At 73.1% G+C, this 57,245-nt stretch carries 48 protein-coding genes (1 of these 48 running past the window's edge); 15 read left to right on the top strand and 33 right to left on the bottom strand.

From position 1 onward, the window contains the following. Positions 1-270 carry the final stretch of a DHA2 family efflux MFS transporter permease subunit gene (locus AB0J86_RS26810; protein WP_363860376.1) on the top strand. Its footprint begins 1,155 nt before the window's first position, so only the last 270 of its 1,425 coding nucleotides appear in the window; its start codon lies beyond the left edge, outside the window; it ends in the stop codon at positions 268-270. Between the two features lie 83 nt (positions 271-353). Here the strand turns inward: AB0J86_RS26810 and AB0J86_RS26805 are convergent, their stop codons facing one another. The 9 genes from AB0J86_RS26805 to AB0J86_RS26765 all read right to left on the bottom strand — a co-directional run bounded on the left by AB0J86_RS26805 (position 354) and on the right by AB0J86_RS26765 (position 11,581). Then, a complete protein-coding gene (locus AB0J86_RS26805; protein WP_363860375.1) occupies positions 354-1,490 on the bottom strand; it encodes a branched-chain amino acid ABC transporter permease in 1,137 nt (378 codons plus the stop codon). Then, a complete protein-coding gene (locus AB0J86_RS26800) occupies positions 1,487-2,377 on the bottom strand; it encodes a branched-chain amino acid ABC transporter permease (protein ID WP_363860374.1) in 891 nt (296 codons plus the stop codon). The genes AB0J86_RS26805 and AB0J86_RS26800 overlap by 4 nt, the downstream gene beginning before the upstream one ends. After that, on the bottom strand, positions 2,377-3,111 hold the full coding sequence (locus AB0J86_RS26795; protein ID WP_363860373.1) for an ABC transporter ATP-binding protein: 735 nt from the start codon (positions 3,109-3,111) through the stop codon (positions 2,377-2,379). Before AB0J86_RS26795 ends, AB0J86_RS26800 begins: the two co-directional genes overlap by 1 nt. Next, positions 3,108-3,851, bottom strand: coding sequence for an ABC transporter ATP-binding protein (locus AB0J86_RS26790; RefSeq protein WP_363860372.1), 744 nt, complete (start codon positions 3,849-3,851; stop codon positions 3,108-3,110). Before AB0J86_RS26790 ends, AB0J86_RS26795 begins: the two co-directional genes overlap by 4 nt. A 5-nt stretch (positions 3,852-3,856) precedes the next feature. Beyond that, complete coding sequence (locus tag AB0J86_RS26785) at positions 3,857-5,062, bottom strand: substrate-binding domain-containing protein (protein WP_363860371.1); 1,206 nt, start codon at positions 5,060-5,062, stop codon at positions 3,857-3,859. Positions 5,063-5,391: 329 nt separating this feature from the next. After that, positions 5,392-8,913 carry a phosphodiester glycosidase family protein gene (locus tag AB0J86_RS26780; protein WP_363860370.1) on the bottom strand — a complete coding sequence of 1,174 codons (3,522 nt, stop codon included), beginning with the start codon at positions 8,911-8,913 and terminating at the stop codon, positions 5,392-5,394. 158 nt (positions 8,914-9,071) lie between these two features. Beyond that, positions 9,072-10,322, bottom strand: coding sequence for an LCP family protein (locus AB0J86_RS26775; RefSeq protein WP_363860369.1), 1,251 nt, complete (start codon positions 10,320-10,322; stop codon positions 9,072-9,074). 224 nt (positions 10,323-10,546) lie between these two features. Further along, on the bottom strand, positions 10,547-10,996 hold the full coding sequence (locus tag AB0J86_RS26770; protein ID WP_363860368.1) for a hypothetical protein: 450 nt from the start codon (positions 10,994-10,996) through the stop codon (positions 10,547-10,549). A 111-nt stretch (positions 10,997-11,107) separates the two neighbouring features. After that, entirely contained in the window at positions 11,108-11,581 is a 474-nt protein-coding gene (locus AB0J86_RS26765; RefSeq protein WP_363860367.1) for a hypothetical protein, read from the bottom strand. A 201-nt stretch (positions 11,582-11,782) separates the two neighbouring features. Here AB0J86_RS26765 and AB0J86_RS26760 point away from each other — a divergent pair, with 201 nt between their 5' ends. Further along, positions 11,783-13,315, top strand: a complete 1,533-nt coding sequence (locus tag AB0J86_RS26760; protein ID WP_363860366.1) for a glycosyltransferase family 39 protein — start codon at positions 11,783-11,785, stop codon at positions 13,313-13,315. A 104-nt stretch (positions 13,316-13,419) separates the two neighbouring features. Here AB0J86_RS26760 and AB0J86_RS26755 read toward each other — a convergent pair whose 3' ends face one another. Further along, complete coding sequence (locus AB0J86_RS26755; protein ID WP_363860365.1) at positions 13,420-14,610, bottom strand: low temperature requirement protein A; 1,191 nt, start codon at positions 14,608-14,610, stop codon at positions 13,420-13,422. A 158-nt stretch (positions 14,611-14,768) separates the two neighbouring features. After that, positions 14,769-15,893: a glycerophosphodiester phosphodiesterase gene (locus AB0J86_RS26750; protein WP_363860364.1), complete on the bottom strand. Its 1,125-nt coding sequence runs from the start codon at positions 15,891-15,893 to the stop codon at positions 14,769-14,771. A 237-nt stretch (positions 15,894-16,130) separates the two neighbouring features. Here AB0J86_RS26750 and AB0J86_RS26745 point away from each other — a divergent pair, with 237 nt between their 5' ends. Beyond that, entirely contained in the window at positions 16,131-16,808 is a 678-nt protein-coding gene (locus tag AB0J86_RS26745; RefSeq protein ID WP_363860362.1) for a TrkA family potassium uptake protein, read from the top strand. Positions 16,809-16,857: 49 nt separating this feature from the next. Here the strand turns inward: AB0J86_RS26745 and AB0J86_RS26740 are convergent, their stop codons facing one another. From AB0J86_RS26740 to AB0J86_RS26700, 9 genes are all read right to left on the bottom strand, one after another. Then, the gene (locus AB0J86_RS26740; protein ID WP_363860361.1) at positions 16,858-18,531 is read right to left on the bottom strand and encodes a serine/threonine-protein kinase; all 1,674 of its coding nucleotides are present in this window, start codon (positions 18,529-18,531) and stop codon (positions 16,858-16,860) included. Positions 18,532-18,677: 146 nt separating this feature from the next. Next, positions 18,678-20,240, bottom strand: coding sequence for a fused MFS/spermidine synthase (locus AB0J86_RS26735; RefSeq protein ID WP_363860360.1), 1,563 nt, complete (start codon positions 20,238-20,240; stop codon positions 18,678-18,680). A 36-nt stretch (positions 20,241-20,276) separates the two neighbouring features. Then, entirely contained in the window at positions 20,277-21,242 is a 966-nt protein-coding gene (locus AB0J86_RS26730) for a hypothetical protein (protein ID WP_363860435.1), read from the bottom strand. A gap of 317 nt (positions 21,243-21,559) precedes the next feature. Then, positions 21,560-22,489, bottom strand: coding sequence for an acetoacetate decarboxylase family protein (locus tag AB0J86_RS26725; RefSeq protein WP_363860359.1), 930 nt, complete (start codon positions 22,487-22,489; stop codon positions 21,560-21,562). Between the two features lie 255 nt (positions 22,490-22,744). Beyond that, on the bottom strand, positions 22,745-23,536 hold the full coding sequence (locus AB0J86_RS26720; protein WP_363860434.1) for an inositol monophosphatase family protein: 792 nt from the start codon (positions 23,534-23,536) through the stop codon (positions 22,745-22,747). Between the two features lie 41 nt (positions 23,537-23,577). Further along, a complete protein-coding gene (locus AB0J86_RS26715) occupies positions 23,578-24,030 on the bottom strand; it encodes a response regulator (protein ID WP_363860358.1) in 453 nt (150 codons plus the stop codon). Positions 24,031-24,115: 85 nt separating this feature from the next. Next, positions 24,116-25,966 (bottom strand): ATP-binding protein, encoded by a 1,851-nt coding sequence (locus tag AB0J86_RS26710; RefSeq protein WP_363860357.1) that lies wholly within the window; start codon positions 25,964-25,966, stop codon positions 24,116-24,118. Then, a complete protein-coding gene (locus AB0J86_RS26705; protein WP_363860433.1) occupies positions 25,963-27,162 on the bottom strand; it encodes a fused response regulator/phosphatase in 1,200 nt (399 codons plus the stop codon). Before AB0J86_RS26705 ends, AB0J86_RS26710 begins: the two co-directional genes overlap by 4 nt. A 215-nt stretch (positions 27,163-27,377) precedes the next feature. Next, the gene (locus tag AB0J86_RS26700; RefSeq protein WP_363860356.1) at positions 27,378-27,734 is read right to left on the bottom strand and encodes a hypothetical protein; all 357 of its coding nucleotides are present in this window, start codon (positions 27,732-27,734) and stop codon (positions 27,378-27,380) included. A gap of 246 nt (positions 27,735-27,980) precedes the next feature. Here AB0J86_RS26700 and AB0J86_RS26695 point away from each other — a divergent pair, with 246 nt between their 5' ends. Continuing rightward, on the top strand, positions 27,981-30,257 hold the full coding sequence (locus tag AB0J86_RS26695; protein WP_363860432.1) for a M28 family peptidase: 2,277 nt from the start codon (positions 27,981-27,983) through the stop codon (positions 30,255-30,257). 67 nt (positions 30,258-30,324) lie between these two features. On the opposite strand, the gene AB0J86_RS26690 is transcribed toward AB0J86_RS26695, so the two are convergent. Further along, a complete protein-coding gene (locus AB0J86_RS26690; RefSeq protein WP_363860355.1) occupies positions 30,325-31,272 on the bottom strand; it encodes a helix-turn-helix domain-containing protein in 948 nt (315 codons plus the stop codon). A gap of 155 nt (positions 31,273-31,427) precedes the next feature. Here AB0J86_RS26690 and AB0J86_RS26685 point away from each other — a divergent pair, with 155 nt between their 5' ends. Together AB0J86_RS26685 and AB0J86_RS26680 are read left to right on the top strand one after the other, a co-directional pair. After that, complete coding sequence (locus AB0J86_RS26685) at positions 31,428-31,976, top strand: hypothetical protein (RefSeq protein WP_363860354.1); 549 nt, start codon at positions 31,428-31,430, stop codon at positions 31,974-31,976. Continuing rightward, positions 31,973-32,254, top strand: a complete 282-nt coding sequence (locus AB0J86_RS26680; protein WP_363860353.1) for a DUF3817 domain-containing protein — start codon at positions 31,973-31,975, stop codon at positions 32,252-32,254. Before AB0J86_RS26685 ends, AB0J86_RS26680 begins: the two co-directional genes overlap by 4 nt. Before the next feature lie 146 nt (positions 32,255-32,400). Here the strand turns inward: AB0J86_RS26680 and AB0J86_RS26675 are convergent, their stop codons facing one another. Together AB0J86_RS26675 and AB0J86_RS26670 are read right to left on the bottom strand one after the other, a co-directional pair. Then, complete coding sequence (locus AB0J86_RS26675) at positions 32,401-33,393, bottom strand: phosphotransferase (protein ID WP_363860352.1); 993 nt, start codon at positions 33,391-33,393, stop codon at positions 32,401-32,403. 211 nt (positions 33,394-33,604) lie between these two features. Beyond that, on the bottom strand, positions 33,605-34,204 hold the full coding sequence (locus AB0J86_RS26670) for a helix-turn-helix domain-containing protein (RefSeq protein ID WP_363860351.1): 600 nt from the start codon (positions 34,202-34,204) through the stop codon (positions 33,605-33,607). 90 nt (positions 34,205-34,294) lie between these two features. Between AB0J86_RS26670 and AB0J86_RS26665 the strand changes: the two genes are divergently transcribed. Beyond that, positions 34,295-35,263, top strand: a complete 969-nt coding sequence (locus tag AB0J86_RS26665; RefSeq protein ID WP_363860350.1) for an NADP-dependent oxidoreductase — start codon at positions 34,295-34,297, stop codon at positions 35,261-35,263. A gap of 88 nt (positions 35,264-35,351) precedes the next feature. On the opposite strand, the gene AB0J86_RS26660 is transcribed toward AB0J86_RS26665, so the two are convergent. After that, entirely contained in the window at positions 35,352-35,837 is a 486-nt protein-coding gene (locus AB0J86_RS26660) for a carboxymuconolactone decarboxylase family protein (protein ID WP_363860349.1), read from the bottom strand. Between the two features lie 256 nt (positions 35,838-36,093). Between AB0J86_RS26660 and AB0J86_RS26655 the strand changes: the two genes are divergently transcribed. Next, positions 36,094-36,972, top strand: a complete 879-nt coding sequence (locus AB0J86_RS26655) for an RNA polymerase sigma-70 factor (RefSeq protein ID WP_363860431.1) — start codon at positions 36,094-36,096, stop codon at positions 36,970-36,972. Positions 36,973-37,045: 73 nt separating this feature from the next. After that, positions 37,046-37,807, top strand: coding sequence for a GNAT family N-acetyltransferase (locus AB0J86_RS26650; protein ID WP_363860348.1), 762 nt, complete (start codon positions 37,046-37,048; stop codon positions 37,805-37,807). 110 nt (positions 37,808-37,917) lie between these two features. On the opposite strand, the gene AB0J86_RS26645 is transcribed toward AB0J86_RS26650, so the two are convergent. Beyond that, positions 37,918-38,355, bottom strand: a complete 438-nt coding sequence (locus tag AB0J86_RS26645; RefSeq protein ID WP_363860347.1) for a hypothetical protein — start codon at positions 38,353-38,355, stop codon at positions 37,918-37,920. Positions 38,356-38,396: 41 nt separating this feature from the next. Beyond that, positions 38,397-38,903, bottom strand: coding sequence for a hypothetical protein (locus AB0J86_RS26640; protein ID WP_363860346.1), 507 nt, complete (start codon positions 38,901-38,903; stop codon positions 38,397-38,399). A gap of 377 nt (positions 38,904-39,280) precedes the next feature. On the opposite strand from AB0J86_RS26640, the gene AB0J86_RS26635 reads away from it, so the two are divergent. Next, the gene (locus tag AB0J86_RS26635) at positions 39,281-39,712 is read left to right on the top strand and encodes a hypothetical protein (protein ID WP_363860345.1); all 432 of its coding nucleotides are present in this window, start codon (positions 39,281-39,283) and stop codon (positions 39,710-39,712) included. Positions 39,713-39,835: 123 nt separating this feature from the next. On the opposite strand, the gene AB0J86_RS26630 is transcribed toward AB0J86_RS26635, so the two are convergent. The 3 genes from AB0J86_RS26630 to AB0J86_RS26620 all read right to left on the bottom strand — a co-directional run bounded on the left by AB0J86_RS26630 (position 39,836) and on the right by AB0J86_RS26620 (position 41,587). After that, a complete protein-coding gene (locus tag AB0J86_RS26630; protein WP_363860344.1) occupies positions 39,836-40,090 on the bottom strand; it encodes a Smr/MutS family protein in 255 nt (84 codons plus the stop codon). A 143-nt stretch (positions 40,091-40,233) separates the two neighbouring features. Then, positions 40,234-40,602, bottom strand: coding sequence for a tetratricopeptide repeat protein (locus AB0J86_RS26625; protein WP_363860343.1), 369 nt, complete (start codon positions 40,600-40,602; stop codon positions 40,234-40,236). A gap of 232 nt (positions 40,603-40,834) precedes the next feature. Beyond that, a complete protein-coding gene (locus AB0J86_RS26620; protein ID WP_363860342.1) occupies positions 40,835-41,587 on the bottom strand; it encodes an ROK family protein in 753 nt (250 codons plus the stop codon). A gap of 261 nt (positions 41,588-41,848) precedes the next feature. Between AB0J86_RS26620 and AB0J86_RS26615 the strand changes: the two genes are divergently transcribed. Further along, complete coding sequence (locus tag AB0J86_RS26615) at positions 41,849-43,486, top strand: ABC-F family ATP-binding cassette domain-containing protein (protein WP_363860341.1); 1,638 nt, start codon at positions 41,849-41,851, stop codon at positions 43,484-43,486. Positions 43,487-43,589: 103 nt separating this feature from the next. Next, positions 43,590-44,312: a BON domain-containing class I SAM-dependent methyltransferase gene (locus tag AB0J86_RS26610; protein ID WP_363860340.1), complete on the top strand. Its 723-nt coding sequence runs from the start codon at positions 43,590-43,592 to the stop codon at positions 44,310-44,312. Between the two features lie 8 nt (positions 44,313-44,320). On the opposite strand, the gene AB0J86_RS26605 is transcribed toward AB0J86_RS26610, so the two are convergent. Continuing rightward, entirely contained in the window at positions 44,321-46,390 is a 2,070-nt protein-coding gene (locus tag AB0J86_RS26605; RefSeq protein ID WP_363860338.1) for a DUF4157 domain-containing protein, read from the bottom strand. Between the two features lie 180 nt (positions 46,391-46,570). After that, entirely contained in the window at positions 46,571-48,121 is a 1,551-nt protein-coding gene (locus tag AB0J86_RS26600; RefSeq protein WP_363860337.1) for an amino acid permease, read from the bottom strand. A 236-nt stretch (positions 48,122-48,357) separates the two neighbouring features. Here AB0J86_RS26600 and AB0J86_RS26595 point away from each other — a divergent pair, with 236 nt between their 5' ends. Beyond that, positions 48,358-49,356 (top strand): helix-turn-helix domain-containing protein, encoded by a 999-nt coding sequence (locus AB0J86_RS26595; RefSeq protein WP_363860336.1) that lies wholly within the window; start codon positions 48,358-48,360, stop codon positions 49,354-49,356. Between the two features lie 194 nt (positions 49,357-49,550). Here the strand turns inward: AB0J86_RS26595 and AB0J86_RS26590 are convergent, their stop codons facing one another. Then, the gene (locus AB0J86_RS26590; RefSeq protein WP_363860335.1) at positions 49,551-53,837 is read right to left on the bottom strand and encodes a carboxypeptidase regulatory-like domain-containing protein; all 4,287 of its coding nucleotides are present in this window, start codon (positions 53,835-53,837) and stop codon (positions 49,551-49,553) included. Between the two features lie 179 nt (positions 53,838-54,016). Here AB0J86_RS26590 and AB0J86_RS26585 point away from each other — a divergent pair, with 179 nt between their 5' ends. Continuing rightward, a complete protein-coding gene (locus AB0J86_RS26585) occupies positions 54,017-54,589 on the top strand; it encodes an NAD(P)H-dependent oxidoreductase (protein ID WP_363860334.1) in 573 nt (190 codons plus the stop codon). Positions 54,590-54,744: 155 nt separating this feature from the next. On the opposite strand, the gene AB0J86_RS26580 is transcribed toward AB0J86_RS26585, so the two are convergent. Then, the gene (locus AB0J86_RS26580; protein ID WP_363860333.1) at positions 54,745-55,335 is read right to left on the bottom strand and encodes an NUDIX domain-containing protein; all 591 of its coding nucleotides are present in this window, start codon (positions 55,333-55,335) and stop codon (positions 54,745-54,747) included. Positions 55,336-55,552: 217 nt separating this feature from the next. Between AB0J86_RS26580 and AB0J86_RS26575 the strand changes: the two genes are divergently transcribed. Further along, positions 55,553-57,245: hypothetical protein (locus AB0J86_RS26575; protein WP_363860332.1), on the top strand; the 1,693-nt coding region annotated here is incomplete at its 3' end.

Raw genomic sequence — 57,245 nt, 5'->3', positions numbered from 1 at the left:
GGGCTCACGTTCGCGCCGCTGAGCACCGTCACGCTCAGTAGCGTGCCGGCCGAGTCCCGGGGCGTCGCCTCCGGCACCAGCAACACGATCCGCGAACTCGGCGTGGCGGTGGGGGTCGCCGTGCTCGCCTCGGTCTTCGCGAGCCGGGGCGACTACACCAGCGGCGACTCCTTCGTGGCCGGGCTGGAGCCGGCGGTGCTGGTCGGCGCGGCCGTCGTCGCCGTCGGCGCGCTGCTCGCCCTCGGGCTGCCGGGCCGGCATCGGGGCTGACGGGCGCCGCCGCGACCTTGCGGGCGCCGCCGCGAACGGCACAAATACCGAGAATGAGTGGCTATCCGGTGCGGGACAGCCACTCATTCTCGGTATTTGTCGCGACGGGCGGACGCACCGAGCTGGCGCAGCGGGCCGAGCCGGGCGGCGAGGCCGGCCAAACCGCCCGGGAAGAAGTAGACCGCCAGGATGAAGACCGTGCCGAGCACGAAGAGCGGCTGGGAGAGCGGCCCGCTGAGCACCCCGGGAAGCGCGTCCACCGCCGACGAGGAGCCGAACGCGGTCAGCCGGTGGTCGAGGTAGGTGTAGAGGACCCCGCCGAGGACCGGGCCCCAGCGCGTACCCGGGCCGCCCAGCACCACCATGACCAGCAGCGACAGCGTCAGGTCGGAGGAGGTGACGTGCGGCGAGGCGCCGCCCACGATGAGGCAGTAGACCACCCCGCCGGTGGCGGCGAGGGTACCGGCCAGGACGAAGGCGACCAGCTTGAACCGGTACGGGTCCAGCCCGAGCACCCCGATCCGCCGCTCGTCGTCGCGCAGCCCGGCCAGTACGCGGCCGGTCGGCGAGTTCGCCACCCGGTGCACCACGAGGACGACCAGCACCAGGAAGGCGAGGGCCAGCCAGTAGAGGTTCACCGTGTTCGCGACGCCGACCAGCGCGGCCGGCAGGCCGGAGACGTCCAGCGGCAGCCCCTCCTCGCCCCCGGTCAGGCCGCCGAAGTCGCGGGCCACCAGGATCGCGCCGACCTGGGCGAAGGCGAGCGTCACCATCGCGAAGGCGATGCCGGCGGTACGCAGCGCCACCGCTCCCAGCAGCCCGGCCAGGATCGCCCCGCCGGCGATCGCCAACAGCGCCGCCTGCCACAGCGGCAGCCCGACCTTGGTGATCAGGATGTCGGTGCCGTAGACGCCGGCGGCGAAGTAGAGGGCGTGCCCGAAGGAGAGCATGCCGGTCCGGCCGAAGAGCAGGTCGTAGCTGGCCGCGAGCCCGCCGAAGACCAGGCAGATCGCGAGCAGTTGCAGGGTGCCGGGCTGGTTGAGCGCCCCGTCGAAGACGCCGGGGATGCTCAGGCTCGAATAGGGCAGGGCGGCGAACACCACCAGGGCGACCAGCGGCAGGAACGGGCGTACGGCCGCCCACCGGCTCCGGGGCGCCACCGCCGGTACCGGCTCCGCCGCCGTCGCGGACGAGGCGGCCGGCGTCTCTACCTGGCTCATGCGGTGGCCGCCTTTCCGGCGATCCCCTGCGGGCGGAGCAGCAGCACGATCGCGAGCAGCGCGACCACGCAGATGTCCCCGGCGCCCGAGGTCCCGTAGTAGTTCACGAACTGCTGGAGCAGGCCGACGGCGACGGCCGCGTACGCCGAGCCGACGACCGAGCCCATCCCGCCGATCACCACCACGATGAAGGCGAAGATGAGCAGCGACCCGCCCTGGCCGGGCGAGACGGAACCGAAGTAAACCCCGCCGAGCGCCCCGGCCAGCGCCGCGGCGGCCCCGCCGATCGCGAAGACCAGCGTGAACGCCTTCCGTACGTCGATGCCGAGCGCGGTCACCATCTCGCGGTTCTCCACCCCGGCCCGGATCACCAGCCCGTACCGGGTGTAGCGGAGGAAGCCGAGCAGGGCGGCGAGCACCACGACCGCGGCGACGACCAGCAGCAGGCCCGAGTTCGGTACCTTCGCGCCGAGCACCGAGGTGACCTGGGTGGTCCACCTCGGGCGCGGGAACGGCCGGGCGTCGGCACCCCAGGTGGCCTGCAACAGCGCCACGCCGGCCAGCGAGAGCCCGACCGTCACGAGAACCTGCTCGATGGTGCGCGAGTAGAGCGGCCTGATCATGACCAGCTCGACCAGCATCCCGACCACCGCGCCGGCGGCCACGCCGAAGGCGACCGCCACGACGAAGCCGAACCCGCCGGGGCCGGCGCCGGGCAGGTGCCCCGCCGCCCACCAGGTGGCGTACGCACCGACGGAGAGGAAGAGCCCGTGGGCGAAGTTCAGCACGTCGGCGAGGCCGAAGACCAGGGACAGTCCGGAGGCGACCAGGAAGTAGAGCGCGGCCAGCCCGAGCCCGGTCAGCGTCAACAACACGATCGTGCCCACTACGCGGCCACCTCTCCGCTCGCCACTCCGACGCCCAGCAGCGACCTGGTCAGTGCGGTCGAGCGCAGCAGCTCCCCCGCGTCGCCGGACCAGGCGACCCGGCCGGCCGCCAGCACCACCGCCGCGCGGGCCAGCCGGCGCACCACGGCGAGGTTCTGCTCCACCAGCAGCACCGGTACCGTCGCCGCGACCCGTTCCAGCACCTCGGCGACCTCGGTGACCACCTTCGGCGCCAGCCCCTTGGTCGGCTCGTCGACCAGCAGCAGCCTGTTGTCGCCGAGCAGCACCCGCCCGATGGCGAGCATCTGCTGCTGCCCGCCGGAGAGCGAGCCGGCCCGCTGGCGGCCGCGCCGGTCCAGCTCCGGGAAGAGTTCGTAGACCCGGTCGTACGCCGGGGTGGTGCCGCGCCGCTCGGCCAGCCGCAGGTTCTCCGCGACCGTGAGCCCGGCGAAGACGCAGCGGTCCTCCGGTACGTAGCCGAGGCCGCCGCGCACGAGCCGGTGGGTGGGCTGGGCCAGCAGGTCCTCGCCTCCCATCCGGACGGTGCCGCGTACCTCGCCGTTGCGCGGGGTCAGCCCGACCACGGCCCGCAGCGTGGTGGTCTTGCCGACGCCGTTGCGCCCGAGCAGCACGGTCACGCCGGTCGGCGCGACCTCGAACGAGACGCCCTGCAGGATGTGCAGCCCGGCGATGCGTACCGACAGGTCGGCGACGGTGAGGACCGGCTCGGTCACAGCTCCTCCCCCAGGTACGCCTCCTGCACCGTGGGGTTGGCCATCACCGTCTCCGGGGTGTCGCAGGCGAGCAGCGCGCCGTGGTGCATCACCGCGATCCGGTCGGCCAGCTCCAGGATGACGTCCATGTGGTGCTCCACCATCAGTACGGCCCGTTCACTGTCGACGGTCAACGACTTGATCACGGAGACCAGCTCCGGCACGTCCTCGGCGCTCACCCCGGCCATCGGCTCGTCCAGCAGCATCACCCGCGGTTCCCCGGCGAGCAGCAGGGCGATCTCCAGCTTCCGCTTCTCGCCGTGCGCCAGGGTGCCGGCCAGCGCCTCGGCGCGGTGGTCGAGGCCGACCCGCGCCAGGGCCCGGTCGGCGGCGGCGACCACGTCCCGGTCGGCCGCCGCCCGCCGCCACAGCCGCATCGACCCGCCCCGCCGGGCCTGCACGGCGAGCCGGACGTTTTCCCGTACGGAGAGCGAGCCGAAGACCGAGGAGGACTGGAAGGTACGCCCGAGTCCGAGCCGGGCCCGGCGGTACGGCGGAAGCTGCCCGATCTCCCGCCCGTCGAGCAGTACCGTGCCGCCGGTGGCCCGGCGCAGCCCGGAGATCAGGTTGAACAGCGAGGTCTTTCCCGCCCCGTTCGGCCCGATGACGCCGAGGAACTCCCCCGGTGCCAGCTCCAGGTCGACGCCGTCGACGATGGCGACCTCGCCGATCCGCCAGGTCAGACCACGGGTGGCCAGCACCTTGCTCAGCCCTTCATCGCCACGGCGGGCGGGGCGGTCTCGTCGGCGGTCAGCGCCTTCTGGAGTTCGGCCTTGACGGCGTCGCCGCCGCCGGTCAGCTTGGCCTGGAACATCGGCTGGAGCAGCGCGTGGTCCTCGGCGCGTACCGTCTCCTTGCCCTTGACGCCGTCGAAGCTCCAGCCCTCCAGCGCGGTCACCATCTTGTCGACGTCGTCGCCGCCCTGCTCGACCGCCCGCACGATCATCTGCGCGGCGGTGAAGCCGTCGGGGTGGAACAGGTCGAGCACCCCGCCGGGCACCGCGGCCTTGGCGGCCTTCGCGGCGTCGTTGTCGGCGGCGCCGTCGAAGAAGTGCGAGAGGAACGAGACCTTGCTACCGGCCGCGCCGAAGGTGGGCCAGGAGGCGCGGATGTCCAGCCCGGTGACGACCGTGGTGGAGGTCAGTACGCCCTGCTGGTCCAGCGTCTGCCACATGGCCGGGGCGGTGGTGCCGGCCCAGGCGACGAAGAGCAGGTCGGGCTTGGCCGCGGTGAGCTGGCTGGCGAACGGGGTGAAGTCGGTGGCGCTGGCGGGGGCGAGCACGCTGGTCACGGTGGCGCCGGCGCCGCCGATCACCGCCTTGACGGCGTCGACGTTGCTCTTGCCGAACGCGCTGTCCTGGCCGAAGACGACGACCTTCTTGCCGGCGGCGTCGCCGATGAACGACTTCGCGGTGAGCACGTCCTGGTACGACTGCCGGCCCGAGCGGAAGGTGTACCTGTTGGCGCCGGTGACGGCGTCGGTGGCGGCCGGCCCGGAGATGAAGAGCACCTTGTTCTGGGCGGCGATCGGCGCCACCTGGAGCGCCACGCCGGAGGCGGTCGACCCGGCGAGGATCTGGTAGCCCTTGCCGATCAGGTCCTTCGCCGCCGAGACCGCCTTGGCCGGATCGCCCGCGTCGTCCATCTCGGTGACCTCGACCGTACGCTTGCCCACCTTGTTGGTGCCCTTGGTCGCGTACGACAGTCCGGCCTTGAAGCCCTCGATGTACTGCTTGCCGTAGCTGGCCAGCGCTCCCGACTGGGAGTAGACCAGACCGACCTTGACCGGGGCGCTGTCGTCGCCCCCGCCGGTGGCGGCCTCCTGTGGGCTGCCACAGGCGGTGGCGACCAGCGCCGTGGCCATCATGCTGGCGGCGGCGACGAACGCCCGCCGGGTCATCCGGACCGTCATCATCACTCCACGTCGCAGGTGGTGGGAAAACTCGGTGGTGGGGAACTGGGTGCCGCGAACGTTCGCTGCCGCGAGAACTCGTTGTCGGCCCACGCTAGGAGTGACGTCACGCACGGGCTATGTGGCCGAAAGCCACAAGTAACGGCGGTCGGATGTAAGGAGAAACCGGGGCGGCCGGGTGGTCCGCCCGCCAGGGGCCGGCTGCCGGGGCGGACGTGTGTTGCCGGTACCCACCGAACCGGACCGGCCCCGCCGAGCGGAGGCTCGACGGGGCCGGTCGACGTGCGCGGGCCGCTGGCGCTGGAGATGGCGCCACAGGTCAGGCCGGTTCAGCCCACCCGGACCGTGCCGGTGGCCCGCAACGCGCCGGCCTGGACCGTGAGCGTGCCGGTGCCCGGGCGGATGCCCGTCAGCCGGCCGGTACGCAGGTCGAGCACCGCCACGACCCGGCGCTGCCGGCGCGCCTCGGCGAGGGCCCGGTCGTCCTCGACCACGGCGAGGGTCCGGTCACCGCTCCAGGTCACCGACATCGGGTAGCGCATCGGGACGATCCGGTTGTTCTGCCCGGCGTCGATCGCGTCGGCGTACACCGGCTCGCTCCCGCCGACCGTCAGCGTCGCCGGGGCGTGCAGCTCGACCCGGGTGAGCACCGGGCGCACGTCCGCCTGGAACCAGCCGAGCCCCGCCGGGTCCGGCCGGTCCGGGTCCACCCGCGCCCGGTCCGGGTCGAGCGTGACCAGGGACCAGGCCGCGAAGCCGCCGTGCCCGGCGTCGCCGTACGGGACCTTGCCGACGACCGGGGCGTTGAACTCCAGCACCCCGTCGGCGCGGCGTACGTGTGCCGTGTGGGCGTGCCCGGTCACGAGCGCGACCTGCTTGCCCGAGCTGGCCCGGAACCCGGCCAGCCACTGCTCCAGCAGCTGCGCCTCGTACGGGTCGGAGAGCTGCGACGAGCCCGTGCCGGTCGGGTCGAGCACCGGGTGGTGCGTGGCCACGACCACCGACGAGACCGAGCGGTCCGTCGCGGCCCGGTCGAGCTGCTCCCGCAGCCACGGCACCTGGGACCAGTCGGAGCGTCGAAGCGACCCGAGGGTGCTGTTGAGCAGGATGAACCGGGTGCCGTTGCGGTCGAAGACCTGGCGGGTCGGGCGCCCGGTGGAAGCGACGAACTGATCCAGCGTGCCGGTCGCGGTCGCGCCCGACTCGTGGTTGCCGACCGCCCAGTAGAACGGGATGTCGGCGGGCAGGCGGGTGGCGAGCAACTGCTGGAAGAGCGCGAAGTCCGCCGGCCGGTTGGTGTCCACGCCGTCGCCGGAGAGCAGCACGAAATCGGGCCGAGCCGCCGCGATCTCGTCGAGCGCCCGGGCCGTCTGCGTGTAGCCGTACGAGGTGGTGCCGCCGTCGGCGTTGACGTGCGTGTCGGAGAGGACGGCGAACTTCCAGGCCCGGCGCCCGGCCGGCGCCGTGCCGCCGGTCTGCTCCAACACGGCCGGGTCGGGCTGGTCCGGCTCGTCGGGCACGGTCAGCGCGACGCCGACCCGCGCGTCGAGCAGGGCGAGGTCGATCTGACCGGCGTCGCGCCGGTTGCCGTCGGTCTCCACCAGGTAGATCCGGCTCAGCGTGATCGGCGCGCTGAACCCGCTCGGGATCAGCCCCTCGACCCGCTTCCAGCCGGTCCAGTCGACCTCCGTGGCGAAGGTGAACGGCACGTTGGTCGAGCCCTGGGCGGCCATCATGGCGCGCAGCCAGTGCCGGTGCCCGTCGCCCTTGACCCAGAGGGCCAGCCGCTGCGCCCCCGCCGGCAGCACCAGCGGGGTCTTCGCCACGGCGTACGCGGCCGAGGTGCCGGCGGGCTGGTTGGTGAAGTCGTAGCCGAGCCGGAGCCCCCGCTCCCCGGCTGGCGCGCCCGGCCGGTCGCTGGTGTCGACGCCGGCGACGCTCGCCGTCGCCTTCACCGCCAGCGCGGACCACTTCGTGGCGTCGGACAGCGACTCCAGCGGCTGGTCGGCCAGGCCGACGGTGACCGGGATCCGCAGCACGTGCCCCTGCACGGTGGCGGTCAGCACGCTGCCCTTGCCGTCGCCCTCGGGCCGCCCGGCGATGCGTACGGTTCCGTCCGGCCGGGCGCTGACCTCCAGCACCGAGCCGTCGTAGTCGAGCCGGACGTCGCGCGGCTCGATCGGCGCGCGGAAGCCCTCGGCGTCGACGCCGGTCACGGTCACGTCGCGGTGGTCGCCCGCCGAGAGCGCGAGCGCGGTGACGTCGGCCTCCAGCCGGTCGAGCGGGCCGAGCACGCGCAGCGGGACCCGCTGCCGGATCCCGCCGGCGACGGCGACGAGGGAACCGCTGCCGCTGTGCGAGCCGCGCAGGATGTGCTGGGCGTCGGGCTTGACCAGGCTGCCCGGTACCGACTGCCAGCGCACCTTCGACAGCTTCGCGGGGCCGTACGTCTCGTCGTACCCGGCCGCCGAGACATCCCGGGACAGGCCCGGGAAGACGCGGTCCGAGCGCAGCCGCACGTCGATGCCGCGCAGCTTGCCGGATCCCTTCGGCGGCACGAGCCCCACCCCGTTCGGCACCGGACGCTGCCCACCGTCCGACGGCACGTTGGTGACGCCGACCGCGGCGTCGCCCGGTTGCCGGGTCACCAGCTGCGTCGACCCGCCGCCGTCGAGCATCACGGCGTCGCGCGCGCCGGCGGCCTTCATCCGGTTCGCGAGTTCCAGCACGGTCAGGCCGCGCGAACGGCTGGAGCTGCCGTCCACCACGTAGAGCAGCAGCTTGCGGTCCGCGGTCCAGCCGATCGCGGTACGCGGCTTGAGCGCCACGTTGTTGGCGTCGCCCGGGTCGATCGGCGGTACCACGCCGTCGCGGACGAGGACCTCGTGCGCGCCGAGCGCCAGCGAGTACGGGCTGGGCGCGTCGGTGCGGGCGTGGTAGTCGACCGTCACCGGCGTACCGGGCGCCACGGTGGCGAGTTCGTCGGCGAGGGTGCCGTTGGCGAGGATCACGTACCCGTCGGCCGGTACCGGGGTGGCGGTCTTCGCGCGCCGGACCTCGCTGACCCTGCCCCGGGTCACGACGATCTCGGCCACGGACCCGCTGGTGCCGACGTAGCCGCGGTCACCCGGCCCCCACTTCGGGGTGTAGAGGACCGCCGAGTTGGCGGGGGCGTCGTTGCTGTTGAGCCCGCCGAGGTCGAAGCGGTGCCCGCCGACGGTCGCGCTCCCCTCCAGGAACAGCTTGGCGATCTGGCCCATGCCGGCCGCGTCGAGGCCGACGGTGTCGCTGCCCGACCGGTCGGCCTTGAGCAGCTCGCCGTCCTGGACGGCGCCACCGATCGGGGCGTTGGTCTCGTTGATGGCGAAGAAGTCGCCGTTGGTGGCGGCGACGGCGTGCGCGGCGTCCGCCAGCTCGGTGGGGCGGGTCGGACCGCTGACGCTGTCGGCGAGCAGCTTCGGCCTGGTCGGCCCGTCGAGGTCCGCGGTGAGCAGGAAGCTGTCGACGAAGCCGAGGCTGTCGTAGCTGCGGTCCCGGGTCAGCGAGACCCGAGGGGCGATCTCCTCGGTGCTGTGGCCGACCTGGACCGTGGTGGCGTCGGCCGTGGGGGCCGCGGCGGTGACGAGTGCGCCGTCGTCGGCGGCGGCGGGCTGGATCGGTCCGCTCGGCGGGCGGACGCCCTCGTCGTGGCCGTGGTCATGGCCGCCCGGTGCGGAGGCGGCGGCGATTTGGGTCGGGGCGGTGCCGGCAACGGCGGCCGGGGACGTACCCAGTGGCGCGGCGACCACGGCGAGCACGCCGATGAGCCCGAGCGATCTGGATAAGCGCCGGTATGCGGGATAGCGGGACATGACGCGCAGGTTAAGCCCGGACGGGGGCGGTCAGGCGAATTGGCGGCGAACGCGATCTTTCGTGTCGCCCGGGTCACCGGCGGCGGGCGGGGCGGACGAGGCGGACCCCGATCCGTCCCCGCCGACGGTCGGCTCGTGGCGACCCGGCCCGGATCGGCTCAGCTCGTGGCGACCCAGCCCGGATTGGCCTGGACGAAGGCGTCGACCCGGTCGTCGCGGGCGTCGTTGAGCAGGCGCATGCTGGTGGCGTCGAGGATCTCCACGCTGCCAATGCCCGGTACGGAACGGCTGTTGAAGTGCCCGTTGTTGACCTTGATCGTCGCCATCTTGGCCGGGTCCAGGTTGCGCATCGCGAAGGCCCAGTCCTCCAGCGGGATGCCTCCGCTGTCGACCGTCATCGTCTTGCCCACGGCCGAGAGCAGGCTCGGCAGCTTCGTCGGCGAGTCGAACCCGTTGTCGAGGACGCTCTTGAGCACCGCCTTGACGAACTGCTGCTGGTGGCGCTGTCGGCCGTAGTCGAAGTCCTTGTTCGCGAGCAGGTCACGCTGGCGTACGAAGTCCAGCGCCTCGGTCGGGGTGAAGCAGTGGTTCCCCTTCTTGTAGATGTTCGGGGTCACCCCGCTGATCTTGTGGTTGAGGGTGCCGTCGGGATTGATCTTGTACGGGGCCGCGAACGCGCCCGTCCTGTCGTGCCCGATGTGGATGGACGTGGTGTCCTCGTCGACGTACATGCAGACCTTGCCGAGCACGTCGACCACCTTCTTGAAGCCCTGGAAATCGATGATCGCGCCCGCGTCGGGGGTGATCCCGGTCAGCTTCTTGATGGTCAGCGACAGCAGCTCGAAGCCGTGCGACAGGGCGGACGCACCGGTCAGGCCCCGACTCCCGTACGCGAACGCCGCGTTGATCTTGTTGGTACCTCCCGGGTACGGCACCGCCCCGTTGTTGTACTTCGGGATGGTCACGTAGCTGTCCCGGGGCAGGGAGATCAGGTACGCCTGGTCGTGGCTCGCCGAGACGTGCAGCAGAATGATCGAATCCGACCGGGTGAGCTTGCTCGGGTCCTGCCCCGGGCGGGTGTCCAGCCCCACCAGCAGGATGTTCTTCGCACCCTTGATGGTCACGTGCTGGCGCTCCGCGTTGGCCGCACCCAGCAGGTTCTGCTGGGTCACGCTCCCGGTCGCGCTGGCCAGGAACGCCTTCGCCCCGACCAGGCTGCCGCCGCTGAGCACCAGCAGCAGCGCCCCGAAGAGCAGGCACCAGCGCGCCCACCCCGGCGTCCGGCCGGTCTTGCGGCCCTTCACGCCGGCCCGCCGGCCGCCCGTGCCAGCCGAGCGCCCGCCACCACGCTTCGCCGAGGAGCCGGCTCCGGAGCGTCGCGGAACGGGCGGCGCCTCGTACCGCACCATCAGCTTGTCCTTTCCAGACGGCGATCCCGCCGACCGACGACGGGTGGCGCCGGCCTGGGTCCACCTCTTCCTGACGGGCGCCGCGCCGCCAAACATTGCATACCCGGGAGCTGAGAAATCGCTGGGAGTGCGCCGCCGGGACCGACGCGGTGGGGCATCGTCCCCTCGGAGACCCGCCGAGGCCGCGCGACCACCGCACGACCACGGCGCGGCCCGCCGGTTCGTCAGGGGCAGACCCGCCAGTGGTCGCCCTCCTTCACCAGGCTGATCATTTGCGTCAGCTCGCCACCGCCCTGCCGGGTCAGGCGTACCGAGGCGGTTCCGCCGACTCCCCGGTTGGTCCTGGAGAGGTTCAGGCCGACGATCTCGTAGTCGCTGATCCTGGGCTGGGCGGACTGGACGCGGGTGAACTCGTCCTGGCTCGTCCGCTCCCGGGCCCGCGCGCACAGCCGCGCGTACGCTCCCGGATAGTTGCCGGCCCGTAGCGCGTCCAGGTACCCGACCGTCGTCTCCCGCGCCGGCCCGAGTTCCGCGCCCGTGCGGAACAGTACGAAACCGGCAACCGTCCCGCCCCCGCAACAGAGGACCAGCACGATCGCGACGACGATCAGGACGGTACGAAAGCCGCGGTTCGGGCCGCGCGACGGCGGTACGGTGATCGGCTCGTAACTCATGGCACAGACGGTAGGTAGCCAACGCCACCTCGCCGTCCGTCCACCCGGTACGGACGGCAGCCGGGTACGGGCCCCCGGGACGCCCGAGGGCCGTCGGGCCCGGTCGGCCGCTCAGCCGGCCGGCGGCTGCGGCGGTCCCGAGACGGGCGGCTGCGGCGGTCCGGAGACCGGCGGCGCCGGGTACGTCGGCTGCTGCGGGTACCCTCCCGGCGCCGGAGGTTGCGGCGGGTACGGCGGCTGGCCGGGCGCGGGCGGCTGCCCCGGCGGGTACGGCCCGCCGCCGGTCGCCGGGTACTGCCCCGCCGGGAACGGGGCCTGCGCCCCGCTCTGCGGATACTGCGCGCCCTGCGGGTACTGCGGCCCCGCGGGCGGATACGGCGGACCGGCCGGCGGGTACTGCGGCCCCGAGGGCGGATACGGCGGACCGGCCGGCGGATGCTGCGGCCCGGCCGGCGGATACGGCGGCAGGGGCTGGGCGTGGGGCGGCACCGGCTTCGACCGCGACGCACGGACGATGAACACGATCGCGATCGCGACCCCGCCGACCACCACGAGGAGACAGATCAACAAGATCAAGATTTCCAACAAGGTCATCCCTAAGCTCCACGATTCCGCGCCCCCGGCAGGCGCGCGCGCAGTGGGGCAGTCTATGCCCTGGCCCACGCGGGTCGATCTGGCCGGAACGACACAAGTGGACAGTCGTACGCGGGCGCATGCTCACCGGTAGCGCATATGCGTGCGCGCACGATGACCCGCCGTCGACCTGACGGCGGTACGGTGCCCGCCATGGCGCTAGCCCGGCACGACGTACCCGCGACCCGACCCGGCGCCGGTGGCGCCTCCGGCGGTCTCGCCCCGGTGGCCTGGCGGCCGGTCGGCGCGGTCACCGCGCTGCTCGCGGCCCTGCTGCTCGCCACCAACGGCGGCTACGGCTACCACCGCGACGAGCTGTACTTCCTGATGCTGCGGCCGGCGTGGGGGTACCGGGACCAGCCGCCGCTCACGCCGCTGCTGGCGAGGCTGACGGACGTGCTCTCGGACGGTTCGCTCTGGGCGCTGCGGCTACCGGCGACGATCTGCGTGCTGATCGCGGTACTGCTGGCGGCCCTGCTCGCCCGCGAGCTGGACGGCGGCGCCCTCGCCCAGACGCTGGCCGCGCTGGGGCTCGGCACCGCCGCGGGCACCCTGATCTTCGGACACGTCCTGCTGACCGCCACGGTCGACCTGGCGGTGTGGCTCGCCGTCATCCTCTTCGCCGCCCGGGCCCTGCTGCGCGACGAGCCACGCTGGTGGCTGGCGGCCGGGGCCGTCGTCGGGTTCGGGCTCTACAACAAGCTGCTCGTGGTGCTCCTGCTGGTCGGGTTCGGCGTCGGGCTGCTGGCGCTGGGCCCGCGCCGGGCGCTGGTCGACCGCTGGCTGCTCGGCGGCATCGCGCTGGCGCTGCTGGTCGGTGCGCCGAACATCGTCTACCAGCTCACCCACGAGCTGCCGCAGGCGCGAATGGCGGGGGCGATCGCGCAGGACAAGGGCGACGACTCCCGGATCCTCCTCGTACCGTTCCAGCTCATCCTGATCGGGCCGCCGCTGGTCGCCGTCTGGGTCGCCGGCCTGGTCGGGCTCCTGCGCCGGCCGCGGTGGCGACCGGTGCGCTTCCTCGCCGTCGCGTACCTGCTGATCTGCGTCCTCGTCCTCGTCCTGGGCGGGCAGGCCTACTACCCGTTCGGGCTGCTGGCCGCGCTCTTCGCCGCCGGCTGCGTGGTCACCGCCGACTGGATCGGGCGGGGCCGGCGGGCGGCGCGACTGGGGCTGGTGCTGGCCGCGGTGGGGCTCAACGCGGCGGCGAACGCGCTGGTCGCGCTGCCGCTGGTGCCGATCGCCGACCTCGGTACGACCCCGATCCCGGCCATGAACCAGACGGCGCGCGACTCGGTCGGCTGGCCGGCCTACGCCGACCAGGTGGTCCGGGCGTACGCGGCACTGCCCGCCGCCGACCGCCCGCACACCGTCGTCCTGACCGGCAACTACGGCGAGGCGGGCGCGCTGCGCCGGTTCGCCGAGGACCGGCTGCCGACGGTCTACAGCGGCCACAACGAACTCTGGTACCAGGGGCCGCCGCCCCCGGAGGCGACGGTGGTGCTCGGGGTCGGCATCGGCGAGCCGGGCGAGCTGAGCCCCTTCTTCGCCCGGTGTGCCCTCGTGGGGCGGCTCGACAACGGTCTCGGCGTGGAGAACGAGGAGCAGGACCGGCCGATCGTGGTGTGCCGCGAACCGGCGCGGAGCTGGCGGGAGCTCTGGCCCCGCGTCCAGCACTACGACTGAACCGACCGCCGCGACCCGGCACCGGGCGGCCACCGGACACCGGGAGCGACCGTGAGACAACCCGGGGAGCGACCGTGGGACGCCCGGGTACCGGGTCGGACCGGTCAGCCCTGGTCCGGCCCGACGCGGCCCATGCCGGCCGCCTCCCGGCCGCTCATCGCATCGGCCAGCACGATGCCGAAGACCACGGCCACGGCGGTGGCGGCGACCCCGAGCGGCGGCAACATGATCATCGCGGGCGACATCACCAGGAGCACCCCCGTGCCGATCACCCAGGGGTGGGCCACGTGCACGAAGACCTCGTGCCCGAGCAGCGCTCGCCCGATGAGGAAGAGCGCCGGGCCGCCGACGATCACGGCGATCCAGGGCATGCTGGTGTGCCCGAGCGGGTGGTTGATGATGAGTTCGTCGCCCACGGTGGTGAGCACGATGCCGGCGACCATCACCAGGTGGGCGTACCCGGCCCACTTGGTCTCGTGGGCCGGGTCGCGGGAGGTGGTGACCGCCGTGCCGAGCTTCTCCCGGGTCCGGTAGAAGTAGATCCACCAGAGCAGCACGGTCATCGCGAACGCGACCACGAAGGCGAGCCCGCGGTGCAGGCTGTAGTCGCTGCTGCGGAAGGTACGGGCGGTGATGACGATCGTCTCGCCGAGCGCGATGATGATGAACTGCCGGTACCGCTCGGCGAGGTGCTCGCCGGCCACGTTCCACTCCCACTCCTGCGAGCGCCCGATGAAGGGCGTGGGCCAGCGAAAGACCGGCGCGACGTAGTCCAGGGCGAGCGCCACCGTCCAGAGCACGGCCCGGGCGGCCGCGCTCGGCGTGGCCGCTCCGGCGAACCAGATCGCCCCGGAGAGTCCGAACCAGAAGATCCCTCGCAGCGGCCGCCGCCGCAGCCGGTGTCCACGCAGGAGCACGGCGAGCACGATGCTGCGTCCGAGGTGGATGCCGACGTACGCGGAGACGAAGAGCATCGCGCGATTGGTGAACGCGTCCGGCACGGCGGTCGACATCAGCAGGCTGCCGAACATGATGCCGATGACGATCAGCTGGACCGCCGGGCGTTCCGAGTTCAGCGTGTCGGTCGCCAGGTTGGTGTACGACCAGACCCACCAGATGGCGAGCAGCAACAGCAGCGCCTGGTACGCCCCGAACGGGGTGAGGTCCTGGATCAGGACCTCGGAGAGCCGGGCGAGGATGAAGACGAAGACCAGGTCGTAGAAGAGCTCGACGTGGGTGGCCCGCTGCGGCCGTCCCGGGTCCCGGATCAGCGGGGAGTACCGACTCGTTCCCATGCCCGCCCGTCCCACCGACCCGCATCGCTCGTCGGTGCAGTCGTATCACGCCAGACGGGCGTTTGCCCTGCTGACCGCCCAAAATCGACAAGCGGGCCGCCGGTACCGCGTCGGCGGGCCGCCCGTGTACCGGGCGGCCCGCCGACGCGTCCCGTGGGTCAGGAGCGCGCGAGGCCCGCGCGGGCGGCCACCGCCGCGTCCGGGAAGTCGCTGAACACGCCGTCCAGGCCCAGGCCGTAGAAGAGCAGGTATTCGGCCGTGATGTCGCCGCGGGCGTTCGGGTCGGTACCGGCCCGGAAGTCCAGCGGCAGGAACTGGTTCTCGGCGCGGAAGGTCCAGGCGTGCACGATCAGCCCGGCCCGGTGCGCGTCCCGTACCACCTCGGTCGGGGCGAGCAGCTTGCCGGCCGCGTCCCGGGGCACCAGCAGGTTCTTGTTGGCACCGATGCCGTCGGCGTACGTGCTGATCCACTTGAGGTTCTCGGGCCTGACCAGGTCCTGGTACGTACGGCTGTCACCGGAGACGGTGAAGTCGTACGGCTGGCCGGTGGCGTCGAGCAGCTGGACCAGCCGTACGTCGGTCAGCCTGCTGAGCTTGCGCAGGTTCGCCGTCTCGAACGACTGGACGAAGACCGGGTCCTTGCGGCTGGTCAGGTCGTTGCGCCGGAGCACCCGTACCAGCGGCTCCTCCAGCGGCAGCCCGATGGACTGGAAGTAGGTCGGGTGCTTGGTCTCGGGGTAGACGCCGATGGTGCGGCCCAGCCGCCGGCTCTCGCCGCGCGCCAGGTCGAGGACCTCCTGGAAGGTGGGGATCTCGAACTGGCCGTCGTAGACGGTGTTGGTCGGGCGCACCTCGGGCAGCCGCTCCTTGGCCCGCAGCGTCTTCAGCTCCGCGAGGGTGAAGTCCTCGGTGAACCAGCCGGTCAGCGCGGTGCCGTCGATCGTCTTGGTGGTACGGCGGCCGGCGAACTCCGGGTGCGCCGCGACGTCGGTGGTGCCCGAGATCTCGTTCTCGTGCCGTACCACCAGGACGCCGTCGCGGGTCGAGACCAGGTCCGGCTCGATGAAGTCGGCGCCCATCTGGATCGCCAGCCGGTAGGCGGCCAGCGTGTGCTCGGGCCGGTAGCCGCTCGCCCCGCGATGGGCGATGATCGTCAACCGGTTCCTCGCCTCGGTCCGGTCACGCTCGTCGCCGTCCTGCGCCGCCGCCGGTACGGTCTGCGCCACCGCGACGGTCGCGAGCAACGCCCCGGCCACGCCGAGAGCGGAAAGGGTACGTCGCAACGCCAGCTCCTGTCTCGAAAGAAAATCGACCAAAGTCAAGCCTTTCAGGTCGACGTTCGGTCGGTCGTCACCTGTCCAGCGGGTGAACCTCCTGGAAGTTCCAGGTGGCTGCGGGCCCGCCGTGGTAAGCAGGGCGGGTGCAGGATCGGCTGATTCCGGCGCATCGCGCCCAACGGCCCCCGGACCGCCCGCGTCCACGGCGCGGACCGGGAACCGCCCACCCCCAGGGGTGGCTCGTTGCCGGTTAGCGGTGGCCGGCCCGGCGTCGGTGGCGACGTCGCCGTGATCGGGCTGGGGCGGTTCGGGGGCCACGTGGCCGAGTCGCTCTCCCGCCTCGGTCACCGGGTGCTCGCCGTGGACGAGGACGCGCGGCTGGTGCGCAGGTGGTCCCACCGGCTCCCGTACGTGCTACAGGCCGACTCGACCGACGACGCCGCGCTGCGGCAGCTCGGGATCGGCGACTTCCCCCGGGTCGTGGTCGCGATCGGCGCCGGGGTCGAGGCCAGCGTCCTCACCGTGCTCGCGCTCGCCGAGATCGGCGTACCGCAGATCTGGGCCCGGGCCACCTCCACCCGGCATGCCCGCATCCTTTCCTCGGTCGGCGCGCAACACGTGATCTTCCCGGAGGCCGCGATGGGCGAGCGCGTCGCGCACCTGATCATCAGCAACCTGCTCGACTTCATCGACTTCGGCGAGGACTTCGCCATCGCCAAGACCCGCGCGCCGGACAGCGTGGCCGGCCGGTCGCTGGCCGAGATCGGGCTCCGGGAACGGTACGGCGTCGTGGTGGTCGGGGTGAAGAGCCCCACCGGCCCGTTCGAGTACGCCGGTCCGGAAACCGTGATCCCGCGCGACGGCGTACTGGTGATCGAGGGGACGATCGAGCAGGTCCAGCGCTTCGCCGCGATCGGCTGAGGAGCCGGTCCGGCCTCCCCGGTCCCCGGTCGGCCGGCCGACCCGCGGCTCAGTCGTCCGCCCTGCCCTTGCCCTTCGCCTTCTCCTTCGGTCCGTCGTGCGGCGGCGGACCCGGCTTCTTCTCGCCGATCTTCGGTCGGCTCGGGCCGCCCCCGCCCGGCGACCCGGCCCGCTCCCCGGCGCCCGTACCGCCCCGGGCCGGCGCTGCGGGCGAGGTCACCGCCGCCACGGCCCGGGTACCGGGCGTCTGGGCCGGGCGGCCGGCCATGGCCGAGACCTGGACGTCACAGACCGACCCGGCGAGCCGGAACCGCACCGGGAGCGGGTTGGCGCCCGCGTAGCTGCCGGTCAGCCCGAGCGCGGCGGAGGCACCCGGCAGCAGTTCGGACTGCTCGCTCGCGGGTTCGGCGGTCACGTCGCGCCCGCGCTGGCTCCAGTACGCCGACCTGCCCCCGTGCACCGTCTGGTCGCCCGGGAACGCGAAGGTCAGCTCCCAGTCGCGCAGCGGCGTACGGCCGGTGTTGGTCACCTTCAGCTCCGCGTCGAAGGCGTTGCCGGAGTCCTCGCGCAGCGCGTACTCGACCCGGCAGCTCGCCGGAACGGCGTCGGCCGCGGCCGGTTCGGCACCGCCGCTCGACGGCGTACGCGAGGTGCCCGCCCAGACCAGGCCGGTGATCGCCAGCAGGCCGGCGCCGACCACCATCGCCTCGGCCCGGCGGCGACGCCGCGCCACCGCCTCCCGGCGGGCCGTCGCCTCGCGCCGCGAGAGCGACGGCGGCAGGGTGTCGGTCTCGGCGGACCAGGGCAGCAGGGTGGTGCCCGCCTCGGGTGCCCCCGCGGCCGTGGTGGCGTCGCCCGCCACGGGCAGCGCCACCAGGATGCCGGCCGCCTCGGCCAGCGTACGGGCGAGCGCGACGCTCGCCGGCCGCTGCTCGGGCGCCTTGGCCAGGCAGCGCTCGCAGAGCCGCGCCACCTCCTCGGGCAGCCCGTCCACCGGCGGCAGCGGCGCGGGATCCTGGTAGAGGTGGGCCCGGAGCAGCTCGGTACCGGTGCTCGCGTCCCACGGCAGCCGGCCGCTCAGCATGCGGTAGAGCAGCAGCCCCAGCGCGTAGACGTCGGTGGCGGGCGAGACCTGCCCGTCCTCCAGGCGCTCGGGGGCCAGGTAGGCGGGGGTGCCGAGCAGATGCCCGTCCGGTCCCGCCTCGCGCTCGCCCACCACCGCCGAGATGCCGAAGTCGACGACCTTCGCGCCGGTGCGGGTGAGCATCACGTTGCCCGGCGTGACATCGCGGTGCACCACGCCGCGGGCGTGCGCGGTGGCCAGCGCGGCCGCGACCTCGGCGCAGGCGGTCACCGCCTCCCGCCAGGGCAGCCGGTTCCGCCGACCGAGCCGGCTCGCCAGGGACTCCCCGCCGACCAGCTCCATCACCACGTACGGGATGGTCGCGCCGGCCTCGACGGCCTCGCCGTAGTCGTAGACATTGGTGATGTTCGGGTGGCAGAGCCGCGCCGCGGCCTGCGCCTCCAGCCTGATCCGGTGCCGGAAGGACCGGTCACTGGCGAGGCTGTCGGCGAGCACCTTGACCGCCACCTGCCGGCCCAGCACCTCGTCGTACCCGCGCCACACCACCGACATGCCGCCCGCACCTAGCCGCTCGACCAGGCGGTACCGCCCGCCGAGCAGCCGGGGGCCGATCTCCACCGCACCGCCCGCACCACCCATGACGCGATTCATTGCCCCTGGCCGGCGGCTTGACACCTGCTCATTCGAAATCGGTCACGGCTACCCGCGCCCGGGCCGCCGGAGGCGGTCGCGCCCTCGGCCGGCGCGGCGGGTCCGGCGGTCGCGCCCCCGGCCGGCGCGGCGGATCAGGCGGTGGCGAGCAGCTGGTCCACCGGGGCGTACTCGTCGGTGAGGACCAGGGCGTCGCCGACGAACTCGGCCAGCGGTGCGCCCGCGAGCAGGGTGACCGGATCGGTGACGGTGGCGGTGAGCCGGGCCCGGAGCGCGTCCAGCGGCAGCGGCGACGGCGAGGCGACGATCACGAAGTTGGCGCCCTGCTCGCCGGCGATCGCGGCCGGCGGTGCGATCAGGGCGACGTGCGCGAACTCGGCCGCCACGGTGGCCAGCTCGGACCGGATGAAGCGCAGCGGCGGGTGGTCGATGACGTTCTGCACGTACAGGCCGTTCGGGCGGATCACCCGCCGGATCTGGGCCGCCATCTCCCGGGTGGCGAGGTGCCAGGGGACCACGAGGTAGCCGAACGCGTCGCCGACGACCAGGTCGGCGCTGGCGCCGGCGCGCCGGCCCACCAGCATCCGGGCGTCCCCGACCACCGGGCGCAGGTCCGCTCCGGGACGCAGCCCCAGCTCCCGCTCGCCGAGGGCGACCAGCCCACCGTCGATCTCGAAGACGGTGTTGCCGCTGCCCGGGCGGGTGGCGGTCAGGTACCGGGGCACGGTGAAGCCGCCACCGCCGAGGTGCACCGCCTCCAACGGCCGGCCGGGCGGCGCCATCACGTCGGTGACCGCCCCGATCCACTGCGTGTACGCGTAGTGCAGGTGCCTCGGGTCGGCGAGGTCGACATAGGAGTGTTCGGCCGAGTTGAGGCGCAGCACCCGTCCGCTCGGGCGCCCCGGGTCGGCCTCGACCGAGGCGCAGTGGTACGCCGTCTCCACGTCGCACGGGTTCGGCGCCACGGCGGCCAGGCCCGCGCCGGCCAGCCCGAGCACGACCAGCCCGGCCCGCAACCGCAACGCCCCCGGTACGCCCGTGCGGTCCCGGCGGCGCAGGTAGATCCCGAGCGCGATCCCGGCCAGCACCAGCAGGGCGCTGAGGCCGAGCATGATGACCGTGGTGGAGAGCGCGGCCACCAGCACGAATCCGGTCGCCAGGGTGGCGGTGATGCCGCCGAGCGTTCCGATGCTGGAGAGCCGCCCCACCACCTGCCCGGTCCGGCGCAGGTCGCCGAGCTGCAGCTTGACCACCAGCGGGGTGACCGCCGCGAGCAGCGCCGCCGGCAGGAAGACCGCGAGCGCGGTGAGCAGCAGGATCGCTCCGGTCGCGCCGCCGGAGAGCAGCTCGCCGGCATAGCGCACCAGGGGCAGGGTGACCGCGGTGGCGATACCGCTGAGCACGAGCGCCGGCGCGAGCAACGGCCGCGGGTCCCGTCGGTCGGCGAGCCAGCCGCCGAGCCACGCCCCGTACGCGATGGCCGCCAGCGCGACGCCGATGACCGCGCTGGTGACCTGTAGCGTCACCCCGAGGTACGGGCCGACGAGGCGCAGCGAGACGGTCTCCAGCACCAGTACCGCGCCGCTGGCCAGGAAGACCAGGGTGGAGGCGAGACCGAGCGGCAGTGGACGGACGCCGCCGGCCTGGTGTTCGGTTGTCGGTCGGGCGTCCGTCACGCCCGTCGGTAGCGAGTCCATCGCTGCGATGCTACGCAGCGCGGCTGTGGCGTGACGTCACAACATCGAAAGATGAACATGGTTCGTATGGTCGGCCGCCGGGCTACCGGCCCCGCTGTACGCCCGCCACCCGGTGCTCGGCATCCAGATCTGCCGGTACCAGATCACGTACATCACCCCGAGCCGGCTCGCGTTCTTCACGAGGAAGGCGGCGAGGTTGTTGCCGTACGTCCGGTCGCCGCCGGTGGCGCTCTTGTCCTCGAACCCGCCCGCGGCGGCGGAGAAGTCGCAGGCCCGCCCCTTGGGGTGCTCGCCGTCGCCGCCGCTGCGCTTGCAGGCGGTGTACCGCTTGAAGCCGGCCGCCCGCGCCTCGTTGTAGGCGTGCAGGGTGCGTGGCGTGATGCAGCCGTCGGTGGTCGGGTCGTCGATGGTGCAGGACTCCTTCGGCCAGCTGCCGTCGGAGTTGCGCGGCGCCGGCTTGGCCAGCGGCGAGTTGGCGCTGATGAAGCCGCCGGCCGCGCCGCCGCCGACGGTGGCCAGCGCGCGTTCGGCGTCCTGCTTGCGCTTGGCCAGTACGGCGAGCTGCCGCCCCTGCTCCTTGACCTCGTTGTCGATCGCTGCCTTGGCCCGGGTGGCCTGTTCCCGGGTCGCCAGCAGCGTGCCGAGTCGCCGGCTGTCGCGCTGCGCCATCAGGTCCAGCCCGGCCACCCGATCCAGGAACGACTCGGGCGAGCCGCTGTTCAGCAGCATCGACATGGCGCTGAGCCGGCCGACCCGGTACGACTCGGCGGCGACCACGCCGACCTCCGCGCTGAGTACGGTGAGCCGCGCCTCCAGCCGTTGCAGCTCGGCCGTGAGCTCGCCCTGTCGCTTCTGCGAGGCTTCGAGCTTCGCCTTCGCCTCCAGGTGTCCCCGGGCGGCGGCCTCCAGCGCGTCGCGCAGGCTCTTGGTGCCGCCCTCGTCCCCCGGTGCCGGCTTGGGCGCGGCCGTCGCCGGTGCGGCGGGGGTGCCAACGAAGACCATCGCCGTGGCGACCAGCGCCGCGATGAAGCCCAGCGCGCGGCGCCGGGTGGTAGCCGTCTTGCGCACGAAAGCCGTTTCCTCTCGTTGGCCGCCCGCCCCGGCGGGACAGGCCTCGGCGGCGGCCACCACCGGCGTCCGGCGGGACGCCACCTGGCGGAGACCGCCGGACAGCCTACCGGAACTCGTCGATGCTGTCGGCCCGCCGGCGTCGCGACCGAAACCGCCCCACCTGGGCCGCCGATGTCGTGGCCGGAACCGGCCGACCCGGCGGCCCGGGCTGGGGCCCCGCCGTACCTCGGCAGGGCCCCTTCCTCCCGCTACTGGCCGAGAATGCGCAGATCGGTGACGGTGTAGGAGAGGGAGCCGCGGAAGCCCGCGCCGACGCGCTGCGGCGCCAGGTCCGCCAGCTCCTCGCCCGGCGCGGGCGAGAAGGTCAGCTCACCGGCACCGGTCCAGGTGTTCGCCACCTTCGGCGTGTCCAGGATGGACATGGTCAGCTCGTGGACGGCGGGGTTGTCGTACTGGCCGAGGCGCAGCTGTGGGAAGTGCCGCAGGTTGACGATCGGCCGGCCCAGCGCCGGGATCGTGGACGCGGTCTTCTCCAGCGTCACCCTCGCGTCCGCCAGCCGGCGCCCGGCCGCCGAGAGGCTGGCGGCGAACCTGCCGCCGGTACCCACGGCCGGCGCGGCCTGGCTCTCCACCGCGAAGGCCCGGGTCTGGTGGATCGCGCCGAGCTTCTTCGGGAAGCCCTGCACCCAGCCCCGCGCGAGCGCGGCGTCGTTGTCGACGTAGATGAACGGGCACCAGGCGACCGGGGTGCCCTGCCAGACCGCGTCGAGCAGGACCAGGAACTCGCCGTACTGGCTGCGCACCGGGTCGAGGTACTCCTCGTGCTCACCCGAGAACTGCCAGTCGATGAAGAGGGCGTACCCGTGACCCGAGCTGGTCGGGTCCGGGGTCAGCCCGGTGGGCAGCGAGGCCGCGGCGGCCGCCGCGGTGGTCCAGAACTCGACTCCCACGATGTCGCCGACGTAGTGCCACGGCGGGGCCGGGGCCAGGTTGGCCACGCCGCGCGCGCTCAGCGGGTAGGTGTAACCCTTGAGCCGCTCCTCGACCTGCGGGGTGGTGGTGGCGGTACCGGCCGGCTCCCCCTCGACGGCGAGGGCGGGGGTGGCGACGGTGGTGGTCGCGATGGCCGCCAGTCCACCGGCGAGCAGGCTCCGCCGGCCGATCTCGTTCTGCTGCACGGACGTTCCTCCGCTTTCTCCGCTCTCCGCGGGCTGTCGTTTCCCGGGGGCCGGTACCGGTCGACGTCGCCGACCGGGCCCGGCCCGGACAACCCGTACGCCGCGGCGGCGTGGCGCCGGCCGGGCTCGCGGCTGTCTATCCGGAGCACGTGCCGGAACGGAGAAGCGTTCTCCGCTGACTGATTGATCACTCAGAGCGGGATGGCGGAATATCCGGGCGTGGAGACCGCGCGTCGGAGTTACCCGACCGTACGTTCAGCCGAGGCTCTCCCGTACGGTCTCCCAGATCCGTTCGTTGGCCGCCACGAGCAGCCCACGCTGGTCGTCGGCCGGGTCGTACGGGTCACCGTTCAGCCGCCGCGCCACCCCGCCGGCCTCCCGCACCAGCAGCACCCCCGGCGCGTGGTCCCACGGCAGCGTCCGCCAGAAGAACGCGAAGTGCTGCCGGTCCACCACGACGTCGGGGTACTCCCGGCCGGCGCAGTGCTGCCCCGGCAGCAGCTCACCCAGCCCCTCCCAGCGCCCCTCCACCGAGGCCCGCAGGTCGGGTGGGAGGAAGCGGATCGGCATGGCGCCCCGCAACCGTCCCGGCGCGGGCTCCTCCCGCCTCGCCCGGACCCGGACCCCGTCGAGGTAGGCACCCTCGCCCGCCACGGCCACCGCCAGGCTGTCGTCGACCGGGTCGAGGATCCAGCTCGCCTCGGTGGCCCCGCCGCGCAGCAGCGCGACCATCATGGCGAACGGGCGGCGTCCGGCGGCGAAGTTGGCCGTACCGTCGACCGGGTCGACCAGCCAGACCGGTCCCGGGTCCCGGAGCAGGTCCAGCTCGCTCGGATCCGCCGCGACCCCCTCCTCGCCGACCACCTCGGAGCCGGGCAGGATCCGCCGCAGTCCCTCGGCGAGCTTGCGCTCGGCCTGCCGGTCGGCGACCGTCACCACCTCGCCGGGGGCCTTCTCCTCCACCTCGCCGGGGTTCAGGTGCCCGAAGGCCGGCAGCACGACGCCGGCCGCGGTCTCCCGCAGCAGCGCGCCGACCTCTTCGATCATCTTCTGTCCGGAGGTCACCGGACCCGCCCTCCGCGCACGGTCTAGGCCCGGGGCGGAAGCTTGACGACGCTGACGAAGAACTCGTCGATCTGCCGTACCACCGCGATGAAGCGCTCGAAGTCGACCGGCTTGGTCACGTACGCGTTCGCGTGCAGTTGGTAGCTGCGCAGGATGTCCTCGTCGGCCTGCGAGGTGGTGAGCACGACGACCGGGATCCGGCAGAGCTGCTCGTCCCGCTTTATCTCGGCGAGCACCTCCCGGCCGTCCCGCTTCGGCAGGTTCAGGTCGAGCAGGATCAGGTCCGGCAGCACCACGTCGGCGTACTGGCCCTCGCGGCGCAGGTAGGCGAGCGCCTCGGCGCCGTCGGAGACCACGGTCAGCCGGTTGCGCAGCTTGTGCTCCTCGAACGCCTCCTGCGTCATCAGCACGTCGCCCGGATCGTCCTCGACGAGAAGCACCTCGATGGGGCTCTTCCCGTCCGCCGGCGCCGTCATGCCGCCGGTCCCGCGTACCTGGTCATCTTCTCTCCTCCACATCGGCCGAGCCGGCCGGCCGTACCACTGACCACACCTCGCGCGGTCACGCCACGCTCTCCCGCCCGCCGGTGGACCCCGTCGCGGGGTCGCGCGGCCCGGGCCCGGCCGAGCCGTCCTCCGGGTCCGTACCGGCGCGCGGGCGGGTCACGGCCGATCCGGCGGGTACCCCGACGGCGTCGTCCTCCGCCGGCTCGTCCGCGGGCGACCCGGCGTCAATTCCGTCGCCCTCCCCGGCCTCGCCGCCGCCCGCCGACTCCCCGGTCTCGGTGTTCCCGCTCGCCGCGTTCTCGCTCGCCGTCCCGTCGGCCTCGGTGTCACCCGCCGGTTCCGCCGGGGCGGGTCCGTCCTCCTGACCGGCGACGACCGGCAGGGTGAAACGGATCGCCGTACCCTCGGGAACCTCCAGGTCGGCCCAGACCCGGCCGCCGTGGTACTCGACGATCTTCTTGACGATCGCCAGTCCGATGCCGGTACCCGGATACGCGTCCCTGGAATGCAACCGCTGGAAGATCACGAAGATCTTGTCGGCGAACTCCGCCTCGATCCCGATGCCGTTGTCCTGGCAGGTGATCTCCCACTCGTCGCCGACGCGGCGGGCCGAGATGCTCACCCGCGGCGGCACGTCCGGGCGGCGGAACTTCAGCGAGTTGCTCACCAGGTTGGCCAGCAGGTTGGCCAGCAGCGCCTCCTCACCCTCGACCACCGGCAGGTCGGACCAGGTCAGCGTACCGCCGGCGTACTCGCGGGCCGCCTCGGTCTGCGCGGCGACCTCGCTCATCACGCGGTTCAGATCGACCTCCGCGAAGCCCGAGGTGATCCGGCCGATCCGGGAGAAGGCGAGCAGATCGTTGATTAACCGCTGCATCCGCTGCGCGCCGTCGACCGCGAAGGCGATGTACTGGTCGGCCCGCTCGTCGAGCTGCCCGGCGTACCGGCGTTGCAGCAGCTGGCAGAAGCTGGCCACCTTGCGCAGCGGCTCCTGCAGGTCGTGCGAGGCGACGTACGCGAACTGCTCCAGGTCGCGATTGGAGCGGACCAGCTCCTCGGCCTGCTTCTGGAGCTGGCCGTTGACCCACTCGATCCGGGTCCGCGCCTCGCGTACCTCGGCCAGGTCTGCCGCGATCTTGCGGCGCATCGCGTCCACGTCGTCGGCGAGCTGCGCCAGCTCGGGCGGCCCGACCGGGTCGATGTGGCGCTGGTAGTCGCCGTTCGCGACGTCCCGCACCTGCGCGGCCAGGTCGGTCACCGGCCCGATCACGAGCCGGTTCAGCGAGGTGGTCAGCGCCACCCCGGCCACCACCACCACGGCCGCCGCGATGACCAGCAGTACGACCAGCGTGTTGCCGGTGCTCCGGGCCTTGCCCGCGACCTCGTTGCGCAGGTGGAGGATCATCGACTGCAACGTCTCCACGGAGTGCCGCAGCCCGGTGAAGCGCTGGCTGGCCTGCTCGTTGAGGAACGCCTGCGCCGCCGTGGTTCCGCTCTTGGCCACCAGGTCGATCGCCGGCACGGCGACCGCCCCGCGCCACTGCTCCGCCTGGTCGCGCACGCTGAACAGCTGCTGGCGGATCTCCGGCTGGTCGCCGAGCAGCCGGTCCATCCCCGCGATCAGCTGTCGTTCCTGCTCCAGCCCGCTGTGGTACGGCGCCAGGTCGCCCTGCCGGCCGCTGACCGCGTAGCCCCGGACGCCGGTCTGCTGGTCGACCAGCGCCCCGAGCAGCTGCTCGGCGTCGGTACGCAGCGGGCCGGTCTTGGTCAGCAGCGTGTTCAGGTGGGTGCGGTTGTTGCCGGCGACCACCGCCGCGCTCGCCGCCAGGGCCGTCAGGAGCAGCCCGACCACGACGCACAGCGCCATGACCCGCCGGCGCAGCGTCCAGTTCCGCGTTCCCGTCATCGCCCCGTTCCCCTGCTCACCAGCAGCATCGCGACGTCGTCGGCGAGCGGCCCGCCGTTGAACTCCTCGGCCCGGCCGACCAGATGGCCGGGCAGCTCCGGCAGCGGCACCCCGCTCGCCTCGGCCACCAGGGTGCTCAGGCCCGGCACGTCGAGGCGCTCCTCCCCGCCGTCGATCCGGCCGTCGATGAGACCGTCGGTGTAGAGCAGCAGAGACCAGTCATCGGCATCGAACTCCAGGTCGAAGGCGACGGGCCGGCGCGGCCGTACGCCGAGCAGCAGACCGTTCGGGGCCGGCACCGGGTCGACCCGGCCACCGGAGAGCAGCAGCGGCGGCGGATGCCCGGCCAGCCGTACGGTGGCCCGGTTGGCGGCCAGGTCGAGCCGGACCGTGGTCACCGTGGCGAAGATCTCACGGGCCGGGCGCTCGCTCATCAGCACCTGCTCGACCGCCGGGATCACCTCGTCGTCGGGGACCCCGGCGAGCACCAGCGCCCGCCAGGCGACGCGCAGCTCGACCCCGAGCGCCGCCTCGTCCACCCCGTGCCCGCAGACGTCGCCGACGATCAGGTCCACGCGGTCCGCCGCGGTCTGCACCACGTCGTAGAAGTCGCCGCCGATCGCGGCGTCGTGCCGCCCGGGACGGTAGAACGTGTGCACCGCCACCTGGTCGGTGTCCATCAGCGGCTGCGGCAGCAGGCCCCGCTCCAGCCGGGCGGACTCCTCCTGGCGCAGCTCCACCTCGCGCAGCTTGCGGGTGTTCTCGTCGGCGCGCTTGCGCTCGACCGCGTACCGCAGCGCCCGCGCCAGCAGCACCCCGTCGACCTGGCCCTTGACCAGGTAGTCCTGGGCTCCCTCGGCCACCGCGCCGATGCCCAGGTGCTCGTCGGAGCGGCCGGTGAGCACGCAGACCGCCGCGCCGCTGGACATGCCCAGCACGGCGCGCAGCCCGTCCAGCCCCTGCGCGTCCGGCAGCCCCAGGTCGAGCAGCACGCAGTCGACGCCGGCGATCCGCTGCCGGGCCTCGTTCAGGCTGGCCGCGACCACCAGGTCGATCGGCGCGTTCGTCTCGGCCAGCAGCTCCCCGACCAGGAAGGCGTCGCCCTCGTCGTCCTCGACCAGCAGCACCCGTAGCCGCTCGCCCGGGGGCAGGCCGGGCCGCTGGCCGCGCCCGCCGGGGCCGTACGGGCGTGGCACGACGGAGGAGCCGGTCACGTCCGTACGCCCCACGTCTCGCCGCCGTGACCGCGGTGGTGCGGCCAACAGGTGACCTTGTCCCTGGTCAACTCGCCTCCCCGCGTCCGCTGCACCGTCGCCGTATCCGGCCCCCTACTGGAATAACTCGCTGATCCTGTACCAGACAACGCTCCCGCACAACACGACCGGCGCCCGGTCCCGGGACGTGGCGACGCTCACTCCGCCGGCGCGGTCGCACCCCACCGGTCCCGCTCCATCCGCTCGGCGATCATGGCACCGAGCACGCCGTGCAACCGGCCGCAGTCCGGGCAGTGCAGGTTCTCGTCCAGCCGGTGACCGCCGCAGTTCGTACACCGGCCCCGGTCCGCCGGGTCCCGGTACCGGGCGAGCGCCTCCCGCAGCGCCCCGGCCAGGTGCGGGGTGAGCGGAACCGTCTCGGTGGCGTGGCCGTACCGCAGCTCGACCGTCCCCTGGACGGCCGACGGTTCGGGGTCGAACGGGGCGACCCGCTCGACGAACTCGGTCAGCGCGGCGACCGGGTCGGGCGCGCCGGTGGGGACCGTCGAAGCCATGCGTACACCCTACGTGTCCGTCCGGTCGAGTCCGGGACGCGCCGGCGCCGAACGGCGCGGCACCGGTCACCGGTCCGGTTCTGTTGATCTTGAGGTGCCCCGGGCAGGATGGTGCCACCCCACCCCAGGAGGCAATCCGTGCGCACACCCCTCGCGCCCGCCGCGGACCGTGCCCTGCTCCGCCCCGCGCGGCGCGCGCTGACCGCGGCACTCGCGCTGGCCGCGCTGTTCGCCCTCGCCGCCGCCATGCTGGTCCAGCTCCGGCCCCCGGCACCGCGCGGCGCCGACGCGCCGGCCGGCGAGTTCAGCGCGGAGCGGGCGTACGCGCAGGCCCGTACCGTCGCGGCCGGTACCCACGCCGCCGGCAGCCCCGCCGCCGACCAGGTCCGCGCGCACCTGGTGGGGGTGCTGCGCGGGCTGGGGCTGGAGACCGAGGTACAGGAGACGATCGGCACCGAGGCCGGCCAGCTCAGCGGCGCGGCGGGCGGCGCCACCCTGGCCCGGGTACGCAACGTGGTGGCCCGGCTGCCCGGCACCGGCTCCACCGGGCGGATCTTCCTGGTCGCGCACTACGACTCGGTTCAGGTCGGACCCGGCGGCAACGACGACGCGGCGGGGGTCTCCGCGATCCTGGAGGTCGCCCGGGCGCTGACCGCCGGCCCGCGCCCCCGTAACGACATCGTCTTCGTCCTCACCGACGCCGAGGAGGCGTGCCTCTGCGGCGCCTCGGCGTTCGCGTCCGGGCATCCGCTGGCCGCCGGCGGCGGCGTCGTGCTGAACCTGGAGGCGCGGGGCAACGGCGGACCGGTGATCATGTTCGAGACGTCCCGGCGCAACGCCGGCCTGGTACGGGTCTTCGGCCGGGCCGCGCCGCACCCGATCGGTACCTCGTTCGCGGTGGAGATCTACCGCCTGCTCCCCAACGACACCGACTTCACCGCCTTCCTCGACCACGGCTTCGTCGGCCTCAACTCCGCCTACATCGACGGCGCCGCCGTCTACCACAGCCCGCTCGACACGCCGGCCACGCTGAGCCGGTCCAGTCTCCAGCAGCACGGCGACAACGCGCTCGGCCTGGCCCGGGAGTTCGGCCGGGTCGACCTCGGGACGGTCCGCGCCGGCGGGGACGCCACCTACTTCCCGGTGCCGGGTGGGCTGGCCCGCTACCCCGGCACGCTGACCTGGCCGCTGGCGCTGATCGCCGTCGCGGCGGTCGGCGCGCTCGGCTGGCTGGCCCGCCGCCGTGGCCGCACCTCCTGGCCCCGGCTGCTCGCCGGCCTCGGCCTCGGCGCGGTACCGCTCGTCGGCGCGCCGGTCGCCGCCCAGCTGCTCTGGCTGGGCGTCACCACCCTGCGGCCCGGCTACCGGGAGCTGCTCGATCCGTACCGGCCGTTGGCGTACCGGCTCGCCGTGCTCGCGCTCGCCGCGGCGGTCCTCTTCGCCTGGTACGCGCTGCTGCGGCGCCGGGTCGGGCCGGCCGCGCTGGCGATCGGCGGGCTGGGCTGGCTGGCCCTGCTCGGGCTGGTCCTCGCCGCGCTCACCCCCGGCGGGGCGTACCTGGCGAGCCTGCCGGCGCTGGCCGGCGCGGCCGGCGGGCTGGTGGCCCTCGCGGTACGCCCGTCCGGCCCGTCGGCGGCGGTGGCCGTGACCGCGGGGGCGGCCGTCGGCGTGGTCGTCCTGCTTCCCACGGTGGTGCTGCTCTTCCCGGCGCTCGGCCTGGGGCTGGGCGGGGTGGCCGCGCTCTTCGCGGTCCTGCTGGGCTTCGCCGCGCTGCCGGTGCTGGACCTGCTCCACCCGGAGGCCGGCGGCCAGCGTGGGATGGCGGCGCTGCGGGCCCGGCGGGCCGCCGCCGTCCCGGTCCTCGCGGCCGCGCTGGCGGCGGCGGTGCTGACCGGTGTCGGGCTCCGGGTCGACCGCTTCGACGCCGCCCACCCCGTCCCCACCCACCTGATGTACGCGCTGGACGCCGGCACCAACCAGGCCCGCTGGCTCAGCCTGCAGACCGACCCGCAGGAGTGGACCGCCCGGTACGTCGACCAGCCCGTCTCGGTACGCGACGAGTTCCCGGTCCTCGGCGACGCGAAGCCGCTCGCCGGACCGGCCCAGCCCGCCGCGCTGCCCGCCCCGGCGCTGACCGTGCTCGCCGACACCGGCGCCGGGGACCGGCGCACCCTGCGGCTGCGGCTCCAGCCCCAGCGGCCGGTACGCCTCGTCGCTCTGCACGTCGCCGCGGCGACCGCGACCGTGCTGCGGGCGACCGTCGCGGGCCGGGACGTACCGGTGCAACGCGTCGACGACGGCGGGCCGTGGTCCTTCGGGCTCGTCTTCCACGCGCCGCCGCCCGAGGGGATCGAGGTCGAGTTCGAGCTGGCCACCCGGGGCGGCCCGGTGTCGCTGCGGGCCATGGACGCCAGCGACGGGCTGGCCGGGCTGCCGGGCTTCCAGCCGCGCCCGCCCGGCGTCGGCATCCTCGGCTCGCACAGCTCCGAGATGGTCGCGGTGGCCCGCACCTACTCCTTCTGAGGCCGGCGGGCCCGCTCCGCGACGGCCCGGGGTTCCTGGCGGGACAGCCGGTCGGGGGTGCCCCCGGCTACGCGGCGCCCCGGAAGGAGTTGCGGTACGCCTGCGGGCTGGTACCGACGACCCGCTTGAACCGTTCCCGGAACGCGGTCGGCGAGCCGTACCCGACCTGGGCGGCGATCCGCTCGACGGGGTGGCCGGTGGCTTCGAGCAGGTGCTGCGCCTGGCGGACCCGGGTGCGGTGCAGCCACTGCAGCGGGCTGGTGCCGGTCTGCTCCCGGAAGTGCCGGTTGAGGCTGCGGGTGCTCATCCCGGCGCGCGCCGCGATGTCGTCGAGGCTCAGTTCGCGGTCGAGGTTGTCGGCCAGCCAACGCATCACCGGTTCGAGGATCGAGCCCTTCGGGGCCGGCGGGGTGTCGTGCACGATGAACTGCGCCTGGCCGCCCTCGCGCTCCAACGCCATCACCGAGAGGCGGGCGGCGTCGGCGGCGACGGCCGAGCCGAGGTCCCGGCGGATGAGGTGCAGGCAGAGGTCCAGCCCGGCGGCGGCCCCGGCGGAGGTGAGGAACTGGCCGTTGTCGACGTAGAGGACGTCCGGGTCGACCTCCACGGCGGGGTACAGCCGCGCGAGCCGGGCCGCGCCGATCCAGTGGGTGGTGGCCCGCGCGCCGTCGAGCAGGCCGGTCGCCGCGAGGTCGAAGGCGCCGGCACAGATCGAGGCGATGCGGGTACCGCCCGCGGCGGCCCGCCGCAGCGCCGCCAGCACCGCCTCGGGTACGGGGACGCTCGGGTCGGCGCGGCCGGGCACGATGATCGTGTCGGCCTGCGCCAGCGCGTCGAGCCCCCAGTGCGCCTGGATCGTGAAGGCGCCCGCGTCGACGGTGGGCGCCGCCGCGCAGACCCGTACCCGGTAGGCCGGGCGCCCGTCGGGCAGCCGGGTGCGGCCGAACACCTCGATCGGGGTGGTCAGTTCGAAGGGGATGACCTGGTCGAGGGCGAGGATCGCCACGGTGTGCATGGCAATACCGTAGGCCCTCGCCGGATCCCGGCCAGCGCCCATCTGGACCGCTTCCCGCTGGTACCCGGCCGGAACGGGGCGCTGGCGAGAATCCGTCGAAGGATGGCAATCCCGCCACTGTGCCACCCGCCGCGCCGCCGCTAGCGTTCCGGCTCGTGACGAAGCTCCTGCTCTCCCTGCACGTTTTGGCCGCCATCCTCGCCGTGGGACCGGTGGCGATAGCCGCGAGCATGTTCCCGCCCGCCGCGCGCCGTACCCTCGCCGACGGCAGCGGCGGGGAGACCCTGCGTACCCTGCACCGCATCTGCCGGGTCTACGCCGCGCTGGGCATCGCGGTGCCCGTCCTCGGTCTGGCCACCGCCAGCAGCCTCGGCGTGCTCGGCGACCCGTGGTTGCTCACCGCCATCGGGCTGACCGCCGTCGCGGCCGGACTGCTCGTCTTCGGGGTGCTGCCCCGCCAGGAGGCGCTGCTCGCCGCCGCGACCTCGGTCGGGGCGGCGTCCGGCGGGGCGGCACCCGGCGGGGCAGCACCCGGCGGGGCGGCGTCCGGCGGGGCCACGATCTCCGGTCCGCCGTCCGACGGGGCGGCGTCCGGCGTACGCGCCACCGCCCGGCTGGCGATGTCGACCGGCCTGTTCAACGTGCTCTGGGCGGCCGTGACGGTGCTGATGGTCTGGCGCCCCGGCTCCACCACGGGGGCGTGACCGTGCCGACCGTCCCGACTCCGCTGCGCGTCGCCGCCCTCGTCGAACTCGTCTCGCTCGTGATCCTGCTGGGGAACCTCGCGACCGTCCACTGGGCGCCGGTGGCCTCGCTCCTCGGCCCGCTGCACGGTTGCGCGTACCTCTTCGTCGTGGTGGCCACCGCTCGCCGCCGGCCGTTCGCCCCGCGACTGGTGCTGACGGCGCTACTCCCCGGGATCGGCGGGATGCTCGCCCTCCGGCGGCTCACCGCCGCCGAGGTCGCGGCCGACATGCGGTGAGCCCGGCCCGCGGGTCGAGCGGGTACGCAAATACGGAGAAAGAGTGGCTAACCGGCGAACGTTAGCCACTCTTTCTCCGTATCCGCGCGTTCCCTGGTCAGGGTGCCGCGCGGGTAGCACCGGTCGTGCGATCGTCCCGGCTCCGGTCAGTTCGGAAAGGCGAGCACCCGTTCCAGGTTGTACGCCACGATCGCGAGCATCCTCTCGCGATGCGGGAAGTCGCCGTCCAACAGCCGCAGCGGCCCCGCCACCAGCGACAGGTGCATGGCCAGCGCATAGCAGCGCAGTCGGCGCTCGTCCAGGCCATCCGCCCGCAACCAGCGGTAGTGCTCGGCGAAGCGCAGCCGCAGGAAGATGTGCTCCCACTCGACGTCGAAGAACATCGCGCCCTCGATGTCGATCAGCACCGGCTCGCCGCGCCGGTCGAGCAGCACGTGGTCCGGACCGAGTTCGCCGTGGATCAGGGCGTACCCGTCGCGTGGCGGTACGTCGGCGGCCAGCCGCCGGAGCCGTTCCTCCACCCGCCCGCGGGCCGCGGCCAGTCGTTCGATCCGCGCCGCGCCATCGGCCAGGTCGACCAGGGCGCGGTCGAGGACGTACCGTTCGGGCGACTTCATGGGTACCGCCTCGGCGCCGTCGACCAGCGCCACCTTGCCCGGCCGGCCGTTGCGCGCCAGCCGCATGCGCCCGAGGTGGTCGCGGAGCCGGTCCAGCGCGGGGCGCGCGGCCGACGGATCGCGCCCCAGCAACTCCTCCAGCGTCCCGCCCGGTACGTCCTCGACCAGCGCGAGGTCGCCCGGAAGGTGTTCGCCGCTCGCGTCGGCCAGGTGGATCCGGGGTACGCGCACCCCGAGCGCGTCCAACCGGGCGTGCGCGGCCCGGAACAGGTCGAGGCCCGAGGCGGCCGAGAACGGGTCGGCCCGGTCCGCGAGGCCCCCGCCCGGCGGGTCCGGCCAGTAGTTCTCCTGGGTACCCCAGTAGTACAGCAGCGCCGTCGTGTCGTCGTCGAGCGCGAGCCGGTAGACGCCCTTCTTGCTGCCGCCGGTCAACCGGGTGATCGCCTCGATCCGGCGCCCGGCCCCGAAGGCGGTCCGTACCGGCGACGTGACCTGCTCCTTCGTCACGAACGCCCGCGTCATCGCCGCCCCCATCCCGGCGGGGATGATTGCCCCGGCCCTCGACCCGAGTGGCAATTGTCCGGCAGCCGCCGGAACGGGCAAGGAGATTTACCCGGCCCGGTACCTCCAGGCCCGCCGGCCGGCGGGCCGAGCGGGTACGCGAATACCGAGAAAGAGTGGCTGACCAGCGAACCTTAACCACTCTTTCTCGGTATTCGCGCGTTCCCTGGCGTCAGGGTGCCGCCGGCGGTGGGTGGGGCAGCGGGTGGGCGCCTTCCGGGCGCAGGCCGTCGAAGATGATGGCGAGGTACCTCCGCCAAAGGTCGGGCGAGGCGTCCCGCACGTAGCTGGTGACGTAGTTCGGCGCGCACATCAGCAGCAGGATGTCCGAGCCGGTGACATCCGCCCGTACGGCGCCGTGCGCACGAGCCCGGTCGACCAGCCTGTGCACGGTCTGGAACATCTCGTCGCGAACCCTGGTGACCTCCGCGGTCAGCCCGCCGGCCTCCTGCAGGAACGACAGGTCGCGTTGCTGTCGCTGATGCGCGGCGACGGTGAGGAACTCCAGCAACGCGGCGCCCGGGTCCGCCGCTTCGAGCAGCTTCTCGCCGACCGCGTTGAGCGCGTCGATGCGGTCGAGGACGATCGCGGCGATCAGGTCGTCCTTCGTGGCGAAATGGCGGAACACGGTGCCCTTGCCGACGCCGGCCCGGCGGGCGATGTCGGCGACCGAGGCGTCCAGACCCCGCTCCGCGAACTCGTCCGCGGCCGCCGTCAGCAGCAGCCGGCGGTTGCGGGCGGCGTCGGCACGCAACGGACGGGTCGAGGTCACGTCCCCACCCTAACAAGTTGACCGCCCGGTCCGCTTATTGCTAGCTTGCCGTCATAACGTGACCACGCGGTCCGCTTTTGGAGGAAGCACATGAAGGCAGTTGTCGCGACCGGCTACGGACCACCCGAGGAGTACAGGGTGGCCGACGTACCGGTGCCCCAGCCCGGGCCGGGACAGATCCAGGTCCGGATCGCCGCCGCCTCGATCAACCCGGCGGACGTCCGGCTCCCCAGCGGCGACTTTCGCGACGCCATACCGCTGGAGTTTCCGCACGTACCCGGCAACGACTTCGCCGGCACGGTCAGCAAGGTCGGCGCCGGCGTGACGGCGTACCGGGTGGGCGACGAGATCTTCGGCCAGGCCGTCCCGCGGGCGCTGCGTCCGATGGTCGGTGCGACCCGGCCGTCGCTGAGCACCGGCTCGCTGGCCGAGTACGCGGTCTTCGAGGCCGACACCCCGTTCCTGGCGCACCGTCCGGCCGGCCTCGACGTCGAGCAGGCGGCTGCCCTGCCCACCATCGGTCTGACCGCACGCGCGCTGATGGCCACCGCAAAGGTGCAGCCCGGCGAGACCGTCCTGGTCGTGGGCGCTACCGGTGGCGTCGGTACCGCCCTGCTCCCGCTGCTCGCCCGGGCGAAGGCGCGGGTGACCGCCACCGCGACCGCCGCCGACGCCGACATCCTGCGCGAGATCGGCGCCGACGAGACCATCGGGTACGCGGAATCCGAATACCCGGCCGGCGTCGACGTCGCGTTCAACCTGACGCTGCCGAGCGACCAGCTCACCGGAGTCGCCAGCGCCGTCCGCCCGGGCGGACGTCTCCTCACGATCACCTACCCGGTGCCGCAGCAGGAGTGGATCGGGCGCGAGGACGTCGCCCTGCATTTCGTGCTGGACATGGACGGCACCCTGGGCGGCATGCGCGAGGTCGGTGAGCTGGCGGCCCGAGGGGAGCTATCCGCCACGATCGGCCGGCGCTACACCCTCGACGAGGGCGCGCAAGCCTGCGTCGACTTCGCCCGCCTGCACACGACCGGCAAGCTGGTCGTAACGATGTGAAACCGGCCGTGATCGGCACTTCCAGGAAGTCCGACGGGCCCGGCCCAGGAGCACGGGGTCCTGGGCCGGGCCGGGGGTCACCCGCCGGTCAGTTCGACAGGCTGGCGAACATGCCGGGCTCGTAGGAGCCACCCTGGTTGCGCACGATCACGCCGAGCCGGTTCGCCGCGTTGATCATGGCGACCAGGTAGACCAGCGCGGCGATCTGGTCGTCGTCGTAGTGCTTGCGCACCTCGGCCCAGGTCTCGTCGGAGACCCCGTGGTGGACGTCGGCGAGCCGGGTGCCCTCCTCCGCCAGGGCCAGCGCGGCCCGTTCGGCCTCGCTGAACACGGTGGAGTGGCGCCAGGCGGCCACCAGGTTGAGGCGCACCGAACTCTCCCCCGCGTGCGCGGCCTCCTTCGTGTGGTAGTCGACGCAGAAACCGCAGCCGTTGATCTGGCTGGCGCGCAGCATCACCAGTTCCTGGGTCGCCCTGGCCAACGACGACTGCTGGATCGCCAGGCTGACGTTGTAGAACCGCTTGCCAATCTTGGCGCCGAGTTCGTTGGTCGTAAGGTCGATACGGGGTTCCATGACTTCGTCCTCACTCGTGGCGGGTGCGTACCGCGCGGATCGTCCGCGCGGCTTCCTGACGGACATGGAGATGCCGGCGACTCGATCCCTGTGACCGCGCGGCCGTGTGGCGCCCGCCACCGATCGTGGGCGTCACACGGTGGCGCGGACCGGCGTCGTGTGTGTGCCACGGTCGGGAGCGAACAGGCAGGAGTCAGTCATGAGCGAGCGCAGCGAGCCACCGACGGAGGCGGCCGGGCCGCTCGCCGAGGGCGGAATGGACTCCGCCACCGAGGCGTTCGTCACCCACCGCAATCTGCTGTTCACCGTCGCCTACGAGCTGCTCGGCTCGGCCGCCGACGCCGAGGACGTCCTGCAGGAGACCTGGTTACGGTGGGTGGGCGTCGACCTCGACACCGTACGGGACCGGCGGGCGTACCTGGTCCGGATCACCACCCGGCAGGCGCTGAGCCGGCTGCGTACGCTCGGCCGGCGCAGGGAGTCCTACGTCGGCCCCTGGCTGCCCGAGCCGCTGCTGACCGCGCCCGACGTGGCGGAGGACGTCGAGTTGGCCGACAGCGTCTCGATGGCGATGCTGCTGGTGCTGGAGACGCTCACGCCGACCGAGCGGGCGGTGTTCGTCCTGCGCGAGGTCTTCGAGCTGGCGTACGACGAGATCGCGGAGGCCGTCGACAAGAGTCCGGCCGCGGTTCGCCAGATCGCCCACCGGGCGCGGGCGCACGTCACGGCGCGCCGGACGCGCGAGGTCGTCTCCGCCGCCGAGACCCGCCGCGCGACCGAGGCGTTCCAACGGGCGATCGAAACCGGCGACCTGCAGAGCCTGCTCGACCAGCTCGCACCGGACGTCGTCTTCCTGAGCGACGGTGGCGGAGTCGTGGAGGCCGCGCTGGCACCCGTCGTCGGGGCCGACCGGGTGGCCCGGCTGCTGGCCGAGGGTCTGCCCAAGATCGGCGCCACGATGTCGCTGCAGGCGGCACAGGTCAACGGCGCTCCGGCGCTGATCTTCCGGCGGGACGGCAAGATCGACACCGTCATGGCGGTACGGGTCGACGAGGGCTTGATCGGCGGGCTGTACCTCGTCCGTAATCCTGAGAAGCTGTCGCGGGTCGAGCGGGAGACGGTGGTGAGCCGCTGACTCCCGACCATCTCCTTGGCGCCACGGGCCAGGAGGGGCGCATCGACGACGATGACGAGGAGTTGGCACCACCATGACTATTGCCACGAACCCCGCCGGGCAGCCCGCCGCCCTGGCCGAGGCACCGCTGCGCCAGGCCCGCAACTCCGCCGCCTTCTGGGCCGCGACCGGCCGGGCCCGCGGCAACGAGGTGATCCGCCGCCCCGGCTTCCTCGCCGTCGCCGGTGACGAGCGCGCGGGCCTGCGCATCCTGGTCCAGGAGCCCGCGCTCACCGTGGACGAGTTGGCCGAGATCACCGAACTGGCTGGCCACGCCCCGGGACCGGTGGACGCCGAAGATCCGTTCAGCTCGACCGACCTGGGTCACCTGGGCATGCGCAGCTGGCAGATGCCGGTCATGCTGCGCCAGCCGGGACCCGTCGCGGAACCGGCGATCGACGTGGTCCGGGCGCGGAACGAGGAGGAGCTACGGGCGGCCGAGCGTGCCGTGATCGCGGGCTTCGAGCTGACCAGGTTCGAGCCGTACCGGGGCGGCGAGATGTTTCCCATGGCGCTGCTCGACCAGCCGGGTGTGGACGTCTTCGTCGCCCGCCTCGACGGCGAGGTCGCCGGGGCGTGCGTCACCGTCGTCGAGGACGGGTTCGGCAGCCACTACTGGGTCGGCACCCCGCCGGCCTTCCGCTCCCGGGGCGTGGGACGGGCGGTCATGCTCGGGTCCCTCGCTCGCCTGGCGGACCTGCCGGTCACGCTCACCGCCTCCCGGCTGGGCCGGCCGCTGTACGAGTCCCTCGGCTTCACCGCCGCGGCGCCCTCGACCTGGTGGTCCTCGCGGTAGGACGCGGTCGACCGGAGCCGACTGGCATCGAGCGGGTCTGGCGGGAACACCGGGACAGGCCGCGAGGAACGCGCCTCGCGGCCTGTCCCGGTGCGCTGGTCGAAGGAGGGCTAGCCGTTGAAGACCCCGACCCACGAGGAGGAATCCAGCGGGTTGCCGCCGCTGTAGCGCGCCGCGCGGATGTGGACGACGTTCCCTTCCGTGAAGTCCTTGTTGCAGACGGCCCACCTTGCCCCGTCCGCGGTGAGCTTGTGGACACAACTGCCGGTGCGGGCAGGTCCGGCGTAGCTGGTGTACCAGTCGGCCGCGACCGCGTACCCGTCCGCGGAGCGGTCCTTGACGAAGATCAGGTCGCCGTACGGCTGGAAGCAGACGATCCCGCCGATAATCTCCGAGCAGGTGGAGGTGGAGTCCGGGGCGTCGGACGTCCACGCGGCATAGTCGGTCTCGGATCCGTAGTAGGCGGCGTATGCCGCGCCGGGAACGGCGAGCGCCAGAAGCGAACCGGCGACCGCGGCGGCAAAGAGCTTTCCACGAGGTTTACGCACGATGTTCCTCCCCAGTCCTCCAGCGGAAGTCAGCCATGCCATCAGTTGTTGGAGAACGACCACAGGTAGTCGAGCGGCATGGTGGCGTAGTTCTGGAGGGTGCCGCCGCTTACCTCTTTCCGGGCGGACTCGCTCCAGTCGAAGTGGCACCTCGCCCAGGTACCGGCGGTGTGCGGGTTACGGCAGTACCGGTCCCGCACGCCGGCATCGGCTTCGATGTGCGCCATCGCCGCGAAACCGTCGGCGTCGCCGTCCTTGACGTACACCCAGTCGCCGTAGTAGTCGATGCAGACAGCGGTGGAGCCGTAGTACGACGACGCGGTGGTGCACACGCCGGCCGGATACGAGACCTTGACGCCGGTCTGGCACGACGAGCTTGCGGATTCGCATCCGACCCAGTACTGGTCGCCGTCCGCCATACTCGGCGTCGCCGTACCGAACACGGTGGCGGCCGTGGCCACGAGGGTGAGAAGCCCGGCCTGGGTCCGGCGGCTCAGGCCGACGCGGGAGGACGAACGGCCCACGAGGGCCCTCTTCATGCGACTCATCAACGGTACCTATTCTCTGGGAGTGACGCGATGGCGGCGCTCATCCTCGCAACAGGTCCCGCTCGTCGATCATCAACGCCGGCTGATCTTGAAGGAATCTTGAGGTCGCCGCGCCAGCGGCGCGTTGAGCCTCGGGTCCTCGTGGCGGCCCCGACCCCGGGCGGCCCGACGCCCGGCCCTGGTGAACGTCCATCGACAGCCCACCAACCGCCCTCACCCGTTCGGTCCCACCGCATGCTGGCGGGTCCGTCCGGCAGCGGATGCAAAGCTCAAGTCAAGCTCAAGAAGATCAACATTTCGTTGTGCTCGCGCGGATCCGCGCCCTAGGTTGCGAGCACTCGACCGCCAGGGGGTGGTCCGGGGTGAGAGGTGGGAAAATGCTGAAGAGCCGGAGGAAAACCCTGAAGGGCTGGCCCGTTCGCGTGGCAGCGGCGCTGGCCGTCACCGCCATCGCGGTGGCGGGGACAAGCACTCCCGCATCCGCATACGCCGGTGACACATGGGTCTATCTGCGTAACAGCAGCGGCACCAAGGTCGCCAGTATGCAGCACGTCGACGACGGGGACTACTTCCGGACCTACGACAATTTGGCCGACGGCCACGGCGCGCGCGGATACCTGTATTCCTGGACCGGTTATGACTACACGCTCATCATGACCAGCTACAACGGCAAGGGCGCGGGTACCTACACTCAGATGCAGTACGACGTTTGGAGCACGAACTTCTACGCGATGAGGGTGTGCTCGGTGGACGGCAGCGAAGACACCTCTCCGGGACCCTGCTCGGACTACAAGTATTTCAGCGAGTAGGGCAACGGCCAGCGCCTCCATCAGTCGTGCGGCTACGGAGAACGAGGGGCCGGCCGCAGCTGGCTGGCCCCTCGTTTCTCGAACTTCTGTGGATCTACCGGCCCGAGCCGGACCCTGTCGACGCTACTTCCAGCGGAAGTGCACGAAGAGGCGGCCGAAGTTCTTGGAGTCCTTCTCCACCCGGTGGTAGAGCTGCTTGATCTCCTTCTGGTCCAGGAACCGCAGCACCCGCTTCTTGAGCGCGCCCGAGCCCTTGCCCGGGATGATCTCCACGAGGGTGGCCTTCTTCGCCACCGCCTCGTCCATGATCCCGCGCAACGCCCGGTCGATGTCCTGCCCGCGGTTGAAGATGTCGTGCAGGTCCAGCTTGAGCTTCATCGCGCGTCCGTCCGCCGGTCAGGTGCCATGACAGACCATGGTAGGCCGCCGCGCGGCGGTGCCCGGCGACCCGAAGCCACCGGGCCGACGATCAACCGCCGCACGCCAACAATCCCCGTCGACCCGCCGCCGCGTGGCACCGGTCAGCGCGGGCCGTGCACGCGGGCCTCCACCCGGCGCAGCGCGGCCTGGTAGTCCTCGTGCTCGGCGCGCATGGCCGCGGCGATGCGCAGGTGCCGCAGCGCCTCGGCCGGCCGACCAACCCGCTCCAGCGTCCGCCCGAGCACGTGGTGCGCGTAGTGGTCGCTGGGGTCCCGGTCGACCAGGGCGCGCAGCTGCTCCTCCGCCCGCCCGAGCTGGGCCGACTGGAAGTACGCCCGCGCCAGCAGCTGCCGGACCGAGGAGTTGTCGGGCTCCGCCGCCACGATGGGTTCGAGCAGCCGGGCCGCCTCGCCCGGGTCCCCCGCCTCGAAGTACATGCTCGCCCGTCGGTACTCCGCCAGAAGATCCACCGTCGCCCCCCTCGTCGTCGTGCCGGCCGCCTTCACCGACGCTGCCACAACGTCGCGGGCGCCGCGAGTCTTCCGGGGGCTGAACCGGGACCGTCGAGGAGGTGAACCGGGGTCGGCCACCCGGCGGCGGACGCCGACGCCCGGCCCCGCCGGGAAGCGGGGCCGCGGGCCGGCGCCCGAGCACGGTCGCCGCACCCGGCTTCCGCCTCGGCCCCGAAATGCCGCTGCCGCGCTAACCGGCGCGGATCGCCCAGGCACGGACGCCGCCGATGATCCCGGCCGTGTTCGGTACGACCACGACATCGTCGCCCATCCGGGCCAACTGCTCCGGTCGAATCAGTCGCGAGTTCCCGCCCCCGAGGTAGAGCCGGTCCCAGAGGAAGACCGGGCGCAGCCCCTCCACGACGTTGCGGACCCGACGGGACCAGAAGGCGTCCCCGAGCCGGCGCCGCTCCGGCTCGCCGATGTAGGTGTCGTAGCTCATCCCCCAGCGCACCGGCGCCTGCGACAGCTCCAGGTGCGGGGCGAGGTGGCCACCGTCGAAGAGCGCACAGCCCAGCCCGGTACCGAGGGTCAGCACCAGCTCCAGGCCGGTACCGGCGACCACGCCGGCGCCGTGCACCTCGGCGTCGTTGAGCACCAGCACCGGCGACCCGAACGCGTCGGCGAGCGCGGTCCGCACGTCGAAGCCGGCCCACTCGGCCGCCAGCTCCGGGTCGACCTTGGTACGCGGTCCCGCCCGGGTGATGTAGTGCGGGGTGGCCACCACGACCCCGTGCCGGATCATGCCGGGCATGCCCACGGTCACCCGGTCCGCGGCCGGCAGCTGCCCGCCCAGGTCGAGCAGCGTCTTGACGAAGAGCGAGGGGGGCAACGGGTACGGCGTCGGTACCCGCAGCGGGCGGGCGCGCATCGTCCCCGCCTCGTCGAGCACCGACCCCTTGATCCCGCCGCCACCGCAGTCGATCGCGAGAGTGGTCGCCACCCGCACAGTCTGCCCCGCCGGTCCGGTCACCAACCGCCAGGCCCCCACCTGCTGATAAGGGCTCCCCTCGCCGCCCGCGCCCGCACCGGCGCACCCGCCGCGGGCCCACCCGCGGTTGCCGGGAACCGGCGCGGCCGGGGGCCCGTGGGGCGCCGGAAACAGAAACCGGGACCCCGGGGACCGCGTGGAACGCCGGAAAACCGGGACCCGCCGGAAAACCCCCGGAGGGCGGTCGGCCGGTGCGGATAGCATCGTTGCCTCATGACCGCCACACTGATCGCCAAGGACCTCGCCGCCGGACACGGCGACCGCGTCCTGTTCACCGGGCTGGACCTGGTCGTCGCCCCGGGCGACGTGATCGGGCTGGTCGGCGTCAACGGCGCCGGCAAGTCGACGCTGCTGCGTACCCTCGCCGGCCTGCTGCCCACCGAGCGCGGCTCGGTGCAGCTCAACCCGCCCACCGCCACCGTCGGGCACCTGCCGCAGGAGCCGGACCGCCGGCCGGGCGAAACCGTACGGGCGTTCCTGGCCCGGCGCACCGGGGTGACCGAGGCGCAGCGGGCGCTCGACGCGGCGACCGAGGCGCTCACGGCCGGTACCGCCGGCTCGGACGACGCGTACGCCACGGCGCTGGAGCGGTGGCTGGCCCTCGGCGGCGCCGACCTGGAGGAGCGGGCCGAGCAGGTGGCGGACGAACTGGGTCTCGCCGTCGACCTGGACCAGCCGATGACCGCGCTCTCCGGTGGCCAGGCGGCCCGGGCCGGCATGGCGTCGCTGCTGCTCAGCCGGTACGACATCTTCCTGCTGGACGAGCCGACGAACGACCTCGACCTGGCCGGGCTGGACCGGCTGGAGAGGTTCGTGACCGGGCTGCGCGCCGGCACGGTGCTGGTCAGCCACGACCGGGAGTTCCTGACCCGGACCGTGACCCGGGTGCTGGAACTGGACCTGCCGCAGCAGCAGATCCGCCAGTACGGCGGCGGCTACACCGGCTACCTGGAGGAGCGCGAGGTGGCCCGGCGGCACGCGCGGGCGGAGTACGAGCAGTACGCACAGACCCGGGCCGGGCTGGAGGAGCGGGCGCGCACGCAGCGGGCCTGGATGGAGAAGGGCGTCCGCAACGCCCGCCGCAAGGCCAGCGACAACGACAAGAACGTCCGGAACTTCCGGGGCGAGACGAGCGAGAAGCAGGCCGCCAAGGCCCGGCAGACCGAGCGGCTGATCGAGCGGCTGGAGGTGGTCGAGGAGCCGCGCAAGGAGTGGGAGCTGCGGATGGAGATCGCCGCCGCGCCCCGGGCCGGCGCGGTCGTCGCGACCCTGCGACGGGCGGTGGTACGCCGTGGCGACTTCACCCTCGGGCCGGTGGACCTGCAGGTGGACTGGGCCGACCGGGTGGCGATCACCGGGGCGAACGGCGCCGGCAAGTCGACCCTGCTCGGCGCGCTGCTGGGGCGGCTGCCGCTGGACGAGGGCACGGCGAGCCTCGGGCCCGGGGTGGTGGTCGGCGAGGTGGACCAGGCGCGCGGGCTCTTCCTCGGGCCGCGTCCGCTGCTCGACGCGTTCGGTGCGGCCGTACCGGAGTTCACCCCCGCCGAGTCGCGGACGCTGCTGGCGAAGTTCGGCCTCCGCGCCGATCACGTGCTCCGGCCGGCCGAGACGCTCTCGCCCGGCGAGCGGACCCGGGCCGCACTCGCCCTGCTCCAGGCCAGGGGCGTGAACCTGCTGGTACTGGACGAGCCGACCAACCACCTCGACCTGCCCGCCATCGAGCAGTTGGAGTCGGCGCTGGCGGAGTACCCGGGGACGCTCCTGCTGGTCACGCACGACCGGCGGATGCTGGCGGCGGTACGGACCAACCGGCGGTTCGAGGTCGACGCCGGGCGGGTGCTCGACCGCTGATCCCCGGCGCCGGCGCCGGCGCCACCACCCCACCGCGACAGGCCAATCGCACAGGCATGATCGGCGCGTATCCGGGTAGCCCGCGCCGGGAGGTGACCGGGATATGGTCGCGCTGGCAACCGCACCGCTCTCGGGGGACCGGCTCCGGGCGGCCGACGAGTTCCTCGCCGAGGCCTGGACCGACCTCGCCAAGCACGACGACCGGCTGCGCGGGCTCGCCGTCGACGTCCGGTTCGACCGGGGGGTGGCGCACCTGACCGGCCAGGTCGCGGACGCGGGCGAGCTGCGCCTGGTACGCCAGTTGGTCGGCCGGCTGCACGGCGTGCTGGGGGTCTGGGCCCGGGTACGCGTCGCCGGCCGGGACCCGGTCGTGCTGGACCTGGGTTGCGGACCGGCGAAGCAGTACCCGGAGAACCTCGGCATCGACCTGCGCGTGGCGGACGGGGTGCACGCCCAGGCGGACCTCTCCTACTCGCTGCCGGTCGCGGACGACTCGGTCGACGTGATCTTCACGGTGCACATCCTGGAGCACCTGATCGACTTCCTGCGGCTGACCGACGAGTGCCACCGGGCGCTGCGGCCGGGCGGCGTGCTGCACATCATGAGCCCCTGGTGGGGGCATGTGAACGCGGTCGCCGACCCGACCCACGTACGGCTGCTGGACGTACAGACGATCAAGGGGATCTGCGAGCGGTACCCGGGCGCGCCCCGCTGGTACCCGCTGCACGCCGGCTGCGACGGCGCGTCGGTCTTCGCGGACCTCACCCCGCTCGGGCCGGACGACCCGCGACCGCCCGCCGGCCACCTGGCCCGCTTCTTCGACTGATCGCTCGCTCAGTCCCCGGTACGGCGCCGCTTGTCGCGATGGCCGTAGTCGTCGTCATCGCCGCTCCTGCCGCTGTGGTTGGGCAGCGAGCCGGAGAAGAGGGTCCGGCCCAGGACCCAGTTCTGGAAGTTCTCGCGGTCGCGCCCGGCGCCCGGCCGAGGCCGGTACTCCCGGACGGTGTACCTCAGGGTGCCCGGCACGTCCTCCAGGCCGGCCAGGTCGATCAGGTCGCCACCCATCTCCACCTCGAAGGAGAGCACCTGGCCGCCGGTGAGCACCAGGCTCTTGACCCGGCTCTCCACCTCCCGCTCGAAGCGCTGGTTCAGCGACGCGGTCATCGGCACCAGGTTGTGGCTCAGTCCCGGACCGTGCAGGTGGTGGTTCAGCAGGTGCCCGGCGATCACCCCACCCCAGGGCTCCACCGGCACCGAACCGGTCTGCCCGCTCGCGGGCGGCCGCAGGGTGAGCGGCCGGGCGAGCATCTTCGTACCGATCTCCTCATCCTCGTCGTCGACGTTGCGGATGGACCCGGTCTCGAACTCGACCTCGGTCTGCGGCAACGCCAACAGCCGGTTCCCGGTCTCGCCCTGCGACGCCTGGTACCGCCGCACCGCCGCGTACGCGGTCTCCAGCACCTCGGCCACGACCGCGCCGTACGAACCCTTCCACGGCAGCGACAGGTCGTTCCAGAGCTTCGCCAACTGCGCGTCCGCGCCGTTCAGGCCGAGGTCCGCCCCGAACGAGAGCGGGCCCGGCGACGCCGTCGCGCCGGCGGTGTTGGTGCCGATCGCCGTGACCGCCCCGGCCTGGTTGATCTGGATGTTCCGCTGGTAGCCCCCGGCCTTCGGCGTGCCGTCGGCCGCCAGCTCCACCACGTGGCACTGGATACCGGCCGGGTAGAAGCCGCCGTCGACGGTCGAGGCCCCGTCCTGCACCACGACCTGGTACGCGAAGAACCGGTTCTGGTTGTAGATCATCCGCTTGAGTGGATCCTCGATCTCCTTCAGGTGCTTCTTGTTGAGGGTCTGGCTGAACGGGGCGAGGTTCTCGAACGACGCGGGACCGTGCAGGTACGCGTTGAGCAGGTGCCCCTCGACCGCCGAGCCGAGGCCCGCGTAGGCCCCGGTCGTCGCGTCCGAGCCCGCGCCGCCCTTCATGCTCAACATCGTGGCGGTCATCTGCCTGCCGCGCTGCATGCCGTTCCAGCTCACCGTGCCGCCGTACGCGACGACGGTGTCCGGCGCGCCCTGCGCGGTGGCGTACTTGTTGGCCAGCGACTGCTGGGCCTGGCCGAGACCGCTCTTCCAGCCGTCGGAGAGCTGCTGGTACGTCTTCAGGATGTGGTGCACGTCGACGGCGTTCGGGGCAGCCGCGCGCCCCTTCAGCGTCTGCCAGTCCGGCACCGGCGAGGTGTCGGCCGGCGCGGGATCCTTCGCCTTGAGCAGCTCGATCCCGGACGCCTGGAGGGCCGGCGCGCCCGTGGTGGCGCCCGACCGTGTCCCGTCACCGACCCGGGCCGACTCGCCCCGGGCCGCCCGCCGGCCCAGGGTCTCGGCCTCGCTCTCCAGTCCGTGGTCGTCGTTGAACTCGTGCCCGCGCGCCTGGCCGGTGACGCCGACCCGCCCCTGGCGCTGCTGCACCACGTGGGCCAGTTCGTGGCCGATCAGCGCCTGCCCGGACTCGGTCTCCGGCCGGTAGTGCTCGCTCGCGAGGTGGATCTCCTCGCCCCGGGTGTACGCCCGCACGCCGAGCGTGTCGGCGTGGGCGGAGTCCCGGTGCACCCGTACGCCGGAGAAGTCCGCGTCGAACGCCTCCTCCATCCGGGCCTGCAGCTCGGTCGGCAGCCCGGTGCCGCCCGCGGCACCCCCGGCCCGGTCACCGCCCTTGCCGGGACCCGCCTTGCCGCCGCCGGCGGCGAGCATCCGGCTCACCGCCCGGTTGCCGGCCGTACGCTGCAACGCCAGCAGCCCGGCCCGGGTCCGCGGCCCGGCCCGGGCTGCTGGCGCCGACGGGCTCTCGGCCCCCTCCGGCCTTCGCGGATGGCGGTCCCGTGACTGCGGCAGGTCGTATTCGCGCACGGGCCACCCCTGCTGGAGACGGTCGATCGGATCGACCACAGACGATGGGACGAGCTTACCCGCCTTCCCATGAACGGGCTGTAGCCAGACACACCCTGTCGTGTTACGGATCGACCGACGACAGCGCCTGGACCGACCGACGGCAGCGCCTGGACCGGTCGACGGCACCGCCGGCCCCGGTCACGGGCCGGTCGACGGTACCGCCGGGCTGGCGCCGGCCGACGCCGGCTGGTCGTCCCCGGGCGGGGTTTCCGACCGCTCGGCGCGGGCCAGCCGGTTGCGCCGCCGGCCGTAGAACAGGTAGACGAGCACGCCGAGCAGCAGCCAGGCCAGGAACCGCAGCCAGGTCTCCACCGACAGGTTCGCCATGAGATAGAGGCAGGCCAGCGCCGAGACCACCGGCAGCACCGGGGAGAGCGGTACCCGGAACGGCCGCTTCAGCTCCGGCCGGGTGCGCCGCAGCAGCGGTACGGCCAGCGACACGATGAAGAAGGCGAGCAGCGTACCGATGCTGACCAGGTTCGCCAGCGAGGAGAGCGGTACCAGCCCGGCCAGCAGCGCCACCCCGGCGGTGATCAGGATCGTCACCCGGTAGGGCGTACCCCACTTCGGGTGGACCGCTCCGATCGCGGGCGGCAGCAGCCCGTCGCGGGCCATCGCGAAGCCGATCCGCCCGATCGCCACGATGTCCACCAGGATCACGCTGGTCAGCCCGGCGACGGCCGCGATGGAGACGAGCGCGGCGGCCCAGCCGGCCCCGACGGCGGAGAAGGCCGAGGCGATCGGGGCGCCGGTGTCGATCTGCCGGTAGTCGACCATGCCGACCACCACGTACGAGACGGCCACGTAGAGGAGGGTGGAGATGGCGAGCGTGCCGAAGAGCCCGAGCGGCAGGTCCCGCCCGGCCCGCTTGGTCTCCTCGCCCAGGTTCGCCACGGCCTCGAAGCCGGTGTACGCGAAGAAGACCACCGCCGCGGCGGCGAGGACCCCGGCGAAGCCGAACGCCGACGGCTCGACGCCGAAGAGCGCCTGGGTGAGCGGCTGGGTCAGCCCCGCCCCGCCGCCGTCCTCGACCGGCTTGGCCGGCGGTACGAACGGCGTGAGGTTCGCCGCCTTCACGAAGAACAGTCCGGCCACCACGACGAAGACGCAGATCGCGACCTTGACCGCGACCAGCAGGTTGGTGAGCCGGGACGACTGCCGGATGCCGAGCGTGGCGATGGTACCGAGCACCAGCGTGATCAGGATCGCGCCGACGTTGACGACGCTCCCCTCCTCGCCGAACCAGGTGGCGGGCAGACCGAGCAGCTCGGCCAGGTACCCCGACCAGCCGCGCGCCACCACCGCGGCGCCGAGCGCGAACTCCAGCACGAGGTCCCAGCCGATGATCCAGGCGATCAGCTCGCCCGTGGTGGCGTACGCGTAGGTGTAGGCGCTGCCCGCGGTCGGCACGCTGGAGGCCAGCTCGGCGTAGCAGAGGGCGGCGAGCAGGCTGACGGCGCCGGCGAGCGCGAACGAGACGATCACGGCGGGGCCGGCGTGGTCGCGCGCCTCGACCCCGGTCAGCGTGAAGATCCCGGTGCCGATCACGATCCCGATGCCGAAGCCCATCAGGTCGATCGGGCCGAGCCGGCGGCGCAACCGGCGCCGCTCGGTACCGTCCCCGTCACCGCCCTCGTCACCCGCCTGGGCGAGCACATCCTTGATCGGCTTGGTCCGCCACACGGACATCCGCCCACCCCCTTCGCCGCGCCCGGGGCCTCCCGGGTATCGAGGGCTCCCTGCTACCCCGCGCCGGCACGGCCCAACCGCCGCGCGCCGCCCGCGAGCCTCGGCGGTGCGCCGGGGGACGACGGGGTACCCGAACCGGGGCGCCCCGCCCAGCCGGTCCTGAACCCGGCATGAACTGCCTGTTGACGGACGTGATCAATTCGGTTCTAGGATGTCCGCCCGGGGGGTGGGGCGGCATGCTGGAGATCCTCGGCCTGGACCATTCGGGCGAGGGGGCGTACCTCGCCCTGGTGGACAACCCGGCCCTGACCATGGACGAGCTGCACAGCCGTACCGGCATCGACCCGGCCGCGCTCGGCGCGGCCCTGGTCCGGCTGGAGGACCACGGCCTCATCTCGCGGATGCCGGGCCGGCCCGTACGCTACAGCGCGCTGCCGCCCGAGCCGGCGGTCGAGGTGCTCCTGCTCTCCCGCGAGCGGGACATCCAGCGGATGCGGGCGCTGGCGCAGCGGCTCGCCGAGCGGCACCGCAAGGCCCGGGTCGGCCCCGACTCGACCTCCCTGATCGAGGTGATCGTCGGGCAGGACGGGGTGGCCCGCTGCGGGCAGCAGCTCTTCCGCCGCGCGGAGCGCGAGATCCGCGGCATCGACGCGCCGCCGTACGCCCAGACCAGCACCGGCGAACGGGTCAACTCCAGCCGGAACATCGGCGGCCGGCGGGTGCGCAGCCGCTTCATCCACGCCCGCGCCACGCTGACCCAGCCCGGCGCCACCGAGCGCATCGAACGGGACATCGCGGCCGGCGAGGAGGTCCGTTTCCTGCCCGAGTCGCCGATGAAGATGATCATCGCCGACGACCAGGCCGGGCTCATCCCGCTGCTGGCCACGCCGCAGGTGCTGGACGCGTGCATCCTGGTCCACCCGTCGGCGCTGCTCGACGCGCTCTCCACCCTCTTCGAGACGCTCTGGCAGCGGGCCCAACCGTTCGTACCGGACCAGGGCACCAACGGCGCCGGTGAGTTCATCAGCGAGGAGGAGCGGCGGATCGTCTCGCTGCTCGCCATGGGACTGCCCGACGAGGCGATCGCGCGGCAACTGGAGATCGGCCACCGTACCGTCCAGCGCCGCATCCAGGCGCTGCTGCTGCGGCTCGGCGCGACCAGCCGGTTCCAGGCCGGCGTGCTGGCCGCCCGGCGCGGCTGGTGGAACCCGGACGAGGCCGAGGCCCCGTGCTGACCAGCCGGGCCGGTCCGCCGGGCTGCCCGCCCGCCGAGGCTCCGGGCCGGGCCGTGTGCCGCCCAGCCGCCGGGCCGGGACCCCGGAACGCCGAAAGGGGGCCGGTCACCACGTAGACCGGCCCCCTACCGCTCCGGCTGGGGCGGAGTTGACGCGGGCGGCGGATCGGCGCCGCCCGCGGAAGCGGTACCTACCTACAACTGCGTCAGCGGGAAGTCAGCCGTCACCGTGCCGTCCCGGACGATCCGTACGGTCCTGGTCGTGGGGGCGTACCCGGTGGCCGCGACGACCACGGTCAGCGGGTTGTCCCTCGCCGGCAGCCAGAGCCGGTACCGGCCGTCGGCGTCGGTGACCAGCGTGTGGTTCCCGGCCTTCGTCTCCACCTGCACGATGGCGCCGGCCAGCGGTACCGCCCCGCCGTCCGCGCCCCGGCCGGTGACCGTACCGGTCAGCTGCCCCCAGCCCGCCGGCGCCGTCACCGTCATGGTCAGCGGCACCGCGACCGAGCCGTACGGGGTGTCGCTGTCGAGCAGCAGCCGGGCGGCGTGCGCCCCCGCGTCGGCCGGCCCCATCGCGCCCGCGTCCAGGGTCACCCGCACCGTGGTGCTCTGCCCCGGCCGCAGGGTCAGCGACTTCGCGCCCGCTGCCAGCCACGGCACGTCCGCGTGCGGCTGGTCGTACCCGGGCAGCTTCTGCGCCGTCGCCGTCGGGGCGTACCGCGTCTGGCCGCCCAGCACGTACCAGCCCGGTGCCGCCGCCGCGATCATCACGGGCGTGTTCAGGCTCGGCAGCGCCGACCACGCGTCGGCCGCCGGGTCGTAGGCGTACGCCTCGTTGGTCAGCTCGCCGGTGCTGTTGACCAGGCCACCGGCGGTCAGCAGCCGCCCGTTCGCGCTGCTGCCGGCCGCGCCCCAGACGTCGATCGGCGCGTCGGCGATCCGCCGCCAGTCGGCCGTCACCGGGTCGAAGGCGTACCCCTCCTTCGTACCGGCGGGCGCGCCGCCGGACGGCTGGTAGACGCCGCCGGTGCAGTAGAGCACGCCGTCGACGGTGCCGCAGGGCAGGTACGACAGCGGCCTCGGGTACGGCTTGCCGGCCGACCAGCTGTCCGTCGCCGGGTCGTAGACCTGCACGTCGCTCGCGCCGCAGTTGAACTGGTCGCAGCCGCCGACCACGTAGAGCTTGTCGCCGAGGACCGCCGAGCCGGCGGCGCCGTACGCCTTGGGCGCGGGCGCGATCTCCGACCAGCTGTCGGTGGCGGGGTCGTAGACCTCGCCACCCGGGATCGGCACGCCCGCCCGGTCCTTGCCGCCGACCACGTAGAGCTTGCCGCGGACGAAGCCGTACGCCGGGGCGAAGCGCAGCGTGGTGGCGTGCGCCAACGGCCGCCAGGTCGCCGAGGCGGGATCGTAGGACCAGAAGCCGTTGGTCCACTGGCCGCTGGCGTCCGCGCCGAGCCCCGCGTAGAGCACGCCGTGGTCGACCGCGGCGACCCCGCCCTGCACGCCGACGGGCAGGTCGGTGACGGGCTGCCAGGCCTGGTCGGTGGCGGCACCGGTACGCGCCGAGGTCCCGCCCGCCGCCCGGGCCGCCGAGGCGACCATGCCGTTCGGCGTCAGCTGGCTGCGCACCCGCTGCCGGGGCGCTCCGGTGGCCGGGCCGGCCGGAACGCCGACCCGCTGCTCGCCCAGGCCGAAGGTGGCCGGGGCGCCGCCGGTGTTCTTGACCTGGAGGTTGACCGTCTTCGTCGTGCCCCAGGCCACGTCGGCGGCGACCGCGGTCGCGTCGACCCGCAGCCGGCCGGCGGCCAGCGCGAAGTCGACCGGCGTGATGGCGTCGGGCCGCACGGTCACCTTCGCGGTGACCGCCGGATACCCGAAGCCGGCCAGGTCGGCGGTGAACTGCTGCTTGCCGGTACGACCGGAGAAGGCCCAGTAGAGGCCGTCGCCGACGGCCGGGTCGCCCGGCGAGGCGACGCTGCGACCGGCGTCGGCGGGCGCCGCCACGCCGCGTACCGTCGCGCCCGCCACCCCGGCGCCGGTGTTCGCGTCGGTGACCTGCCCGACCAGCAGACCACCCGGCAGGACGTCGAGGCTGCGGGTACCGACCGCCACGTTGTCCAGCTGCCACATGCCGGTCAGGCTGCCGACGAAGTGGAACCGGATCCGCACCGAGGACCGGCCCGCGTACCCGGTCAGCGGCACCGTCTCGTGGTCCGGGCCGGGCACCGCGTCCGCGTGCCGCCAGACGTTGGTCCAGGTCGCGCCGCCGTCCGTGCTCACGTCGACGTCGGCGGTCAGGTCGCCCAGCCGGTACGCCCACGGCAGCGCGCTGTCGAACTCCAGCACGGGCGCGGTCTGCCCGGACAGGTCGTAGCTCGGGCTGATCAGCTCGCTGTCGGCGGCGGCCCAGCCCAGCGCGTAGTCGTCCACGATCGCGAACCGGCCGGTGCCGCCGGTCTGGTTGCCCCGGTTCAGCGGGTCGTCGAACTGCCAACCGCCCGCCGGGGTGTTGTTCCGCACGGTCCAGCCGGCGGGCGTACCGCTCGTGGCGAAGCTCTCCAGCCCGCCCCCGTGGTAGTTGACGGCGTAGCCGGGGGCGAGCGCGCCGGTCGTGAAGATCGGCAGGGTGATGTCGACCCGCTTCGACGCCTGACCCAGCTCGACCGTGGCGCTGGCCGACCGGTAGCCGGGGTAGAGCGGGGTCACTCGCAGCGTGTAGGTGCGGTCCATCGGCAGCTTGACCGCGTACGCGCCGGTCCTCGGGTCGGTGAAGACGGTGCCCGGGACCCCGTCGACCGTGAGCCGGGCGTAGAGGCCCCAGCCGTGCCCGCCGCCGTCGCGGACCGTCCCGGCGACCGTCTGGCTCGGCACCGCGACCAGGGCCGCGTCCCGGGTCACCGCGACGCCGTCCGCCAGCTCCTGGGTACCGAGGTCCAGTTGCGCGTAGCCGAACGCGCCGACCGTCAACGGGTACGACCCGACCGGTACGACCAACTGGTAGCGGCCGTCCGGTCCGCTCGTGGTGGCGTACGGGGCGAGGCTCACCGCGGCGCCGGCGACCGGCCGGCCGGTGGCCGCGTCGGTGACGGTACCGCTGACGGTCGCGTGCGGGCCGGGCCGGAAGGCGGCCAGGCCGTTGGGGGTACCGAGACCGGTCGGCCCGTCGTAGCCGGGGCCGGCCGCGCAGAGGTAGCGGGGCGTGCACTCCGGCGTCGGGCCGAAGCCGCAGAGGGAACGGTCGGCGCAGCTCGCGTTGTCGCCGGTGGTCACGTCGTGCAGCGCGCCGGGGCTCAGGTACGGGTACGAGGCCGGGGTGCTGCCGGCGACCGGCGTACCGGCCAGCGCGTACACGCCCGCGACGATCGGCGCCGAGGCGCTGGTGCCGCCGTAGACGTTCCAGCCCTCGTCCGAGTAGCTGTTGTAGACGGCGACGCCGGTGGCCGGGTCGGCGACCGCCGAGACGTCCGCCACGGTACGGCCGGCGCAGCCGGAGTCCGCCTGGTAGGTCGGCTTGGTCTCCACGGTCGAGCAGCCCGAGCCGGTGGCGCCCCAGTACGGCTCGCCGGTCGAGCGGGTACCGGCGGTGTTCCACACCTTCTCCGACCAGCCCCGGGCGCTGCCGTCGCGGACCAGCGAGGTACCGCCGACAGCCGTCACGTAGGTGGAGGAGGCCGGGTAGCTCACCCCGTAGCCGAAGTCGCCCGAGCTGGCCACGACGGCGACGCCCGGGTGGTTGAAGTACGCCTCGTCGTACGCCGGCTCGCTCGGATCCTCCGGCGCGCTCGGGTCGGAGCCGTACGAGTTGGAGACGTACTTCGCGCCCAGCGCCACCGCGGTGTTCACCGCCGTACCGAGGTCGTCGGTGTAGGCGCTGTCCGCCTCGACCAGCAGGATGTGCGCCTGCGGCGCGACCGCCGAGGCCATGTCGACGTCCAGCGAGATCTCACCGGCCCAGTCGCCGTTCGGCTCCGGGTAGTCGGTGCCGCCCCGCTGGTCCACCTTCCGGAAGCAGCCGTTGGCGGTGGTGCAGGGCGGCAGCCCGTACTGCTGGCGGTAGACGGCCAGGTCCTCCTCGGCGCGCGGGTTGTCGTACGCGTCGACGATCGCGATCGTCGCGCCCGCGCCCCCGCCGGCCGGCAGCCCGTACGCGGAGAGCAGGTCGGCCGGGGCGTACCCCTCCGGCGTCGCGGCGGCGGTGCGCGGCTGCACGCCGCGCGACCGGCGGGTGTCGGTGCGGCGCAGCCCGAAGCAGGACAGTTCACCGGGCTTCGGGGTGCCGCAGAGCCGCTGCACGCTCGCCGCGCTGGTGCTGCTCGGGCTGCCCGGCGCGCTGGTGGCCGGCGCGCTCGGGCTGCTCGGGCTGCTCGGGGCCGCGAGCGCGGCGGGCTGCGGTACCTGCACGGCCACCACCGCCAGCACCAGCGCCGCCACCGCGCGGAGCAGGGATGATCCGGTAGATCTTGGTCTTTCGCCTCGCACGCCCTACTCCAGTTTCCGGACCCGGCTGAATCGGCCCCAAGCACGCAGGTCGACGGCGAACGGGGGTATGTTCGCTGGGAGAAAGATCCACCTAGGCTGCCCGACGGGTCAACGTGCCGACGTGGCGGTTTGCCGCCCTGGCGCGTTCACGCCACCGCGGGCGGATCGGAGCAGACACGATGGCGAAGCTGCAGATCATCCTCGCCAGCACCCGTCCCGGCCGCGCTGGCGAGCCGGTGGCGAAGTGGTTCCTCGACCGGGCCGTGAAGCACGGCGGCTTCGACGTCGAGCTGATCGACCTCGCCGAGTGGAACCTCCCGATGATGGACGAGCCACACCACCCGAAGCTGCGGCGGTACGTGCACCAGCACACCAAGGACTGGAGCGCGAAGATCGAGTCGGGTGACGCGTACGTCTTCGTCATGCCGGAGTACAACTACGGTTTCTCGGCACCGCTGAAGAACGCCCTCGACTACCTGAACCTGGAGTGGAACCACAAGCCGGTCGGCCTGGTCAGCTACGGCGGCGTCTCGGCCGGTACCCGGGCGGCCCAGATGATCCGGCAGGTGCTCGTCCCGCTGAGCCTCGTACCGGTCAACGACGCGGTGCACATCCCCTTCGTCCGGCAGTTCATCGGCGACGACGGCGTCCTCCAGCCGAACGAGACGATGGAGAGCGCCGCCGACGTCATGCTCGACGAGTTGGTCCGGTACGCCGCCGCCCTCAAGCCCCTGCGCGACAAGAGCGCCTGATCCGCGGGGCCGAGGGTGGGGTGATCCGCACAAGTACAGAGAAAGAGTGGCTGTCCGGCGCCGGATAGCCACTCTTTCTCCGTATCTGCGTGCTCGCGGGCGCCCGACCTGTGGGTGCTCGCGGGTCCCGGACCCGGGCGCCTCGCGCCGGCTCGTCAGGCGAGGGCGGCGAGCAGCTTGCGGGTGAAGCGGTGCAGCTGCGGGTCGAGCGTCTCCGCCGGCTCGGCCAGCAGGTCGGCCGGCGCCACCCAGCGGATCGCGTCGAACTCCTCCTCGTCGTACGCCACGATCTCGGCCGGGTCGCCGCGCAGGACGTACCAGAGCGAGACGTCCGTGTGCCGGCCGGCGCCCCGCGTCTCGGTCACGGTCAGGAAGAACGGCCGCTCGCCGGCGAACGTCGACGGTACGGCCGGGACGCCCAGTTCCTCGCGGCACTCGCGCACCACCGTCTCCCACGGATCCTCGTCGGGCTCCACGTGCCCGCCCGACGGCAGCCACAGCCCCGCCTTCCGGTGCGCGACCAGTAGCAGTTCCCGCCGGCCCTCGTCGAAGACCACGAAGTAGCTGACCAGGTGCTTGGCCGGCACGTCCGGCTTGCGTACCCGGTAGAGCGGCGCGCCGTCGGCGACCCATTCCGCCGTACCGACGATGTCGGCGCGCTCGGCCGCGTCCCACGGCTCGATCCCGGCGAGCAGCTCGACCAGGTGCAGCCGCCGCAGTGGCTCGGCCCGATCCAATTCACGCATCGTGATCACCACGACATCCTGCCAACCAGGTGCGACATCGGCGATCGCTTTGCCGCCGAGGCGCGTCGAGCGGTAGCAGCCCTCGCCGAGCTGCCCGTATAGGCAGATCTGGATTCCCCTTCGGCTGACCGCGATGCCCGTGGATGAATACTCAGCGTCATCCAATACTCGGCCTACGGTGAATTTGTCGTAACGGGGCCCATCCTGGGGGTACGACGTGAAAACACCGGCCGAGGACCTGGGGGCCGAACGGGAACGGGTACGCGCCGCGGGCGCACCTGCCACTGAGCGAGACGCGCCGGCCGCTCGTACCCGCGTCGAGCCGGACGTGGAAACCGCCGACACCGCACTGCGGAGTGGGTCGGCGCGGGCGTTGAGCCCGGCGGTGGCGCAGCGGTTGCAGGCTGCGGCGGGTAACCGTGCGGTGGCGGGCCTGGTCGCGCAGCGGCGGGCGGCGTCGTCGCGTGCCGCTCGGCCGCCGTCCAAGGGCGGCGCCGCGCCGGGTACGCCCTCCGCCCAGCGCTCACCCGCCGACGCGGGTGCTGGCTCTGACCTCTCGGCTGGCTCGGGCGCCGCCGCGTTCGCTGCTCCACCCGGCTCGGCCGTACTGGTGCAGCGGTTGGCGGAGGGTGCGGCCGGCGCGGAGGCTCCGCCGGCCGGGGCTCGTCCGCCGGCGTCGGCTGATCCGAAGTTCGCCGCGTTGGCCTCGGATGTGCGGGCGAAGCAGAAGGTGATGTCGGCGCATCCTTCGGCGGTGTCGGAGGCGGGTAAGGCGCAGGGTGCGGCGCGGCCTCCGCAGGACGATCGGGAAGCGCAGGGCAAGACGGCGAACGCGGAGAGGATGAACGCCGCGAAGCCGGGTGAGTTCGACAAGGCCGCGTTCGTGCGGGCGGTGAACGAGGCGATTGCGGCGCAGGCGCCGAAGAATTTGGACGAGGCGGACAAGTTCGGCGAGTCGGGTAAGGCCGACGCGGTGAAGGGCCAGGTCCAGGGTCAGGTCAGCGCGGGTAAGGAAACCTCCGCGAAGGCGATCGAGACCACCACGAAGGCCGAGCCGGACACCTCCGCCGCCAAGGAAAAGCAGGTCACCCCGTTGGTGGCGGATCAGCCTCCGGGTGCCCCCGGCGCCCCCGATCCCGGTAAGGCCGTCCCGGACAAGGCCCCACCCGCCGCTACCGACTTCTCCGCCGGTCCGGCGCGGGTCGATCAGCAGATGGCTGATGCGCAGGTGACCGAGGAGCAGTTGGCGCGCTCCAACGAGCCGGAGTTCACCGGGGCGTTGCGGGAGAAGAAGGCCGGCGAGCAGCACGCCGCGACCGCCCCCGGCCAGGTACGGGCCGCCGAAGCGCAGACCTTGGCCGGAGCCAAGGCCCAAGCGGGGGCTGCCGGTGCGGCGGCGATGACCGCCCTGGCCACCGACCGCAAAACGGCCGGGGCGCAGGTGTCGGCGGGCAAGGAAGGCGCCAAGAGTTCGGATGAGGCGAAGCGGGCGCAGGTCACCGCCCGCCTGCAGAAGGTCTTCGACGCGACGAAGAAGGACGTCGAGGACATCCTGTCGGGCCTGGACCGCAAGGTCGACGACGCGTTCACCAAGGGTGAGAAGGCGGCCCGGGACGCGTTCACCGCCGACTACAAGTCCCGTATCGACGCGTACAAGAAGAAGCGGTACTCGGGACCCCTTGGCCCGCTGAAGTGGGGCAAGGACAAGCTCTTCGGGCTCCCCGACGAGGTCAACGCCTTCTACGAGCAGGCCCGTAAGGGCTACGTCGACCGGATGCAGCAGGTCATCTCCTCGGTCGCGGACATCATCGGCGCCGAGTTGAACCGGGCCAAGGCCCGGATCGCCACCGGCCGCAACGACCTGCAAGCCGAGGTCAAAAAACTCCCCGCCGATCTGCAGGCCATCGGCA

It is taken from the genome of Micromonospora sp. NPDC049559 (assembly GCF_040676675.1).
In the GTDB taxonomy this organism is placed as follows: domain Bacteria; phylum Actinomycetota; class Actinomycetes; order Mycobacteriales; family Micromonosporaceae; genus JBFAPK01.
This window is presented reverse-complemented; position numbering and strand designations above follow the sequence as displayed.

Bases quoted from the DNA above. Each gene is read 5' to 3' on its own strand.
- AB0J86_RS26805 (WP_363860375.1), bottom strand. From the start codon at position 1,490: ATGAGCCAGGTAGAGACGCCGGCCGCCTCGTCCGCGACGGCGGCGGAG.
- AB0J86_RS26785 (WP_363860371.1), bottom strand. From the start codon at position 5,062: ATGACGGTCCGGATGACCCGGCGGGCGTTCGTCGCCGCCGCCAGCATG.
- AB0J86_RS26780 (WP_363860370.1), bottom strand. From the start codon at position 8,913: ATGTCCCGCTATCCCGCATACCGGCGCTTATCCAGATCGCTCGGGCTC.
- AB0J86_RS26775 (WP_363860369.1), bottom strand. From the start codon at position 10,322: ATGGTGCGGTACGAGGCGCCGCCCGTTCCGCGACGCTCCGGAGCCGGC.
- AB0J86_RS26770 (WP_363860368.1), bottom strand. From the start codon at position 10,996: ATGAGTTACGAGCCGATCACCGTACCGCCGTCGCGCGGCCCGAACCGC.
- AB0J86_RS26760 (WP_363860366.1), top strand. From the start codon at position 11,783: ATGGCGCTAGCCCGGCACGACGTACCCGCGACCCGACCCGGCGCCGGT.
- AB0J86_RS26755 (WP_363860365.1), bottom strand. From the start codon at position 14,610: ATGGGAACGAGTCGGTACTCCCCGCTGATCCGGGACCCGGGACGGCCG.
- AB0J86_RS26740 (WP_363860361.1), bottom strand. From the start codon at position 18,531: ATGGGTGGTGCGGGCGGTGCGGTGGAGATCGGCCCCCGGCTGCTCGGC.
- AB0J86_RS26735 (WP_363860360.1), bottom strand. From the start codon at position 20,240: ATGGACTCGCTACCGACGGGCGTGACGGACGCCCGACCGACAACCGAA.
- AB0J86_RS26730 (WP_363860435.1), bottom strand. From the start codon at position 21,242: ATGGTCTTCGTTGGCACCCCCGCCGCACCGGCGACGGCCGCGCCCAAG.
- AB0J86_RS26720 (WP_363860434.1), bottom strand. From the start codon at position 23,536: ATGATCGAAGAGGTCGGCGCGCTGCTGCGGGAGACCGCGGCCGGCGTC.
- AB0J86_RS26715 (WP_363860358.1), bottom strand. From the start codon at position 24,030: ATGACGGCGCCGGCGGACGGGAAGAGCCCCATCGAGGTGCTTCTCGTC.
- AB0J86_RS26710 (WP_363860357.1), bottom strand. From the start codon at position 25,966: ATGACGGGAACGCGGAACTGGACGCTGCGCCGGCGGGTCATGGCGCTG.
- AB0J86_RS26700 (WP_363860356.1), bottom strand. From the start codon at position 27,734: ATGGCTTCGACGGTCCCCACCGGCGCGCCCGACCCGGTCGCCGCGCTG.
- AB0J86_RS26695 (WP_363860432.1), top strand. From the start codon at position 27,981: ATGCTGGTCCAGCTCCGGCCCCCGGCACCGCGCGGCGCCGACGCGCCG.
- AB0J86_RS26690 (WP_363860355.1), bottom strand. From the start codon at position 31,272: ATGCACACCGTGGCGATCCTCGCCCTCGACCAGGTCATCCCCTTCGAA.
- AB0J86_RS26675 (WP_363860352.1), bottom strand. From the start codon at position 33,393: ATGACGCGGGCGTTCGTGACGAAGGAGCAGGTCACGTCGCCGGTACGG.
- AB0J86_RS26665 (WP_363860350.1), top strand. From the start codon at position 34,295: ATGAAGGCAGTTGTCGCGACCGGCTACGGACCACCCGAGGAGTACAGG.
- AB0J86_RS26660 (WP_363860349.1), bottom strand. From the start codon at position 35,837: ATGGAACCCCGTATCGACCTTACGACCAACGAACTCGGCGCCAAGATT.
- AB0J86_RS26655 (WP_363860431.1), top strand. From the start codon at position 36,094: ATGGACTCCGCCACCGAGGCGTTCGTCACCCACCGCAATCTGCTGTTC.
- AB0J86_RS26650 (WP_363860348.1), top strand. From the start codon at position 37,046: ATGACTATTGCCACGAACCCCGCCGGGCAGCCCGCCGCCCTGGCCGAG.
- AB0J86_RS26640 (WP_363860346.1), bottom strand. From the start codon at position 38,903: ATGAGTCGCATGAAGAGGGCCCTCGTGGGCCGTTCGTCCTCCCGCGTC.
- AB0J86_RS26635 (WP_363860345.1), top strand. From the start codon at position 39,281: ATGCTGAAGAGCCGGAGGAAAACCCTGAAGGGCTGGCCCGTTCGCGTG.
- AB0J86_RS26630 (WP_363860344.1), bottom strand. From the start codon at position 40,090: ATGAAGCTCAAGCTGGACCTGCACGACATCTTCAACCGCGGGCAGGAC.
- AB0J86_RS26615 (WP_363860341.1), top strand. From the start codon at position 41,849: ATGACCGCCACACTGATCGCCAAGGACCTCGCCGCCGGACACGGCGAC.
- AB0J86_RS26610 (WP_363860340.1), top strand. From the start codon at position 43,590: ATGGTCGCGCTGGCAACCGCACCGCTCTCGGGGGACCGGCTCCGGGCG.
- AB0J86_RS26600 (WP_363860337.1), bottom strand. From the start codon at position 48,121: ATGTCCGTGTGGCGGACCAAGCCGATCAAGGATGTGCTCGCCCAGGCG.
- AB0J86_RS26595 (WP_363860336.1), top strand. From the start codon at position 48,358: ATGCTGGAGATCCTCGGCCTGGACCATTCGGGCGAGGGGGCGTACCTC.
- AB0J86_RS26585 (WP_363860334.1), top strand. From the start codon at position 54,017: ATGGCGAAGCTGCAGATCATCCTCGCCAGCACCCGTCCCGGCCGCGCT.
- AB0J86_RS26580 (WP_363860333.1), bottom strand. From the start codon at position 55,335: ATGCGTGAATTGGATCGGGCCGAGCCACTGCGGCGGCTGCACCTGGTC.